The sequence below is a fragment of the Stenotrophomonas sp. 107298_Sma genome, from assembly GCF_056480345.1.
The window spans coordinates 1,794,365-1,848,858 of sequence record NZ_CM151094.1 but is presented as its reverse complement, the minus strand read 5'-3'; the positions used below and the strand labels follow the sequence as shown (position 1 = coordinate 1,848,858).

Sequence of the window (54,494 nt, the reverse complement as noted above, 5' to 3'; positions counted from 1 at the left end):
GCCAACCGATGAAGCCTTGATGCTGGCCTGGGCCGGTGGCGACCTGCGCGCGTTCGAAAGCCTGTATGCGCGCCACCGCAAGCGCCTGTTCGGCTTCCTGCTGCGGCAACTGCGGGACAACGCGCTGGCCGAGGAGATCTTCCAGGATGTGTGGCAGCGGGTGATCAGCGCCCGCGCCGGCTGGCAGCCCGAAGCGGCGTTCAGCACCTGGCTGTTCCGCATCGCCCACAACCGCTTGAACGACCACTGGCGCGCTGCCCGCCACCGCCCCGCCGCGCCGGCCGATGCCGACCTGCGCCTGGCGGCGATCGAGGACGGGCAGACCCCGGAAGCCGAGCTTTCCGAATTCGAACAGCGTCGCCGCATCCAGCTGGCGATGGAGCAACTGCCGCCCGAGCAGCGCGAAGTGCTGCAGTTGCGGCTGGATCAGGAACTGAGCCTGGAGGAGATTGGCCAGATCACCGGCGTGGGCCGGGAAACCGTGAAATCGCGGCTGCGCTATGCGATGGACAAGCTGCGTGCGGGATTGAACGCATGAACCGAAACGACCCCCTGACGCCGGAAGAACGCGAGCTGGCCCAGCTGCTCGGCCGTCGCGCCGAGCAGGCACCGCCGGCCGCGCTGGACGCCGCCATCCTGGCCGCGGCACGTGCCGCCGTGGATGCGCCGTCCGCCGATGCCACCACCTCACCGGACGCGCCCCGCGTGCGGCGCACCCGCCCGCGCTGGCCGGCTGTGTTCGGCATCGCGGCCTCGATGGTGTTCGCGATCGGTATCGCCTGGCAGCTGCGCCCGGAACCGCCGCCGGTTCCCGCCGGCGAAGCCCAGATGGCGGCAGCGCCTGCAGCTGCCGATGTCGCCGCCACTGAGCAGACGATTGAAAGCAGCGCCGCAGACAGCACGGCTGCCGCTGCAGAACCGGCTGTTGCCCCGGCAACACCGGAAGCTGTTGCCGCCCCGGCAGAAGCCATTGCACGCGAGCGCAAGCCAGCACCAGTAGAAGCCACCGATGCACCGGCACCGGCCGCGCGATCGATGGCGGCAGAACCCGCTGCCGACAGCGCCTTCGCTGCACTGCCGCCGCCCCCGGCTGCGGCGCCACCGGCGCCCCCTGCCCCCACTGCCTACTCGGCACCCGCGCCGCTGATGGCGCCGGCTGTCGCCAGTGGTTCGCTGAAGGCACGCTCGGCAGGCACGCCAGAGCCCAACAGCGTCCAGGCCGAACAGGCCCCGGCATTGGACCGGGTAGAGATCACCTCGATGAAGCGCGAAGCCCCCAGCCGTTCCGCACCGGGGGTCATGCGCCGCGGCAGCGATGCTGGCCTGAGTGCGGACACGGTGCAGGCCGAAGTGGCCGCTGACGCCCGGCTGCCACGGCGGCAGTGGCTGCAGAAAATTCGAGAACGTCGCGACGATGGCCAGCGCGACCTCGCCCGCGCCAGCCTGGAGCGCTACATCCAGCAGTATCCGGAATCGCGCCTGCCGCGCGACCTGCGTCCGCTGCTGGACGACTGAGCCGGACCGGGTACTGCAGCAACCCCGTAGAATGGTGGGGATGCCCGATACCCTCGCCCAGCCGGTCAACCACACGCTGGAAGTCAAGCACAGCCGTTTCATCGCCCACGCCGCGCCAATCGACGGTGCGGTGGCGGCGATGGCCTTCCTGCAGCAGGTTGCGGTGACTGACGCCACGCACAACTGCTGGGCCTACCGGCACGGCCAGGACTATCGATCCAGCGATGATGGCGAGCCGGCCGGCACCGCCGGCCGGCCGATCCTGGCCGCCATTGATGGCCAGGGCTTCGACCGGGTGATGGTGGTGGTGACGCGCTGGTTCGGCGGCATCAAGCTGGGCGCCGGCGGTCTGGTGCGTGCCTATGGCGGGGCCGCGGCCGAATGCCTGCGTACCGCGCCGAGGCTGCCGCTGGTGGCCATGTTCCGGCTGCGGCTGCTGGCCGGGTTCGAGGATCTGGGCACCCTGCACGCCACCCTGCCCGTCTTCGCCGCAGAGAAGCGCGATGAACAGTTCGATGCCGACGGCGTGTGCCTGCGGGTCGAATTGCCTGCCGATCAGGTCGACGCATTGAAAATCCGCCTGCGCGACGCCACCCGTGACCGTATCCGCATACAAGACGACGACCAGGATGACTGACAAGGACGACGCCCCCGCTTCGACCCCGCCGCTGCGCCGCCTCGGCAGCCTGCGCACGCTGTGGCCGTTCGTGCGCCGCCACAGTGGCCTGTTCACGGCCTGGCTGCTGGCCTTGGCGGTGTCATCGGCGGCAACGCTGAGCCTGCCACCGGCAGTGAAGCAGATGATTGACCATGGCTTCACCAGTGGCGGCCAGATCAACCGCGCGTTCGCCCTGCTGATGCTGGTGGCGGTAGTCATGGCACTGGGCACGGCGGCGCGCTTCTACTTCGTATCGCTGCTTGGCGAAAAGGTGGTAGCCGACCTGCGCAGCCAGCTGTACGCCCACCTGATCCACCTGGGCGCGGGCTTCCACGACCGCAGCCGCAGCGGTGAACTGGTATCGCGCCTGACGGCAGACACCGAACTGCTGCGCAGCGTGGTCGGCTCGACCATGTCGGTGGCCCTGCGCAGCACGGTCACCGTGATCGGCAGCCTGGCGATGCTGTTCGTCACCAGCCCGCGGCTGGCCGCGTGGTCGCTGCTGGGTATCCCGTTGGCGGTGCTGCCGATCATCATCGGCGCGCGCAAGCTGCGCACGGTCGCACGCAACAGCCAGGACCGCATCGCCGATGCCAACAGCCTGGCCAGCGAAACTCTGGGAGCGGTGCGCACGGTGCAGGCACATGCACGCGAACCGTACGAACGCGGACGCTTCGACAAGGCACTCGTTGATGCCATCGGTGCCGCGCGCCGCCGCATCGGCGCACAGTCGCTGGTCACCGCCAGCGCCATCCTGCTGGTGTTCGGCGCCATCGTCGGCGTGTTGTGGCTGGGCGCGCACGACGTCATCGACGGCCGCCTCAGCGCCGGTACGCTGGGCCAGTTCGTGCTGTATGCACTGATCGGTGGTGGCTCGGTGGGCGCGCTGGCCGAAGTATGGAACGAGCTGCAGCGCGCGGCCGGCGGCATGGGCCGCATCGGCGAACTGCTGCAGGAAGACATCGAGATCCGCGCACCGGCACAGCCGCACGCATTGCCACAGCCATTGCGCGGCGAGATCCAGTTCAACGACGTGGTGTTCCACTACCCTCAGCGCCCTGACCAGGCTGCGCTGGATCATTTCAACCTGCATGTGCGCCCGGGCGAGACCGTGGCGCTGGTGGGGCCATCCGGCGCCGGCAAGAGTACGGTGCTGTCGATGCTGCTGCGCTTCCACGATCCGGCTGCTGGCCACATCTGCGTGGACGGCATCGATGTACGCGAGGTCGATCCGGCCGAACTGCGCGACCAGCTTGCGCTGGTGCCGCAGCAGCCCACCCTGTTCGCGGCCAGCGCACGCGACAACATCCGCTACGGCCGGCTGCAGGCCAGCGACGCCGAGGTCGAAGATGCTGCGCGCGCAGCCGAGGCCGACGGCTTCCTGCGTGCGTTGCCGCAGGGCTACGACAGCGAACTGGGTGAGCGTGGCGCGCGCCTGTCCGGCGGCCAGCAGCAGCGTGTGGCGATCGCCCGTGCGCTGCTGAAGGATGCACCGATCCTGCTGCTGGATGAAGCGACCAGCGCGCTGGATGCGCAGAGCGAGCATGGCGTGCAGCAGGCGCTGGAGCGATTGATGGCCGGCCGTACCACGCTGGTCATCGCCCACCGCCTGGCCACCGTGCTCAAGGCAGACCGCATCGTGGTGATGGACCAGGGCCGCATCGTGGCCGAGGGTACGCACGCGCAGTTGCTGGCCGAAGGCGGTCTGTACGCTGAACTGGCAAGGCTGCAGTTCATCGATTGATGACAGCCGGCTAACACCCGGCGCGCCAAGCTGGCCACGCGTCAGCAACACCTGCTGAAGGAGGTGCACGATGTCGTTCCGACAGTTCCCCGCCGTCGACAGCAATGGCGACAGCCACATCATCATCGAGTTCAAGCCCGAGGCCAATGGCAGCGGGCACAACTCCGAGTCCACGCCGCGCTACGAGCTGGATGATGGACGCCAGCTGGTCCGCAATGGCCGTGAGTTCACCACCAGTGGCGGTGAAGTGCGGCTGACGATCTGAGGTTCGCCGGGCATGGCCCGGCGCTAGCGGATCTCGTATCGCCCCGCCCTGGTACGTGTCGACCTTGCTCGTATCGCCCCGCCCTGGTACGTGTCGACCTTGCTCGTATCGCCACGCCCTAGTAGGTGTCGACCTTGGTCGTATCGCCACGCCCTGGTAGGTGTCGACCTTGGTCGACACGCTTCTTGCCAAGGGTAGTTGAGCATGGCCCGACGCCATAGAAAGCGTGGTGAATTTTTGACCAACCATCTTGACAGCCTTTCCTGGCAAGGGCTGCAGGCGGTTATCCACACCTTTGCTCAGAAACCATCCACACCGCCTGTGGATGAATATGCTCAGCCCAGCACCCGTCCGATGCCGCTGGCGTCCACCTCGGCCGCCGCCAGTGCGATGGCGGCCGGATCACTTCCCGCCACGAAACCGATACGGAAGTGCACTTCGCCGCTTGGAGTGCGCGAGGAATGGATCGAGGCCAGGCTGATGCGATGCTGCTCGAACACGTTCAGCAGCTCACGCAACGAACCTGGACGATCTTCCGGCAGGTGTACCGACAACGCGTTGCGCTCGGTCAGGTCGGCCAGCAGGTACCCCACCCGTTCAAAGGTGTAGTTGCCAGCGGCCAGCGCCTGCTCACCGAAGGCATTGTGGTTGGCCGACAGCGACTGCTCGCGGAACGCAGCACGCGCAGTGTCGTCGCCCTGCCCGACCTGTACCTGCAGGGCCTGCAACTGGCCCACCAGGCGCTCCAGCATCGGCGCCACGTAGGGATTGCCGAACTGGATGTCCTCGTAGATCGCCGGGTTCAGCGAGAGGATGCGCGAGATGATCGCCGTATCCAGCTCGAACGACGCGGAGCGGTACGGCATCATCGCCGCAAGATCTCCCAACTGCGGCTGGTACTGGCGCAGCACGCCGGCCTGGGCCAGATGGGTGGCATGCACCATCGCCTGCACCAGCGCCATCATCTGGTCGTGATGCTGCGGCGTAGCGCGCACGCACTCGGCCTGCAGCGCCGCGCACAACGCGTCGACCCACGGCTGCCAGTGCTGCAGCCGTGCTTCGCAGACCACCATCACCCGGCCCTTCAGGGTCGGCGCCTTGGGCGGAGCGGTCATCGGGTGCAGCCCGACCACTTCGGCCTGCGAGGCCAGCATCGCCTGTACCGGCGCCTCCTTTACCGAAGTCACATCCAGCCACAGGCGGTCCCGCTCGCGACCGGCCGATTGCCGCACGTATTCGGCGATCAGCGCCGGCGTGTGCCGGATCGGTGCCGAGAACACCAGCACATCGGCCTGCGCCAACAGCTGCTCCGGCGTATGCGAGGTTGCATCGGCCGGGTCGTGGCCGATCACCTGCAGCTGCATGTGCTGCTGGAAGAAGCGGGTCAACCAGCGCCCATAGGCGCCGGCGCTACCGATGATGCCGACCGTGCGCGGCGTGCGTTCCTGCAGGCCGCTCATGCCACGCGTTCGGCGCGGAAGCGCATGCCTTCGGCCAGCGCGGCAGGCGCCGCGGCGATCACGTCGAATTCCTCGAAGCCGTTGTCCAGGGTCGCTTCCAATGCCGCATGAGTACCGGCGATGGCGCGCGAGATCGCCTGCTGCATTGACTCACCGCGCAGCAGGAACGACACCACCAGCGACATCAGCACGTCGCCGGTACCGGCCACGTCCACCGGCAGCAGCGGCGAGGTCCAGCGCCAGGTTTCCTCGCGGCCGACCGCCAAAGTCACCAACTCACCCGGGTTGCCACCCACGCTGTGCGCGATCACCCAGTGCGGACCGCGGTCCAGCAACGTGCGCGCGGCAGCGATGGCGTCAACCTCGGCCAGCGCAGGCATGCCGGTCAGGCGATTCAGTTCGAAGGCATTGGGCGTCACCAGCCAGGCATGCGGCAGCAAGCGTTCGGCGAAGATCGCCTCCAGGCCCGGTTCCACGTAGGGCCCGGTATGGGTATCGCCGATCACCGGGTCCAGGCAGTAGCGCAGTTGCGGGCAGGCCGGCAGGATTTCATCCAGCCAATCGGCGAACGCGGCGCCATTGGCCGTGCTGCCGAAGTAGCCGGATACCAGCATCTTCGCCCGCTGCGGCAGGCCGCGTTCGCGGGTGCCGAGCAGCAGATCGGCGAACCAGTCGGCGGGTAGCACGCGGCCGCGGGTGGTGTCGTAGAACGGCGCATTGCTGAGCAGCACGGTCGGGATCTCCGCCACGCGCACGCCCAGTGCACGCATCGGCGGCAGCGCGGCGCTGTTGCCGGCGTGGCCGTAGACAAGTTGCGACTGGACCGAGATGACATCGATCGGCGAGGGCCCGTCCGGCCGCTGGCGGCGGCCGTGGACCAGGTGGTTATCAAGGGATTCGCTCATGCCCGCATTCTACGCCCAAGGGGGTTTTCGGCAGGGCTTGCAGCCCTGCACCTGCTTACAGGCCAGATCAACGTCAAAGGCAACAACCGGCTCTGGTCTGTCTGCGTATTTGGCGGGGCGGTGTGGGATGGCAGGACACGCCGTAAACCCATCCATGGGGGCTCGATGGCGCCATCCATGGCGCCAACGGTCCTGCCATCCCACACCGCCCCACCCCGACAGATTCCCGCGGCGGCCGGCAACTAAGACGGTTGGTACGCTCGGCTGTTGGTAGGTGTCGACCTTGGTCGACACATCTGTCAGATATCGAACGAATTCATCTGTGTCGACCAAGGTCGACACCTACCGGCGCCGGACGAAGTTCCGACAGATCGCGGAAAACTGTCGAAGGCGGGGTGGGTCCGGTTGAGGGGGCGTGAGCCGCATGGATGCGGCGACCGAGCTTACATGGACGTACTTGCAGCGTCCCCCTCAACCGGACCCACCACGCCAACCCACGGATAGCCCGCTTCTGCTGTTGACGTTGCCCTGCGGGTGCAGGGCTGCAAGCCCTGCAAACTCAAACCCCTCAGTGAACAACAGGCCGCGAAGGTGGCAGCCACGCCGCCACGATGCCGAGCAGCGGCAGGAACGCGGTCAACTGGTAGACATACTCAATGCTGGTCTTGTCCGCCAGCAGGCCCAGCACGGCCGCCCCCAGCCCGCCCATGCCGAACGCGAAGCCGAAGAACAGCCCCGACACCATGCCGATACGGTGCGGCATCATCTCCTGCGCATACACCACGATGGCCGAGAACGCCGAGGACAGCACAAAGCCGATCAGCACCGCCAGCACCGTGGTCCACAGCAGGTCGGCATGCGGCAGCATCAACGCGAACGGCGCCACGCCGAGGATCGAGGTCCAGATGATCGGCTTGCGGCCGATGCGGTCACCCAGCGGGCCACCGAGGAATCCGCCGGCGGCGGAGGCCACCAGGAAGGCGAACAGGTGCAGCTGCGCCTGCGCCACCGGAATGCCGAAGTGGTGGATCAGGTAGAAGGTGAAGTAACTGCCGATGCTGGCCATGTAGAAGTACTTGCTGAAGATCAGCACGAGCAGGATCACCAGCACCCTGGCCACAGTGCGTGGCGGATGGCGCGGGGCCATCGACGCGGTGCTGGCCGGACGCGGTGTACCCAGGTGCAGCGCGTACCAGCGACCGACATAGGTCAGCAATGCAATGCCGATCAGGGCGGCGCCGGCAAACCACGATGCGGCATGCTGGCCATGCGGCACGATTACCGCGGCGGCAATCAACGGGCCCAGCGCGGTACCGAAGTTGCCGCCGACCTGGAACACCGACTGCGCGAAACCATGGCGACCGCCCGAGGCCAGCCGCGCGATGCGCGAGGCTTCCGGGTGGAAGATGGCCGAACCAATGCCGACCATCGCCGCCGCCAGCAGCACCATCGTGTAGTTCGGCGCGAAGCCGAGCAGCAGCATGCCGCACAGGGTCGAGGCCATGCCGATCGGCAGCGAATACGGCGCCGGACGGCGATCGGTGGCGATGCCGATCAGCGGCTGGAAGATCGAGGCGGTGAGCTGGTAGGTCAGCGTGATCAGGCCGATCTGGGTGAAGCTGAGATTGAAGCCGCCCTTGATCACCGGATAGATGGCCAGGATCAGCGACTGCATCATGTCGTTGACGACATGCGAGGTAGAAATGGCGGCCAACACGCCGGGAGCCACCGGGCGTGAGGTCGTTTTGGGGGAAGCCAGGGTCGACATGGACACAGTCAGGTTGGGGGCGAGCCACGCATGCTACGGTTGCACCTTCCTCCCTTCTGCCGCGTTCTGGTCATGGCCTATCGCAAAAAGGACATCACCTGCCCGGTCCGCGAAACCGCTCCCTGGCGGGAGGTGCCGATACAACGACCGGTGACCTGCCGTGCCCGCCATTACCAGGCCGGCACGCATATCTCGCCGCACAAGCACCGCCGCCACCAGTTGGTCTATGCGCAGTCCGGGTTGATGGTGGTGCGCTCGGAAGTCGGCCGCTGGGTAGTGCCTTCCACCCGTGCGATCTGGGTGCCTGCCGGCATTGCCCATGCGGTGGACTGCATTGCCGAGGTACACATGCGCAGCCTGTATGTGGAGCCGGAGTTCGCGCCACACCTGCCTGCCGAAGCTTTCGCGATACAGGTGGCCCCCCTGCTGCGTGAACTGCTGCTGGCTGCCAGCCTGATCGAGGGCGCGCACGAGGACGACAGCCGCGATGGCCGTGTGGTGCGCCTGCTGCTGGACGAACTGCGGCGGATGGATGCGCTGCCGCTGCACCTGCCGGAACCGTCCGATCCCCGCCTGCTGAAGATCTGCCTGCACATCCAGAAGCATCCTGCGGATGACGCAACGTTGCAGGACTGGGCGCAGGCACTGGCGGTGGACGTGAAAACCATCCAGCGTCATTTCGCCAGCGAACTGGGCATGACCTTTGGCCAGTGGCGGCAGCAGGCGCGGCTGCTGGCAGCAATGGAACGGCTGGCGCTCGGCGAAAAGGTCATCGATGTCGCACTGGCGATGGGCTATGACAGCCCGAGTGCATTCACCAGCATGTTCAAGCGCCAGCTCGGGCAGACGCCGGCGGCGTTTTTCCGTTGACCCGGCGAACGGCATCCATGCCTGGCGTGGATCTACCGCACCACAAACGAAAACGCCGGGCACGGCCCGGCGCTACCGTTCAACGTTTCCGTTGAAGACTCAGGACGTCATCCGGTCCCAGAAGCCCTTCACGCCATCGATGAAGGTCGCCGACTTCGGCGAGTGCTTGCGCGCATCCTCACCGTTGAAGGTCGCCTCAAACTGCTCCAGCAGCTTGCGCTGATCGTTGGTGAGGTTGACCGGGGTCTCCACCACCACACGGCAGTACAGGTCGCCTTCGCTGCGGCTGCGCACCGAACGCACGCCCTTGCCGCGCAGGCGGAACAGCTTGCCGGTCTGGGTCTCGGCCGGGATGCGGATTTCCGCTTCACCGCCGAGGGTGGCCACGCGCACGGTGTCGCCCAGCGCGGCCTGCGAGATGCGGATCGGCACTTCGCAATGCAGGTCGTCGCCATCGCGCTGGAAGATCGCGTGCTCGCGTACCCGCACTTCCACGTACAGATCGCCTGGCGGCGTACCGGCCGGACCGGCCTCGCCTTCGCCCGACAGGCGGATGCGGTCGCCGGTATCCACGCCCGCCGGCACCTTCACCGACAGCACCTTGTCTTCCTCGACACGGCCGTTGCCGTGGCAGGTCTTGCAGGGCTTGGCGATGATCTGGCCGCGGCCGCCGCAGTTGTGGCAGGCCTGCTGCATGGCGAAGATGCCGCGCTGGATGCGCACCTGGCCGCGACCATGGCAGACGTTGCAGGTCTCGACCTTGCCGTCTTCGGAGCCGCTGCCATCGCAGTCGCCACATTCGGCCAGGGTTGGAATTTCGATGCGGCGCTCGACGCCACGCACCGCTTCTTCCAGGTCCAGCTCCATCACGTAACCGATATCGGCACCACGGCGGGCCTGGCGCGGGCCACCGCCGCCTGCACCACCAAAGATGTTGCCGAAGATGTCGCCGAAAATATCGTTCATGTCCGGGCCGCCCGGACCGCCGCCACCGCCCATGCCGTGCTCAAACGCGGCGTGGCCGTGGCTGTCGTACATGCGGCGCTTGTTGCCGTCGGACAGCACTTCGTAGGCTTCCTTGCACTCCTTGAAGGAGGCTTCGGCCGCCGCATCACCCGGGTTGCGGTCCGGGTGGAACTTCATCGCACAACGGCGGTAGGCCTTCTTCAGCTCTTCGTCGTTGGCAGTGCGGGCAACGCCCAGCACTTCGTAGTAATCGCGCTTGCTCATATCGTGGATCGCATTCCGGAAAGTCGGGATTCGTCAAAGCGGAAGAGCGGAACCAGGTCCGCTCTTGCGTCGGGCGCCCCGACACGCCAGAGGGCGGTCAGGACCCTGGTACGACAACGGGACGCTGGCAGGCAGCGTCCCGCGTCGGTCCGGATCAGGACTTCTTGTCGTCCTTGACTTCGGTGAACTCGGCATCCACCACGTCATCCTGCGCCTTGCCCGCATTGCCGGCGTCGGCGCCCGGGGCGGCACCGCCCTGCTCGGCCGAAGCAGCGGCGAACAGCGACTGGCCAGCTTCCTCCAGCACCTTCGACTTGGCTTCGATCTGCGCCTTGTCGTCACCCTTCATCGCGGTTTCCAGGTCGGCCAGGGCCGCTTCCACCTTGCCGATGACATCGCCGCCAACCTTGCTGCCGTGCTCGGTGATGGCGCTGCGGGTGCCGTGGATCAGGGCATCGGCCTGGTTGCGGGCCTGCACCAGCTCCTGGAACTTCTTGTCTTCTTCGCGGTTGGCTTCCGCGTCGGCGACCATGCGTGCGATCTCTTCCTCGGACAGACCCGAACCGGCCTTGATCTCGACCTTCTGTTCCTTGTTGGTCTTCTTGTCCTTGGCCGACACGTGCAGGATGCCGTTGGCGTCGATGTCGAAGGACACTTCCACCTGCGGCAGGCCGCGCGGGGCCGGCTCGATGCCGGACAGGTCGAACTTGGCCAGCGACTTGTTGAAGCGGGCCTGCTCGCGCTCACCCTGCAGCACGTGCACGGTCACGGCCGACTGGTTGTCCTCGGCGGTGGAGAACACCTGCGAGGCCTTGGTCGGGATGGTGGTGTTCTTTTCGATGATCTTGGTGAACACACCGCCCATGGTTTCGATGCCCAGCGACAGCGGGGTCACGTCCAGCAGCAGCACGTCCTTGACGTCGCCGCCCAGCACGCCGCCCTGGATCGCAGCACCCAGTGCCACGGCTTCGTCCGGGTTGACGTCCTTGCGCGGTTCCTTGCCGAAGAACTCGGTCACCGCCTGCTGCACCTTCGGCATGCGGGTCTGGCCGCCGACCAGGATCACCTCGCTGATGTCGCTCGAACGCAGGCCGGCATCGTTCAGGGCGACGCGGCACGGCTCGATCGACTTCCTGATCAGCTCTTCCACCAGCGACTCCAGCTTGGCGCGGGTCAGCTTGATGTTCAGATGCTTCGGGCCCGACGCGTCAGCGGTGACGTACGGCAGGTTCACTTCGGTCTGCTGGGCGCTGGACAGCTCGATCTTGGCGCGCTCGGCAGCATCCTTCAGGCGCTGCAGGGCCAGCGGATCCTTGCGCAGGTCGATGCCCTGGTCCTTGTTGAACTCTTCAACCAGGTACTCGATGACGCGGTTGTCGAAATCTTCGCCACCCAGGAAGGTGTCGCCGTTGGTGGCCAGCACTTCGAACTGCTTCTCGCCGTCGACATTGGCGATCTCGATCACCGAAACGTCGAAGGTGCCGCCGCCCAGGTCGTACACAACGATCTTGCGATCCTTGTTGTCGCCCTTGTCCAGGCCATAGGCCAGCGCGGCCGCAGTCGGCTCGTTGATGATGCGCTTGACGTCCAGGCCGGCGATGCGGCCAGCGTCCTTGGTTGCCTGGCGCTGGCTGTCGTTGAAGTAGGCCGGCACGGTGATGACCGCTTCGGTGACCTTCTCACCGAGGAAGTCCTCGGCGGTCTTCTTCATCTTCTCCAGCACCTTGGCCGAGATTTCCTGCGGTGCCATCTTCTTGGCATCGCTGGTGGCCACCCAGGCATCGCCATTGTCATGGGCCAGGATGCTGTACGGGACGTGCGCGATGTCCTTCTGCACTTCGGCGTCGGTGAACTTGCGGCCGATCAGGCGCTTCACCGCGTAGAAGGTGTTCTTGGGGTTGGTGACGGCCTGGCGCTTGGCCGAGGCACCCACCAGGACTTCGCCGTCCTTGGTGTAGGCGACGATCGACGGAGTGGTGCGATCGCCTTCCGAATTCTCGATGACGCGGGCCTTGCCGCCGTCCATGATCGCCACGCACGAGTTGGTGGTGCCGAGGTCGATACCAATGATCTTGCCCATGGGGGAGACTCCTGAAGAATGCTGTTTAGGTCAGTCCGGCCGTTCGGCCGGTGGATGAATACGAAGTGGGGGAGGCCCGTGGAACATTCAAGCCATCCTCCGAACGCTGTGTTTCCGGTTGTCCGGCGCGTTCAGCGTCGGGTCGGGCGCGGGTCGTGCCCGCCTCCCGGCCCCGCGGGGGTCAGTCGGCCGCCACCACCACCAGCGCCGGCCGCAGCAGGCGCTCGTTGAGCAGGTAGCCCTTCTGGAACACGGTCACCACGCTGCCCGGGGCGGCACCCGGAGTCGGCACCTGGCTGATGGCCTGGTGATGCTCCGGATTGAACGGCTGGCCGGTCGGGTCCAGCAGGACCAGGCCGTTGTCGCCGGCGACCTTCAGCAGCTGCCGGTAGGTCAGCTCCAGGCCTTCACGCAGCGGATGGGCATCATCGCCGGCGGCCTTCAGGCCGGCATCCAGGCTGTCGAACACCGGCAGCAGCTCGCCCAGCAGCTTCTCGTTGGCGAACTTGCGGGCCTGCTCGATGTCGCGGGCAACGCGCTTGCGCTGGTTCTCGAGGTCGGCGCGTTCGCGCAGTACATCGGCCTTGACCTGCTCAAGCTCGGCGCGCAGGCGCTCCACTTCGTCGTTCACGCCGGCGGCGGCGGCCGCATCGGCGGCACTCTGCTGGGATTCGATATCTGGATGTTCGTGGTTCATGTCTGGGTCCCTGGCGGTCAATCTCCGCCTCCACCCACCCTAGTGTGGGCGGGATGCTGCGTTTCAAGCGTCGGATGTTCCGGGAGTACGCCCGGCCGGTGAAAAGGCCGCGCCGAGCACATCGGCGGTGGCCTGGACCAGCGGGATCATGCGGTCGTAGGCCATCCGCTTGGGCCCGATCACGCCCAGCACGCCCAGCACCTGGCCATTGGCGGTGTACGGGGCGGTGACCAGCGAGACGCCCTGCAGCGGCATCATCCCTGTCTCCTCACCGATGAAGATGCGCACGCCCGGGGCCTGGATGGTGCGCTCCAGCAGCTGCAGGATCTCGCGTTTGCTGGAAAACAGCTCGAACAGCTCACGCAGTCGCTCCAGGTCGGACAGGTCCTGTACTCCCATCAGCCGGGTCTGGCCGGCCACCAGCATGTCGTCGGCCGGCGGCTGCAGCGCCTGCTCGGCCAGCTCGATGCTGCGCGCCAGCAGCTGCTCCAGCTCCGAGCGGGCGTCGCGCAGCTCCAGCAGCAGGCGGGTACGGATCTCGGCCATCGGCAGGCCGGCGAAATGGGCATTGAGGTAGTTGGCGACCTGCTCCAGCTGGCCTGGCGCGAAGTCCTGACGGGTCTCGATGACGCGGTTCTGCACCTCGTTGTCGGCGAACACCAGGATCGCCAGCACCCGGCGTCCATCCAGCGCCACGAAATCGATCTGGCGGAAGGCGAACTGCTCGCGTCGTGGCGCGCTGACCACGCCGACGAAGTGGCTCATCGCCGACAGCAGTTCCGAGGCGCTGCCGAGCAGGGCCTGGGTGCTGCCGCCGCCCGCCAGTTCCTGACGCAGGCGGGCCAGCTCGCCCTCGCCCGGCGGCTGCATCTGCAGCAGGCTGTCGACGAACACCCGGTAGCCATGCGCGGTCGGGACGCGCCCGGCCGAGGTATGCGGCGACGCCAGCAGCCCCAGGTCTTCGAGGTCGCCAAGGATGTTGCGGATGGTGGCCGGGCTGACCTCCAGGCCGGCCACGCGCGCCAGCGTCTGCGAGCCGACCGGCTCGCCGTCCTGGATGTAACGCGCGATCAGCGTGCGCAGCAGATGGCGCGCACGCGGGGCAAGCTGGTCGGGAGAACCGTGCATGGAATCAACCTGTGAGACACGGACACTAGATAATGGCGGCGCATCACCTTGGCAAGTCATTGGACCTCCCTCGCCCACGTGCTAGCGTTGCGCGGCTGCTGATACCCCTTACCCATGCTCAGACATCTTTCGATCAAGGATTTTGCCGTTGTCCGCGCCACCGAACTGGAGTTCGGGCCCGGCATGACGGTCGTTTCAGGCGAGACCGGCGCCGGCAAGTCGCTGATGGTCGACGCCCTGGGCTTCCTGTCCGGCCTCCGCGCCGACAGTGGCGTGGTCCGCCACGGTGCCGCGCGCGCCGAGCTTTCCGCCGAATTCGCGCTGGACCAGCTGCAGGCCGCACGCCAGTGGCTGGCCGACAACGAGCTGGACGATGAGGAACAGTGCCAGCTGCGGCGGGTGATCCGCGCCGATGGCGGTTCACGTTCGTGGATCAACGGCCGCCCGGTGACGCTGGCACAGCTGGCGGACCTAGCCGGATTGCTGGTCGAAATCCATGGCCAGCATGAGCAGCAGGCCCTGCTGACGCGTCCGTCGCAGCTGGCCCTGCTCGACGCCTATGCCCGCAACGAGGACGAGCGCCGCCAGGTGCGCCGTGCCGCCGCCGCCTGGCAGACGCTGGTCGACGAATCGCTTGCCCTGTCGCAACAGGGCGACGTCAGTGACCGGATCGGCTTCCTCGAACACCAGCTGCGCGAGCTCGACCGCGAGGACCTGGAGCCGGAGTCGATCGCCGCACTCGGCGCCAGCCACCGCCGCCAGGCCCATGCCAGCGCCCTGTTGAGCGCCTGCCAGGCGGCCAGCAACCAGCTCAACGGCGACGACGGCAGTTCCGCACTGGACCTGCTGCAACAGGTCCGCCATGAGCTGTCGAGGCTGATCGAGCACGACCCGCGCCTGGGCGAGGTGGACGGCCTGATCGAGAACGCCTCGATCCAGCTGCACGAAGCCCTGTCGCTGCTGGACCGGGTACACGATGACCTCGACGCCGACCCCGAGCAGTTCGAGGAGAACGAGCGTCGCCTCGGCCGCCTGCACGACCTGGCCCGAAAGCACCGCGTGCCGATGGACGAGCTCGGCGCGCAGCGCGAGCGCATGCATGCCGAAGTGGAACAGCTGCGTGGCGCCGACGAGCGCCTGCAGCGCCTGGCCGGCGAGATCGACAAGGCCGCCGCCGCCTGGCGCGTACAGGCCGACGTGCTGTCCGCCAGCCGCCGCAGCGCTGCTGCCGAACTGTCGGCCACCACCACCGGCATCATTGCCGAGCTGGGCATGGGCGGCGGCCAGTTCCTGATCGAGCTGGAGCCACAGGAAGCCGGCAAGCCCGATCCGCAGGGTGCCGAACGCGTGGAATTCCTGGTCGCAGCCAACGCCGGCCAACCGCCGCGCGCGCTGCGCAAGGTGGCCTCCGGCGGTGAACTGTCGCGCATCTCGCTGGCCATCGAAGTGGCCGCGCTGGACCTGGATGCGGTGCCGACCATGGTGTTCGACGAGGTCGACTCCGGCATCGGTGGCGCGGTGGCTGACATCGTCGGGCAGAAGCTGCGTGCGCTTGGCGAGAAGCGCCAGGTTCTGTGCGTGACCCACCTGCCGCAGGTCGCCTCGAAGGGCCATGCGCACTACCGGGTCAGCAAGGCGCCGGTGGAAGGCATGACCCAGAGCGCAGTGGAGAAGCTGGACAGCAAGGCACGCGAAGAAGAACTGGCACGCATGCTGGGCGGCGTGGAAGTGAGCAAGGAAGCGCGCGCCGCCGCGCGCAAGCTGCTGCAGGTCTGAGGCCCGCTTTTGTAGCGTCGGGCCATGCTCGACTTCCGCACGGTAGTGCCGGCCGCTGGCCGGCAACCCAATACAGGTGAACGAAGATCATGAGGTTGCCGGCCAGCGGCCGGCACTACCAGGCTCACCCCAGCGGCCGCGCCAGATCCACCGTTTCCACCAGGAAATCGAGGAACGCGCGTACGCGTAGCGGCAGGTAACCGCCCTGCCCCAGGAACACTGCGTGCACCTCTTCGAGGTCACCGGGATTGGCCGCTTCCAGCACTGGCAACAGGCGTCCGGCAGCGATGTCGTCCTGCACCTGATAGGTCGCCAGTCGCGCCATGCCCAAGCCCCCCAGCACCAGCTGACGCAGTGCATTGCCGTTGCTGGCGCGGGCGTTGCCGCTGGGCAACAGCATCCGCTCGCGCCCTTCCTGCAGCAATGGCCAGCCCTGCATCGCACGCGCATGGCCGATGTCCAGACGGTTGTGCGACAGCAGCTCTTCAGCGTTGCGCGGCAGGCCGTGCCGCTGCGCATAGGCCGGTGCGGCCACGATCATCATCCGCGTCGCGCCCAGCCGTCGCGCGACCAGGCTGGAGCTCTTCAGTGGGCCGGCGCGCACCGCCACGTCGGTGCGCTGCTCGAGCAGGTCGATCACCTCGTCATTCAAGGTCAGGTCCACCCCGACCTGCGGGTTGCGCTCGAGGAACGCCGGCAGCAGCGGCAACAGGAAATGCTGGCCGAACGGCACGTTGGAATTGACCCGCAGCCGTCCGCGCGGCTCGGCATGCGCGCTGGCGCAACGCTCGGCCTCCTCCAGGTCGGCGAGCACGCGCAGGCCACGCTCATAGAACGCGCAGCCCTCCGGGGTCAGCTGCAGCTGGCGGGTGGAACGCTGCAGCAGGCGCGTGCCCAGCCGCTGCTCCAGGCGTGCCACCAGCTTGCTGACTGCCGACGGCGTCATGTCCAGCGTACGGGCGGCGGCGGAAAAGCCACCGGTCTCGATCACCCGCACGAACACTTCCAGTTCGCCGGATCGGTTGATGTCGGGTCGTGCCATGGCTATGAATACAGTTCACAGATGATTATCCATGCGCAGTCTAGTTCACAGATCACTGCGGAATCACCATGGCGCTCCCTCCTCCCGGGATTGCCCGATGAACCGCTTCAGCCAGCTCACCGCCGCCGCGTTGATCACCCTGTCCGGCGCTGCCAGCGCCGCCCCTGCCCCGCAGTGGGTCGCCAGCTGGCAGGCCAGCCCGCAGCGGGTGTGGGGCGCGGATTTCCTGTTTCCCACCCTTATTCCGGCCGAGCTGCATGACCAGACCTTCCGCCAGACCGCGCGTATCAGCCTGGGCGGCCCTCGGCTGCGGGTGCGGCTGAGCAATGCCTACGGCACCCAGCCGCTGCGGATCGGAGCGGCGAGTGTGGCGGCACAGGCAGGCGCAACGCCGCAGCCACTCCGTTTCGACGGCCAGCCCGGCGTGCTGATCGCCCCCGGCCAGGAACGGCTGAGCGATCCTCTGCCACTGGCCACCAAACACCGCCAGGCCCTGCAGGTCAGCGTCTACGTGCCCGGACCAATCCCGTTGCAGACCTTCCATTGGGACGGCCGCCAGACCAGCTGGATCGCCGAAGGCGACCAGAGCCGAACCCTCGACCTGCAGCGGGCCAGCCCCAGCACTGCCCGGTTGTTCCTGACCGGCATCGAGGTCGAGGCGGCGGCCAGCGCGCGCAGCGTGGTGGTGATCGGCGATTCAATCACCGACGGCGCTACCGCCAGCCTCGACCAGGACCAGCGCTGGACCGACCATCTGGCGGCGCGCCTGGCACCGCAAGGCGTGGCCGTGGTCAATGCCGGCATCTCCGGTGGCCGGTTGCTGCGCGACGGGATGGGGGACGCCGCCCTCAGTCGCTTCCAGCGTGACGCGCTGGACCAAGCGGGCGTGGCCAGCGTGATCGTGCTGATCGGCATCAACGACATCAGCTGGCCCGGTACCGCCTTCGCCCGGAACCAGGTGCGGCCAACGCTGGCCGAACTGCAGGCTGGCTATCGCGCCTTGGCCGACCAGGCCCGTGGCCGGGGCCTGCGCATTCTGGTTGCCACCCTGACGCCGTTCGCCGGCGCCCTGCCCGGCACGCCGCTGGACGACTACTACCAGCCGGAAAAAGAAGCGCTGCGCCAGCAGCTCAATGCCTGGCTGCGTACCGGGAGCCCGTTCGATGCGGTGATCGATCTGGATGCCGCCCTGCGCGACCCGGCGGATCCGTCACGGATGGCTGCCGCCTATGACTCCGGCGACCACCTGCACCCGGGCGATGCGGGCAACCAGGCGATGGCCGAGGCGGTGGATCTGGACGCCGTGCTGGGCAGGCCGGGGTCGGATCCCCTTCCCGCAGGGAAAGGGCACTGACCCCATCAACGAAAAACCCCGGGCAGGCCCGGGGTCTTGTCGCATCCAGCTGGCCGGAACGGCTTACTTGCGCTTCTTGCGCACGTACAGCACCAGCGAGTGCTCTTCCAGCTCGTAGCCGTGGTCGGCTGCGATCTTGCGCTGCAGCTCCTCGATCTCGTGGCTTTCGAACTCGATGATCTTGCCGCTGTCCACGTCGACCATATGGTCATGGTGGCCACCACGGTCCAGCTCGTAGACGGCCTGGCCGCCTTCGAAATTGTGCTTGAGCACGAGGCCGGCGGCCTCGAACTGGGTCAGCACCCGGTACACCGTGGCAAGGCCGATCTCGTCGCCGTGCTCGAGGAGCTGGCGGTAGATATCTTCGGCGGTCATGTGGTGCTGGGCGTTGCGCTGCTCGAGCAGCGCCAGGATCCGCATCCGCGGATGGGTCACCTTCAGGCCGACTTTACGCAGGTCGTGGGTTTCCATAGGTCTCCGTTCATTGGCGATTTAGCGCCAGCTGCCTCGGATTGGGTCGCGGTGGCACGCCGGGAGTGTATCATCGGTTTGATTTCCCCAACCGCCAGTCCCGATGCGCAATCTCCTGTTGGTCGCCGCCGTCGCCCTGTCCACCACCGGGTGCGGCATCATCTACAAGCAACCCATCTATCAGGGCAACCTGATCCGGGAAGATGCCGTGGCCAAGCTGCAGGTCGGGCAAAGCAAGCAGCAGGTCACCGCGCTGCTGGGCACCCCGTCCATTCCCGACCCGTTCCATGCGCAGCGCTGGGACTACACCGCCAGCCAGCGCGTGAACCGCCTCGGCCGTACCGAGGTGAAGAACTTCACCGTGTTCTTCGAGAACGACAACGTGACCCGTTGGGAAGGCGAGTATTTCCCGGGCAACGACAAGGCCCTGGCCCAGCAGACCGTCCGCCAGTTCGGCCGCAACCTGCCGAAGGACAAGAAGAAGAAGGGCCGCTGAGGCCCCCTGCCCGTCCACGCGGACGGGTTGCGGGAATCAACCGCCGAGCGCGCGACGCCGGCGGTTGTCCTTGGGGTCGGCCAGCAGCGGGCGTAGCAGCTCGATGCGGTCGCCATCCAGCAGTACCTGCTGCGGGCGCGCCAGTACGCCGTGCACGGCCACGGCCGGGCATCCAGCACTGCCTTCCAACGCGGCAGCGACAATGGCTTCAGCCACGGTCGCGCCCTCTTCCAGCTGCAGCCGGCGCGAGAGCACCTGTCGCGGCCAGGCCAGCACCACCTCGACCTCGATCATCGTTCAGGCCTCGTCGGCGACGCGGACGAAGTCGTTGACCATGCGGTCGGCCAGCCCCTGGAAGCCGATCGCCAATGCCGGGCCAAGCAGTCGCGAGCTGGGCTCGAACTCCAGGGTCAGGGTCACCTTGCAGGCATCCTCGGCCAGCACATGGAATTCCCAGCGGCCGTGCAGTTGCTTGAACGGACCGTCGCGCAGCTGCATGTCGATGCTGTGCGGTCGCTGCAGGGTGTTTTCGGTCTGGAACCAGGTACTGAACGAGCCCAGGCCCAGGTCCAGGCGCGCGACAAGGCGGTCCTCGCCCTGCTCCAGGATCTGGGCAGCCGAGCACCAGCGGAAGCGGCGCGGATAAGCCTGGACATCGTTGACCAGGTCGAACATGCGTGCGGCCGAATGTTCGACCAGGGCGCTGCGGCGGATAGTTGGCATGAATACAGGACGTTTCGGCAATCGACCGGGCGGGCCCGAATCGGAGACAATACGGAAATGAGCAAGAACAGCGGCAAGGATAAAGCAAAGAGCGCGACGGCCAACAAAACCATCGCGTTGAACAAGCGTGCCCGTCACGAGTACCACATCGAAGATCGCTTCGAGGCCGGCCTGGCCCTGCAGGGCTGGGAAGTGAAGTCGATCCGTGCTGGCCGCGGCAACATCGTCGACGCCTACGCCTACGTCAAGGATGGTGAGATCTTCCTGATCGGCGCGCAGATCACCCCGTTGATCCAGGCCTCGACCCATGTGGTGGCCAATGACCGGCGCGAGCGCAAGCTGCTGCTGCACCGGAGCGAGATCGACAAGCTGGTGGGCAAGGTCGAGCGTGATGGCTACACGATCGTGCCAACGGCGATGTACTGGAGCAAGAACAAGATCAAGCTGGAAGTGGCGCTGGCCAAGGGCAAGCAGACCCACGACAAGCGCGATGCCGCCAAGGATCGTGACTGGGCGATCGAGAAGCAGCGCGTGATGCGTCGCGGTAACCGCGACGCATGATCACTCCCATCGGCGCCATGGTGACTGCCAGCGCCGATGAAATGCGCACGTTGTGCGCGCGCCTGCTGGCCTTCAACCAGGCCCACGGCGGCGATTCATTCGATGAGACTCCAGTCCGCTTGGCCTGGCATGACGAGCACGGCGCGCTGCGCGGTGGTGTGCTGGCCGACGTCTGTGCCGGCTGGCTGCAGGTACATGTGCTGTGGGTAGACCCGGAACTGCGCGGGCAAGGCATCGGCCAGCGGCTGCTGGCGGAAGCAGAAGCCGTTGCGCACCGCCATGGCGCCCGCAGCGTGATGCTGGATACCTTCGACTGGCAGGCCGAAGCCTTCTACCTGCGGCAGGGCTACACCGTGTATGGGCGACTGCCCGACTGTCCACCCGGTCATGAGCGGATCTACCTGCGCAAACCATTGTCTGGTTCCTGGCCGCAGCGGCTGTAGAAGCCGCCGGTCGGTCAACCCGCCAGCATGCCCTGCCTGCGCATCCGCGGCGCCAGCGCTGCGTGCATCACCGCCAGGTGCATCACAACGGCCAGTTCCGGCGCGTAGCGGTCATCGCCCGCCCGCCACTTCCGGGCCAATTCAGCCGCATCAGCCGGCAACAGCGCCAGTAGTTGGGCGTCATCCAGCGAATCAGCCGCGCCCTGCAGCTGCCGGGCCATCTGGCGCGACTGCCAGACATGCACACCGATGCTGAGGCTGGCCAGCGACATCAGGACTACGGCCAGCCCGTGCTCAAACCACTGCGACAGCACCTCCGGCCCCCACAGCAGGGCAGCCAGCACCGCCAGCGCCGGGAGGCGCCAGCCCAGCCAATGGAACCGGCCCCGCTGCGACCAATGCACCACCACCGCGCTGGCCACCAACGCGGCAGCGGCCGTAGCCGGCAACTCAGTCAGCCAGGTGGCCGCCAGCAGCACCGCCAGCACCGCCCACACCCAGCCCGGCGGCAACGCGCGCCGCTGGTAGTCGGCACCGACCGGCCCGACCAGCTGTCGCAGGCTGCGTTGTTGGCTTGCATCGGTCACCCACCGTCTCCGTGTCTGTCCTGGCTTGGATGGTCGTTGCCAGTGTGTCGCAAATTCGTGCCCACGAAGTTAGCAATCCGCTATGACATGCGCTCTACAACAAGTTGCGGATTGGCAAGACGCGTGGGCGGCGGCCGCGCTCACCCCGCTGACAGATCCTTGCTGAGGAACACCCTGCACGTACCGGGCGGATCGCACGGCACTTCACCGAATACGGTCCAGCCATGCTTCACATAGAAGTCCGGCGCCTGGAAGCTGATGGTGTACAGCACACCGGAGCGGCAACCCCGCCGCCGCGCCTCGTCTTCCGCAGCCTTCAACACACGCGAGCCCAGCCCGCTGCCTCGGTATTCCGGTGGTAGATGGAACAGATCGACAAACCACAGGCCCAGCGACGTTCGCCCTGTAAGGCCCCCTACCACCTTGCCGCTGGCCGGATCGGTAACCAGTACCGCCAGCGCGCGTCGATCGGCATACCCCGCGGCCTCCAGATTGAACTGGTCCAGGCCACTGCCAATCAGGTCCAGCGCCTCGTCGCTGGGTTCATCCGTTACAGCGATTTCAAGCGACATCGGCTCCGTCCATAGGCTGCATATCCAGGATCCTGATCCTATCAACCCTGCGCGGGCCTGGCGCAGCGCCCAACGTTACTTCACCTTGGCGTCAGCACAGACAGAAGCGGCTGCATCCAAGAGCTGGCCGGCCTCCAGGTGTGGCGCAGGACCTGTTGCCGGGAACGCTGCCGCGAGCGCCTTCGCTGCACGGTCTGCATTGGGCTGGATGTACCAGGACGACTCCGGCGACAGCGTGCCACCCCGTACCTCCTGCTCGAACCGGTACTGGCCCCAGTAGATCGCCAGCGGTTCCTCCAGCGCATTCAATGGGTTGCGCAGCGTCAGCGCGGCCGGGCACAACGTCACGAAGGCTTCGGCCAACGCCCTTCGTTGTGCTGGCGGCTGCCCAGCGGAAAGAAAGTGGCTGTACTCGTGCATCACGATCGGTGCCCAGTCTTCCTCGGCATCGAACGTCGAGAACAGAAAGATGTAACCGCCCCGCAGCTTGGCCTGGGTCTGCGTCGCATCCGGCCACCAGAGGAAACGCACCTGGAAGGTGGCTGGAGCATCCACTCTGAAGAACGCCTGCATCTGCGCCGCAAGCCCACCGACCGGGCGGGATGCCAGCTGCCGTGCGAGTTCGCGCTTCTGCGCGTTGAATGGCGCCTGCCCTGCCAGCAGCTGGCGGGCACGCGGGGCGAAGCGCGCGTAATACCGTCGCAGCAGCCTCTGGTCACGGCGGTCCTGGCCGACAAGCGCGGCCCTGACGGCTGCATCGAACGATTCTGCCGCCAGGAAATGGCTGGCGAACGGATCGCCGTCGCGGGTGTCTGCACCTGCGAACACCCGCTCGGCCGCCGCGGCCATTACCTCGTGATCACGCGCCAGGGGTGACGTGCGCTGGCGGAATGCGGCATAGGCAGCCAACAACGCGCGGTCCCGCTCGTCCAGGCCGAAGCGCCGCTGCCATTCATCCCGGTAGACCGAAGCGGTGTATCCCGGCAGCCAATCGGGCAGGTTGTCGAGCAGGTTGAACAGGTCCAGCGATGGGCTGTAAGCCACCTCCACCGTCGCCTGCGGGGATTCGGCCGCTACGACGGGCCATGCCTGCATTGCAAGAACGGCCGCGGCAAGCGCACCCGCCCATCCCAGTCGCATCTTGCCGGAGCTGACGGATACGACCATGGGAGGCCCGTGGAATGACGTCGGGAAATTCGAGCACGCCTCCCCGGGGATGGCAACGTGCCAAGCGGCAGGGGCACGAGGCAATCCCCACGCGTGACTGTTCAGGAAGATTGCCGTACCATCTGTCCTGTTAGGCAGGTTCTTGGGCGACATCTGGTCAACTTGGAACCTGAAAGCCTTGCAAGACTTGAAGAAACCGGGGGTGCATTGGTTTCGACGGGGGTTGTGAAGTCGCCTGGCGCATGCCGAGGGGGTAGCTTTCCTCGTAAATCCAGCTGCAAAACTCTAGTTGCCAACGACGACAACTACGCTCCGGTCGCTCTCGCAGCCTAAAAACTGCGGTGCGTGACCTTCTGCCGACTTAGGCGGAGCCTCGAAACTGCTTGTGTCCATGCTCGCAGCGTAGAGTCATTATCATGGAATCGCGCTGGGCGGCTGCCTGTCAGTCCGGCACTAGAACACAACAGGCTGGTTCCCGGGTGCGCTTTGCACACCGTGCTGCTCGGGGATGAGATCCAACGGTGAGCTAAGCATGTAGTGCTGGGGATGGAGTGCCTTCGGACGGCGGTTCAATTCCGCCCACCTCCACCAACGAACGGTTCGTCACGAACCGAAGAAGCCCGGAAATTCCACCAGCGTGGGTTTCCGGGCTTTTTTATTGCCCGCCTCGCCTCGCTGCGAAATTCACCACCCAGGCGCAGTCGCGACCCGATGCCGTCAAGCAATGTCGGCATTGCACATCTTCTCTCGCTTTCGACATCACTAAACCACTTCAGAAATTTCCCACCCTCTCCTTGGGGGGATGTGCCCGCGAAGCCGTTCGTCCTTGGTCGCCATCAAGAGGAGACCACGGGTCACCTGCACCCTGCACACCGAAGCCGAGCCCGAGGGGCACGGCCTGTTCGACACATCTTCCACAAAGGAACTGTATCCATGCGTACGTCGCTTCGGGTTTCCCTTGCCAGTGCCATCACCCTGGTCCTGGCCAGCGCCCCCGCCTTCGCCCAACCCACCGAACGGGTATGGACACGAGGCATGGCCAGCAACGAGCAGTACAGCAGTTTCATCGTCAAGTACCGGGACGGCAGCAGCAAGCGCGTCTCCGCCGACACCGCCCAGGACGCGCTGAAGAAGCGCCTCGGCGTCCAGCAGCGCAGCAAGCGTTCGATCGGCAGCGCACCGACTTCGGCTGCGTCCGTAACCCATCAACGCCGCATGGGCGGCGGCGCCGACGTGGTCACCACGGACAAGCCACTGGACCGTCCGGAGGCCGAGATCCTGATGCAGCGCATCGCCGACGATCCGGACGTCGAGTATGTGCAGCCGAACTACATGATGAGTGCATTCGCCACGCCGAACGACCCGCGCTATGGGGAGCAATGGCACTACAGCAACCCGACCAGTGGCGCTCGCCTGCCCGGCGCGTGGGATCGCTCCACCGGCCAGGGTGTGGTGGTTGCGGTGGTTGATTCGGGCTACCTCAACAACAACGACCTGCAGGCAAACCTGCTGCCGGGTTACGACATGATCTCGTCAACCCGTCCGTTCAGTGATTGGCAGTGCATCATCGGGGGAATGAATCCCGGCTGTGGTGGCTCCGACGATGGTGACGGACGCGACGCCGATGCATTCGATGCCTCAGGCATTGCACACGGCACCCACGTCGCCGGAACGGTCGCTGCGGTGACCAACAACCAGATCGGCGTGGCCGGCGTGGCCTACAACGCGAAAGTCGTACCGGTGCGCGTACTGGGAAACCAGGGCAATGGTGGTTCCGCTGACATCATCGACGGCATGCTCTGGAGTGCCGGTATCAACGTGCCCAATGTCCCTGCCAATGCCAACCCGGCCGAAGTCATCAATCTCAGCCTGGGCGGCCGCCGCGCCTGCTCGCCGGCCGAGCAGGATGCAATCGACGACATCACGGCCCAGGGTACGATCGTGGTGGTCGCCGCCGGCAACAGCAATCTTGATGTGTCCGAGTTCGCCCCGGCGAACTGCAAGGGTGTGATCGCGGTTGCTGCCAACGATCAGGGCGGTCGTCGTGCGTTCTACTCCAACTATGGCGCAGGCATCCACATCACCGCACCGGGTGGTGAGACCTGGTCGTGCCGTGCGTCGGTGGGCGAATTCCTGCCACTGGCCACGCCGCCGAGCCAGGCCAACTGCGCACCCACCCGCCAGCATCCGGCGCAGGGCATCCTGTCCACCGTGGGTAACAACGCCTTTGACTTCATGTCCGGCACCTCGATGGCGGCGCCCCACGTCGCTGGCATCGTCGCGCTGATGCAGGCGGTGGCGCCGGTGCCCAAGACCACCGACCAGGTCAAGGACATCCTGCGTCGAACCGCGCACCCGATCGCGGCGGCGAACTGCCCCGGCGGTTGCGGACCGGGCATTGTCGACGCCGCAGAAGCGGTGAAGGCCGCCAGCAACTGATGGCATGGCGCAGCGGCCTTCCGAGACCGCTGCGCTGCTTGCCGGTGATCCGATCCGGTACGTTCGTCACGCCGGAATGGCGGCGCATGATCGAGACTCTGTGACCCTATCGGAACGTACCCTGCTCCGAGACGAACAGAAGGATCTGCAATGAAAACCGCACCCACCGTATTCGCCCTTGCCCTGGCTGCCCTTGTCGCAGGTCCGGCCGCCCATGCGGCCATCGCGCCACCCGGTACCGCCACGCTGGAAGCCCTGCTCGCCTGCAAGGCCGGTTCGAACTTCAGCGCGGCCGAGGCGATCGACGCGCTGCAGGCAGCCGGCCTGGCAAAGAAGCCGGGCGGTACGTTCGAGCCTGAGAGCTCGCCGGTTGCCCTGTTCGGCGGCACCATCAGCAGTGCCGATGTGAACGTGGCCGCGGGTGAGAAAAGCATCTTCGTGTACTTGAACGGTGTCGATTCGCAGCGCCTGGCCAAGTCCTGGTCGGTAACCACGGTCAACGAGCACGCCAACACCGAAGCCCCCTCCTACGTGAAAGCCATCGACAAACGCCACACCCTGCACGTGATCGCCGGCGACGACTACGAAGGTTATTCGGCGGCGGTGAAGTGCCAGATCACTCCGTAACGGCACAGGTCTACAGCCAGCGCCGCACGCGTTGGCGGAAGCCTGCATAGGCCTCGGGAAAGCGGGCCGACAGTGCCCGCTCTTCCGGCACGATCTGCAAGCGGGTGATGTACAGCACGAACAGCGGCACGGCCAGCAGCGCGGTAAGGTTCTGCAGGTACAGCATCGCACCGGCCAGGACGGTCGCCTGGCCCAGATACATCGGATTGCGCGTGTAGCGATACACCCCGTGCGTGACCAGCGCGCTCGACGCCGAGGGACGCAGCGGGTTCACCGTGGTACGCGCACGCTGGAAAGCCAGCTTCGGCAGCAGGTTCAGCACCAGGCCGATGGCCATCACCCCGCCCGCCAGCAGTGCCGGCATCGGCAATGACAACACTGTGCCCGGCCACAGGCGGCTGGCCAGGTAACCGGCAGCGACACACAGCAGCATCACCAGCGGTGGTGGAACACGGGTTTCAAGCCACCGCATCGCAGTCCCTGCATCACCCCATTCACCCCAGTGTCACACGGAAATGCCTGAATCGCCCGGGTGGCGGTGCTTTGGCTTGGCAAACCGACTGCCCGGTATCTTCCGCTTTGACAGGCCTGTCGTTAGAGTGTCGCCACCGCGCAGGAGGATCGTATGGCAACCACGGGCTTGGGCTTCATCGGCCGCACGACCCTCATCATCACCGTGCTGCTCACCCTTGGTGGCTGCGCGACGCTGCGCCAGTTCGGGCCGTCGGTGCAGGTGGCCTCGGTCACGCCCGGCCAGTACATCGCGCTCAAGCGCGGCGACATCCTCACCACCGGCAAGCTCAGCTCGGCAACGACGGAAACCCTGCGCGTGGCCGGCCTGGACGAAGGCGTCTGCGCCAAACCTGGCTTGCCCTGCATCGAAGCGATGGAAGCCACCATCGTGGTGCGCGAGGAGGACAAGCGCTCGAGCCTTGCCGAGTTGTGGCTGCAGTACGCCTTGACCCTGCCCGCACCGAAACGCGAGTACTCCGCCTCGGGCCGGGCCAAGACCACCATCACCGAACTGGACGCCGACTTCCAGCCGCGCCTGGATGCCTGGATGCAGGTCGCGCGGCAGGCTTACGGGTATCTGTTCTTCACCGAGCGCACCGCCAACCAGCGTGGCTTCGAAGATCGCCAGACCCAGGTGCGTGACTATTACAACCTGGCCGTGCAGGAAGCTTCGGTGCAGCTGTACAACGCCTATGCCACCGGCCGCGTGCACAGCGAAGCCAGCCATTTCCAGCTCGGCCGCTGGACTTTCGTACTCGCCCCATCGGGCGAAGCTTCACCACTGGACACGCGTACCCCCACCGAGCTGGTGCCCGCTGCCTCGCTCTCGTTCACCGGCACGCTGCGCAGCGTGCACCGCCGCGATGGCTTCGGCGCGGAGCTGGTGGCTGTGATGAATGATCCAGCCAATGCCAGCGCCACGCCAACTACGGCCTCTACGGCGTCTACGACCGCGACGGCAGCGACGGCAGCGACGCAGCGCAGTTGGAGCGAGATGCCCTCGCCATCGATGACAGTGTTGCTGCGCTTCTCCGGAAAGAACCTGTGGGAAGTGCTGCACGACGACGAGCCGGAACTGGAGATTCACGATCCCTACCAGGTCACGGAAGTCACCCTGCACGGACAGGAAGTGCCGCTGGCCGCGAACTTCACCGCTGGCTACGCACTGTGGCTGGCGCGCTCGAACTTCAGCCACCAGTCGCTGCGCTCGCTGTTCGGTGGCAAGGGCGGCATCGATACGCCGCACCTGTACATGATGCAGCCGTACGATCCGAACCGTCGCGTGCTGCTGATGATCCACGGCCTGGCCAGCAGCCCGGAAGCCTGGGTCAACGTCGCCAACGAGCTGATGCGCGACGAGGAGATCCGCCAGGATTTCCAGATCTGGCAGTTCTACTACCCGACCAACATGCCGATCGCGATGAGCCACGATGCGATGCGTCATACGCTGGCCGAGGTCTTCCAGCACTTCGACCCCAGCGGCAAGGCGCAGGCCTCGCATGACATGGTGCTGGTCGGCCACAGCATGGGCGGCGTGATTGCTCGGCTGATGATCTCCTCTTCAGGCGACCACCTGGTCGATACCCTGCTGGCCACCGCACAGATGACGCCGGCGCAGCAGGAACTGCTGCGCACCAAGGGCGCGCCGGTGCTGACCTTCCTGCCGGAACCGGAAGTATCGCGCGTGGTGTTCATCGCCACGCCGCACCGCGGCACCGATGTGGCGAGCACCCGCCTGGGCCGCTGGATCGGCCGCCTGGTGCGCTTGCCGCTGACCGTACTGGAAGACGTGGCCACCATCGCCAACGACGGCAAGATCGATCGCAACGACGGCAAGCACGGCTACCAGATGAACAGCATCCAGAACCTGGACAAGGACGATCCCTTTGTGCGCGCCGTGGCCGACCTGCCAATGGCGCCGAAGGTGCACTACCACTCGATCATCGCCCGCGCCAAGGCCGACGGCCCGCTGGAGAAGACTGACGATGGGCTGGTGCCGTACTGGAGCTCGCACCTGCCACATGCGGTTTCGGAAAGGGTGATCGTGTCCGGGCACAGCGTGCAGGAGGCAACCCCGGCAATCGTCGAACTGCGGCGGATCCTGCACGAGGACATTCAGGAGCATGACCGCCCGGGCAACTGATCCGCCCGTCCCTCTCCTCAGGAAGCCGAGGCGCGGCGCGAGAACGTACCCTGCAGCGCTGCTGGGATCGCGAAGCCCTCCATGCGCACCTCCGGGCGGTAATCCGCGCCGGGGGTGAATCGATATTCGCGTGCGAGCAGCGCGCACAGGAGTACCAGCTGCGCATTTCCCACCGCCGATCCCACGCAGGAACGCGATGGGAAGCCATAAGGCACATAGATGCCGGCCGTCCGCTTGCGACGCTCGGGCAACCAGCGGTCTGGATCGAACAACAGCGGATCGTCCCAGTACTTCGACGACCGGTGCTGGATGAACGAGCTCAGCTCGAACACCGTGCCTTCCTTGATGGCCTGCCCATCCACCTGCAGATCGCAGGCCGCCACGCGTCGATTGTTGAAGGGAGTGGAGTACAGACGCATCACTTCCTTCAGGAACCGCATCGTGCAGGGAATGCGGGCGATGGGCAATGCATGGATCTCCGCGTCCGACAGCGGCGCGAACTCCTCTTCAATGCGTTGCCGCCAATGCGGATGCATCTGCATGGCCAGCAGCAGGCAGGCAGCCATCATGCCCGGCACCCCGGAGATGGCAATCAACTGCACCGTAACCAGATAGGTCACCTTGTCCAGCCCGATGCGCTCACGCAGCGTCAGCAGTGACTGCGCGTAGTCCAGCGAAGAGCGCCCGCTACGGACGCGGCGCTTCAACTCTGCATGGATCGTCCGCGACTCGCCACGGCCGATGAGGAAATTGCGCAGCAGGTGGCGCCGGTGGATGACCTGCTCGACCTGGGTGGTGTAGCGCAGATGCAGGGCACGTTCGATGGCAGCGGTACCGCGTGCATCAAGCCCGTCGATCACCAGAGGAACGAGCGGATGCGCCATCACTTTCCACACCGCCGGCGTCGCATCCAATTCATGCCCGCACAGCGCATCCAGTGCCTGCCGCATGCGCGACTGCAGCGTCTTGAGGGTATCCACGCCAGTGAGCTCGGCACTGCAGGCGGCGATCAGGCTGCGTACTTCGGTCCAGCGCACGCGCTCGTGCCGGCGGAACAGATCGGCCAGCGATTCAACCACGAACAGGTGCTCGGAATTCTCCTTGTCAACCTTCCCGGCCAGCTCCGGGCAGAACACCCCGATGCCGCCGGTTTCCAGATGCAGTACCGGTCCTTCGCGCTCCACGCGCGCGGCCAACCGCTCGGCAGCAACGGTGCTGCCTTCATTCGACATCCCTTGCATGCAGTGCGCCTCCGGCAGAAAGGGACTCGAAAGACGAGTCCCTTCGTCTTGCTACCGCTCAAACGCGGGGTTGCCCCGCAGGATCAGAACTCGACCCAGAGCGGCCAGGTATTCCACACACTGCTCTTCTCGTTCGGATGGATATTCAGAGTGACGCGCAATGCTCGGGCGAATCTTTTCATTTTCATTCCTTTGCTTGCTGTGTGGTTATGCCGGGATTATCCCGGCACCGGCTAGATAGCACGACATAATGCTGCTGTCCAACCAGACCAAGTGCCGCGGTGCAACATCAGGGCCGTGGCAGATTGGGGGAATTCCCTCATCGCACGTGCGCAGCGGCCCTTCTATGCTGGCCCCACTTTCCCCGCAGGAGGTCCGCATGAACACGCAAGAGCCCAGCCGCCAGCCCAGTCCCGATCCGGCCGAGCGTGACGCCTTCTTCCCTTCCCCGTACTCGCTGTCGCAGTTCACTTCGGCGAAGAGTGACCTGTCCGGCGCCGACTACCCGGATGCGCGCCGCGATGGCCGCTGGAAGGTGCTGATGATCGCCGCCGACGAGCGCTATCTGCCGACCGCCAACGGCCATCTTTTTTCCACCGGCAACCACCCGGTGGAAACCCTGCTGCCGATGTACCACCTGGACAAGGCCGGCTTCGAGATCGACGTGGCGACGCTGTCCGGCAATGCCACCAAGTTCGAATGGTGGGCATTCCCGCGCGAGGACAAGGAGATCGGCGGACTGTATGAGCGCTATGAAGAGCACTTCCGCCAGCCGCTGCAGCTGCACGACGTGGTGGCCGGCCTCGATGCCGATTCGGACTACGCAGCAGTGTTCATCCCCGGTGGCCATGGCGCGTTGATCGGCCTGCCGGAAAGCCGCGCGGTGAAGGCCACCCTGCAGTGGGCAATGGCCCAGCAACGCCACATCATCACCCTCTGCCACGGCCCTGCTGCATTGCTGGCTGCCGGCGTCGACGAAGCCGATGGCGGCTCACTGTTCCGTGGCTATCGCATCTGCGCGTTCCCCGATGCAATGGACCGGCAGACACCCGACATCGGCTACATGCCGGGGCAGCTGCAGTGGTTCTTCGGTGAACGGCTTGCGCAACAGGGCGTGCAGATCGTCAACGAAGGCATCGACGGCAGCGTGCTGCAGGACCGCCTGCTGCTGACCGGCGACAGCCCACTTGCCGGCAACGCGCTGGGCAAGCTGGCCGCACGCACCCTGCTCGACACACTGGCCGGGCGCTGACCCCGATGGCCGAGCTGGTGCAGGCACTGCTTGGCCTTGAAAACGCCCACTCGCTGGCTGCGGTGGGCGCGTTACTGCGCGGCGTCGCCGCGCCACTTGGCTACGATCGTGTGCTGGTATTCGCCACCGGCACCGGGCTGGAGCGCGACGCGCAGCGCGTGTACTGGATAGAGGGCGACTGGCTCGGCGATGGCAACGATACCGACCTTGCCCGCTACCTGCACACCTGTCCGGTCAATCGCCACGTACTGGACAGCGATGCACCGTTCTTCTGGAGCAAGCGCCAGGGCGTGCGCGGCGAACGCTACCAGGTGGTAAAGCAGCCACGTGGTGAAGGCCTGCACGGTCTGCAGGTGCCGGTGTTCGGCACCACCGGCCTGGAGGGCGCGATCAGCTTTGCCGGTACGTCAATCGACGCGTCGGCCAGCGCGCGCCTGCAGCTGGAGGCTGCTGCAACTGCAGCATTCCGAGCCGCGCGCCAACTGGCCGAATCGCCTGCCGAGCTTTCGGGAAGCGCGCTGAGCAACCGCGAGCGCGAAGTGCTGCGCTGGGTTGCCGCCGGCCGCCGGCAGGCTGAGATCGCGGCTACGCTTGGGCTTTCCACGCGCACGGTGGAGAATCACCTGCGCCACGCGCGCCTACGCCTGGGTGTGGCGACCACCGCGCAGGCAGTGCGTGCCGCCAGCCGTCGCGGCGAGATCGAGGACTGATCCCGGCAAGGCACTTCCGGCAGTCGGATTCACGTGATACACACGCCATGCGCATGTGCGCGATTGCAGAAAGCAAGGATGATGCTTATGAAACTGCAACTGGCCGCGATGGCCGCGTTGTTGGTGGCAACTGCAACCCTGGCTCCGGTGGCGGACGCCAACACAGGGGTCCCGAGAGAGAATGTTTCCTGTGTGCCAGTGAATGTGGACCGCAACCGCGTTCACCACCACTGCACGGAAACCTACACCGATGAATTCGGCAATGTCTACACAGCCGAGTACTGGATCGACGAGTACGGCAACCCCTACCTGCGCGACTGATCCGCGCGGGGACTCCGCCGGGCCGCGAGCCGGGCCGGCGCGTACGCAGCAGCCCTCGCGTAACAGAACTGCGGGCGCGGCGGCTGCACGACACAGCGCGAACGCGCGATTTCAGACACAAGGATGATGCCCATGAAACTGGACTTGGCCGCAATGGCCGCATTGGTTGTGGCAGTCGCTGGAATGATGTCTGCAGGTACCGCACGCGCGGGGGTTACCTCCCCGCCCGGCAGCGTGACCCGCTGCGAACCGTTTGAAGTGGAGCGTTACCGCATCCACCAGCACTGCATCGTGACCATGCCCGATGCCGGCGGCGATATCTTCCTCACTGAGTACTGGATCGACGAATACGGCAATCCGTACCTGATGTAAGCCCCCACCAACAAGGAGCGTGAGGATGAGACTGCAGAAAGGTTTGTTGGCATGTTCGTTTGCCGCCGTGCTTGCCGTGTCGATGCTGGCCCCGGTCGCCACCACGACGGCCGCCGAAGTCGTCGAGGTCCAGGAAGAATGCGTGCCCTTCCGCGTCGCTGGAAACGTGTTCCACCAACGCTGCACGACGTACGTGGTCTACGACGATGGCTCCCGCGAAGTGGCCGGGCATTACAACCGTGACGAAAACGGGATGATGTACGACCCCTGATCGCGCTCACGCGATCCGCCGGGCGGCGCTTTCATCGCCCGCCCGGCACCGGCCAGCCGCCCATCCCGGCATACCGCTGCCCCCGCGTTCCATGGCATGCTCCGTGAAACCGTTTTCATGGAATGGAGGGATTCCACGATGTTGTCGCGCTTCCATCGCCCTGCGCTGTGCGCACTGTTGGCGCTTGCTCTGCCTGCCGTTGCCTGGGCCGCTGCGCCGGCGCCACTGAAGGTGATGTCGTTCAATGTCCGCACCCCGGCTGATACCGAACCGGGCAAGCGCTGGCCGGACCGTCGCGATGCCATGGTCAAGGTCATCCTCGATGCACACCCGGCCGTGATCGGCACTCAGGAACTGGTGAAGGAGCAGGCCGACTACCTGTCCGAGCACCTGCCCGGTTACCGCTGGTTCGGCGAAGGCCGCCGCGGTGGAAGCGGTGACGAACACATGGGCGTGTTCTACGACAGCACGGTGCTGGCCATCGAGGAGTCCGGCAACTTCTGGCTGTCCGATACGCCCGACGTGCCCGGCAGCATCAGCTGGGGCAACCTGTATCCGCGCATGGTCACCTGGGCCCTGTTCCGGCGTCTGGATGATGGCCGTCGTTTCTACTTCATGGATACCCACCTGCCCTACCGCGACGAGGACGAGCCGCGCCGGGTGAAGGGTGCCGAACTGATCGGCAAGCGCCTGGCGTTGCTGCCGGCCGACCTGCCGGTGGTGCTGACCGGAGACTTCAACAGCGAACCGGGCGGCGACACCTACAAGGCGTTTACCCGCGTGCTGCAGGACACCCGTCCCCAGGTGAAGGCGCCGCAGGGCCCGCGCCTGACCTTCCACGACTTCACCGGCAAGGCCACCTCCCAGCTGGATTGGGTGCTGGTGCGTGGTTTCCATGCGCGCAGCTTCCTCACCGATGACCGGCGCGTCGATGGCGTGCTGCCGTCCGATCATTTCCCGCTGGTGGTCGAGCTGGACTGGCCGGCACACTGAAACCCATGCGGCAGCCGCGACTACGGTGGCGGCTGCCGTGACAACAGGCGATACAACGCCTGATGCTGGTTGCGCGCCTGGCAGATGCGCGCGCCGATCGCCAGGAACACGGAGATGCCGATCAGGCCCAGCCCCAGCATCTGATCCGGCAGGCGCACGAAGCCGATCGCAGCCGCCATCGTAGCCAACACCATCAGCACTACGACCGCTACCGACAGCCCTGCGCCAGGCGGTCCCGGATCACCAAACAGCATGCGCTGGGTATCGCGTTTGTCATCGCTCATCGCCTTCCCTCCTTGAATCTGCCCCACTAGTTACACCGCGGGCCCCGGTTCTGGCAGAGTCAGAAACGTCATGACTGTGACAACGTCCACAGCACGCGACGCGCTACCCTTCCTCCATTCCCGAACTGTGGAGAAGGGCATGGCACACCAGAGCCGCCTGGCCGGATTCATCATCGACTGCGAGGGCATTCCCCCCGACGAAGGCGCACGCTTCTGGGCCGCCGCGCTTGGCCTGAAGGCGCAACCCGCCTATGCCGAAGGCGGCGCCGAGTACGCCGACCTGCAGGGCGCACCCGCGGGCCTGAACGTGGAAGTGCAACGTGTCGATCACCCTTCACGGGTGCACCTGGACATCGAGAGCGACGACATCGACGCCGAGGCCGACCGCCTGGAGAAGCTTGGCGCGCGCCGGATTGGCTTCGTCAAACGCTGGTGGGTCATGGAAGCGCCCACCGGGCATCGCTTCTGCATCGTGCGCATGCGCGAGCGTGAGGTATCGGCCAATCACTGGACCTGAAAGCAGAAGGGGACGGAAGCCACTGCGTCCGTCCCCTCCGGTTTACTGCACCTGCGCCACGCTGGGTTGCTGCGGCGATTGCCCCCAGCCGCCCAGCGCCTTGTACACACCCACTACGCTGACATTGACCTCGGCTTCGGCCGCGGCCAATGCATCATCAGCGGACAGCTGGGTGCGCTGTGCATCGAGCAGGGTCAGGAAGTCTTCCGAACCTTCGCGGTAGCGGATCTGCGCCAGCGACTCGGCTCGCCGTGCCGCCTGCGCCTGCTCGACCACGATGGCCAGGCGCGCCTGCTGCTTGGAATAGCGGGTCAGCGCGTTCTCGGTGTCTTCCAGTGCCAGCAGCACGGCCTGTTCGTACTGCGCGGCCACACCTTCGGCCTCGGCCTTGCTGGCACGCAGGCGTGCACGCACAGTGCCGAAGTCGAACGCCGCCCAGCTCAACGACGGGGTCAGCGACCAGGCCTTGTTGTTGCCGTTGACCAGACCGCTGGCGTCACCCCCAAGGAAACCGACGAAGCCGGACAGCGACAGCCGCGGGAACAGATCGGCAGTGGCCACGCCCACACGTGCGGTCGCCGCCGCCAGGCGACGCTCGGCCACGCGCACGTCGGCACGCTGGCGCAGCAGCTCGCGGGTATCACCCAGCGGCAACGCCTTGGCATAGGCCGGCACTTCGTGCGGTGCCAGCATCGCGGTCAGCGTCTCCGGACGCTGGCCCAGCAGCACCGCCAGTCGGTTGCGCGACTGCGTCTCGGCCACTTCCAGCAGCGGAATATCGGCCTCGATCGCCTTCAGCCGTGCACGGCTGCTCTGCACGTCCAGCTCGCTGCCGGCGCCCAGTTCCCAGCGCGCCTCGGTCAGCTTCTGCGTTTCGCGCAGATTGACGAGAGTGTGCTGGGCCACGGCGATGCGCTTCTGCGTGCCGCGCAGCTCGAAGTAGTTGCGTGCCACTTCGGCGGCGACCAGCACCTGCGCGTCGGCCAGGTTGGCCTGCTCGGCATCGAGGTCGGCACGCGCGGCTTCTGCAGCACGGCGCTTGCGGCCGAACAGATCCAGCTCCCAGCCCGCATCGAAGCCGAGCTGGTAGCTTTCACTGAACACCCGCTGCCCACCCAGCTGCGGATCGGGTTGCTTGCGGCGATCATAGCTGCCGCCTGCGGTGACATGCGGCGCCTGGTCGAAGCGACTCTCGACGAACACCGCACGGGCCTGGCTGACGCGGGCCACGGCCACACGCAGGTCCAGGTTGTCCGACAGTGCGCCATGCACCAGCTCTTCCAGCACCGGATCATCGAACTGCGCCCACCAGCTGGCGACTGGCGAGGTGGTGCTGAATACCGGCTGCTGCGCACCCTGCAGGACCACCGGTTCCTGCACCGGCGCCTTGTAGTTCGGGCCGACGCTGACACAGCCTGCCAGCACCAGGCTGGAGACGGCCATCGCCAACGTGCGGATCACCATGGCAGCACCTCACCCAGGTAAGTGAAGCTGCCGTTCGGACCTTCATGGCCGATCAGTGCCATCTGCACGCTGGAGCGCGCGCCTTCGCTGATCTCGATCTCGCCGTGGCCGCCGTTCATATCGGTTTTCACGTAACCCGGATGCACGGTGTTGACCTTGATCTGGGTGCTGCGCAGTTCATGGGCCAGCGCCAGTGTCCAGCTGTTCACCGCCGCCTTGGAGGCGTTGTACGCCGGAATCTTGAAATCGTAGATGCCCGAAGTCGGATCAGCGTGCAGGGTCTGCGAACCGAGCATGCTGGATACGTTGACGATGCGCCCGGACTTGGCCTGCCTGACCAGCGGCAGGAAGGCCTGGGTCACCGCCACCAGCGCGTACACGTTGGTGTCGAAGGTGCGCTTCCAGGTATCCAGCGACTGTTCGGACGGCGCCTGCGCCGGGTTCTCGATCATGATGCCGGCGTTGTTGACCAGGATATCCAGGCGCCCGTGGCGTTGGCGTACCTGCTCGACCGCTTCGGCGATGCTGGCCGCGTCGGTCACGTCCAGCTGGATGGCCTCCACCGGCAGGCCCTCGGCCTGCAGCTTCAGTGCCTGCTCGACGGCGGTCTCGCGCTTGCGGCCGGCCAGCAGCGTGTGCACGCCGGCCTGGGCCAGCTGGCGCACGGTCTCGGCGCCGATGCCGCGGGTAGCGCCGGTGACCAGCGCGATCTTGTTCTGATGGGAGTTCATGGATTCATGCCTTGTGAGGGGAAAGCCGCCGCCGGCCAGTGACCGGCGGCGACGGGGTTCCATGTCAGTGATGGATGGTCGGCTCGCCGTGCTGCACCAGCTTGCCACCACCATTGCGGGTGACGAACTTGCGCAGGGCTACGTAGAACACCGGCGTCAGGAACAGGCCGAACAGGGTCACGCCCAGCATGCCGGCGAACACGGTGATACCGGTCACCGAGCGCACTTCGGCACCCGCACCATGCGACAGCACCAGCGGCACCGTGCCAGCGATGAAGGCGATGGAGGTCATCACGATCGGGCGCAGACGCAGACGGCACGCTTCCAGTGCCGATTCAACGATGCCCTTGCCGCCCATCTCCAGCTCTCTGGCGAATTCGACGATCAGGATCGCGTTCTTGCACGCCAGGCCCATCAGCACCACCAGGCCGACCTGCACGAACACGTTGTTGTCACCTCCGGTCAGCCACACGCCGAACAGCGCGGACAGCAGGGTCATCGGCACGATCAGGATCACCGCCAGCGGCAGCGACCAGCTCTCGTACAGCGCGGCCAGCACCAGGAAGGCCAGCATGATCGCCACAGGGAACACGATGAAGGCAGCCTTGCCCTGGGTTGCCTGCTGGTAGCTCAGGTCGGTCCATTCGGTGGTCATGCCCACCGGCAGCACCTTGCCGGCGATCTCGGTCAGCTTGTTCATCGCCTCGGCCGAAGACAGCAGGCGCGGGTCGGCCTCACCGGCCAGGTCAGCCGCCGGGTAGCCGTTGAAGCGCAGCACCGGGTCCGGGCCGAAGGTCTGCTTGATGGTGACCATCGAACCGATCGGCACCATCTCGCCACGGTCGTTGCGGGTACGCAGCTTGCCGATGTCTTCGACGCTCTCGCGGAACGGGCCGTCGGCCTGGGCGATCACCTGCCAGGTACGACCGAACTGGTTGAAGTCATTGACGTAGGCCGAACCGAGATAGGTCTGCAGCGTGTCGAACAGCTCGGTGAGCTGCACGCCCTGCGCCTTGGCCTTGACGCGATCCACTTCAGCATCCAGCTGCGGCACATTGGCCTGGTAGCTGCTGATCGGGAAGGCCATGCCCGGGGTCTGCGCGACGGTACCCTGCATCGCCTGCACGGCGTTCTGCAGCGCACCGTAGCCCAGGTTGCCACGGTCCTCGATGAACATCTGGTAGCCGTTGCCGTTGCCCAGGCCAAGGATCGGCGGCGGCATCATCGCGAACGCGAAGCCCTCCTGCAGGCCGGCGATCTTCTGGTTGATCTCGGCGTTGATCTGCGCGGCGGTACGGCCATGACGCTCGGCGAACGGCTTGAGCGGAATGAATGCCACACCGGTGTTCGGGGTGTTGGTGAACTGCAGTGCGTTCAGGCCCGGGAACGAAATGGTGTGGGCCACGCCATCGGTTTCCTGGGCGATCTTGGCAACCTTGCGCAGCATTTCATCGGTACGCGCGATCGACGAGCCTTCCGGCAGCTTCACGCCCGCGATCAGGTACAGCTTGTCCTGGGTCGGGATGAAGCCCGGCGGCACCAGCTTGAAGATCACGCCGGTACCGACCAGCAGGATCGCGTAGACCACGAACACCGCACCGCGACGGCCGAGGATCTTCGACACGCCACGCTCGTACTTCTCCGAGCTGGACTTGAAGAAGCGGTTGAACGGACGGAACACCCAGCCGAACAGGCGGTCGATGATCCGGGTCGGAGCGTCCTTGGCCGCGTCATGCGGCTTCAACAGGCGCGCGGCCAGGGCCGGCGACAGGGTCAGCGAATTGATCGCCGAGATCACCGTGGAAATGGCGATGGTGACCGCGAACTGCTTGTAGAACTGGCCGGTGACACCGGACAGGAACGCCATCGGCACGAACACGGCACACAACACCAGCGCGATCGCCACGATCGGGCCGGACACCTCACGCATGGCCTGGTGTGCCGCCGCAGTGGGCGACAGGCCTTCCTCGATGTTGCGCTCGACGTTCTCCACCACCACGATCGCGTCGTCGACCACGATGCCGATCGCCAGCACCAGGCCGAACAGGCTCAGCGTATTGATCGAGAAGCCCAGCAGGTACAGCGCTGCGAAGGTACCCACCACCGACACCGGCACCGCGATCAACGGGATGATCGAGGCACGCCAGGTCTGCAGGAACAGGATCACCACCAGCACCACCAGGGCGATGGCTTCCAGCAGCGTGGAGACCACGGCCTTGATCGAGTCGCGCACGAAGATGGTGGTGTCATACACCGCTTCGTACTTCACGTCGGCCGGCATGGTCTTCTGCATCTCGTCCATCGTCGAGATGACCTGGTCACGGATCTCCAGTGCATTGGCACCCGGCGACTGGAAGATACCGATACCCACCGCGTTCTTGCCGTCCAGCTGCGAGCGCAGGGTGTAGTCACCGGCGCCCAGTTCCAGGCGGGCCACGTCGGCCAGGCGAACGATCTCGCCATCCACACCGCTCTTGAGCACGATGTCGCCGAATTCCTTCTCGGACTTGAGGCGGCCCTGGGCATTGATCAGGGTCAGGAACTGGCTGTTCGGCAGCGGTTCGGCGCCCAGCTGGCCGGCCGAGACCTGCACGTTCTGCTCGCGCATGGCGCGCACCACGTCACTGGCGGTCAGGCCGCGCGAGGCGACTTTGTCCGGGTCCAGCCAGGCACGCATGGCGTAGTCGCCACCACCGAAGATCTGCGCGTCACCCACGCCCGGAATACGCGCCAGCGCATCCTTGACGTGCAGGCGGGCGTAGTTGCGCAGGTACAGGGTGTCGTACTTGCCTTGCGGCGAGGTCAGGTGCACCACCATCAGGAAGGTCGGCGACTGCTTCTGCGTGGTCACGCCCTGCCGGCGCACGTCCTCGGGCAGGCGCGCCTGCGCCTGCGCCACGCGGTTCTGCACCTTCACCGCGGCCGCGTCCGGGTCGGTGCCCGGGCGGAAGGTGACGGTCATCTGCAGCACGCCGTCGGAACCGGCAACCGACTTCAGGTACATCATGCCTTCGACGCCGTTGATTGCTTCTTCAAGCGGCGTGGCGACGGTCTCGGCAATGACCTTGGGGTTGGCGCCCGGATACACCGTGCGCACCACCACCGACGGCGGGACCACTTCCGGGTACTCGCTGATCGGCAGGATGGGAATTGTGATCAGGCCTGCGGCGAAGATCACGATCGACAGCACCGCCGCGAAGATCGGCCTGTCGATGAAGAAACGGGAAAAGTCCATGGAGGAATTCCTGGAAAAGGCGTTCGGCGGGCAACAGCCACCCTGCCCCTCGCCGATATGACGAAGGCAGGGAAGGCTGCCGCTGGCGCCGGCAGCTAAGCGGGGACGCGGTTCAGTGGTTCAGTGCAGCGGTGGCATCGCGACCCGGTGCCGGCGGCGCAGCCTGCGGCTGCATCGCCACGGCCTTGGCCTGCACCGGCATGCCCGGCATGAAGACCTTCTGCACGCCGTCGATGATCACCTTGTCGCCGGCGGCCAGGCCGTGTTCGACAATGCGCAGGCCGTCGGCGGTGCGGCCGAGCTGGATGTCACGGCGCTGGGCCTTGCCATCCTTGTCGACCACGTAGACGTACTTGCGATCCTGGTCGGTCAGTACCGCCTTGTCGTCGATCAGCAGGGCCTGGAACTGGCCGCTGCCGAGCAGCTGCACACGGGCGAACAGGCCCGGGGTGAACTGGCGGTCGGCATTGTCCAGCAGTGCACGGACACGGATGGTGCCGGTGCTGCGGGCCACCTGGTTGTCGAGGAAGTCGACCTTGCCCGAATGCGGGTAGCCCTCTTCGCCGGACAGGCCGACCTTCACCGGCAGATCGCTGTCACGCTCGCTCGGGCGTTCGCCCTTGCGTGCCATCTGTGCGTAGCGCAGGAAGGTGCTTTCGTCGGCATCGAAGTAGACGAACACGGTATCCAGCGACACCAGGGTGGTCAGCACGCTGGCGCTGTCGCCCGCAGTGACCAGGTTGCCAGCGGTGACCATCGCGCGGCCGGCACGGCCGTCGATCGGGGCCCGCACCTTGGTGAACTCCAGGTTGAGGCGGGCGGCATCCACCGCCGCCTGCGCCGCCTGCACGGCCGCACCGGACTGGTCGGCCGCAGCACGACGCTGCTCGGCCGTCTCGGTGGAAATGGCCTGCTGCTCGGACAGCCGCTTGGCACGCTCCGATTCGCTGCGGGCCAACGTCGCCTGGGTGCGGGCGCGGGCCAGTTCGGCAGCAGCGCGATCGTACTCGGCCTGGTAGCTGCGCGCGTCGATGGTGAAGAGCACTTCGCCCTTCTTCACTTCCTGGCCTTCGACGTAGTTGACCTTGTCGATGTAGCCGGACACGCGCGGGCGAAGTTCAACGCTCTGCACCGCCTCGACGCGGCCGCTGAACTCGTCCCACTGGCTGACCTGCTTGACCAGGACCGGCGCGGCACTGACCTGCGGCGGCGGCGGTGCGCCCGCTTCTTCGGCGTGGCCGCCGCTGCAGGCCGCAAGCACGGCTGCGGCGAGGATCGACACGCCGACCATCGCGATGCGATGGCCGAAACGATGTGGGGTGGTATTGGGGGAAGTCATGGCATGCATCCGTACGGAGGGGTGGTACAGCTAGATGAGAACGTGTTGCAAAAACGGGCGGCGTATCCTGCGACCTCAACCAAGGTCGAGGTCAAGCAACGCCGGCGGTATCGCGCCACAAAGGTGGAATTTCCAGGTGCAGCAGGCCACGCGGCAGCTCGGCATCACTGCTGTCACAACGGACGACGGCGCGGTTGTCGCGGCATCCATCCAGCAGCGAGACCACGCGACGGCCGACCAGCAGCGAGCTCGGCCACTCGATGCAGGCATTGGCCGCGTTGGCCGGGGTACACACCGGGCTGCAGACTTCCAGCATCTGCGCGCGCACGCCGATCGCCTGCGCTTCCTGGTGCACCACCTGCGCGTACATGCGCATCGCGGCAGCCGTGATCGAGCTTTCGCCGTAACCGGCCCACGGCTTGACGGCGGCCGGGCTGCCGATCATCACGTAGCGACGTGCGTGCACGTTGTCCTGCAGCAACGGCAGCAGGTGGCGCACCGCGTGCACGTGCGGCATCAGGTCAGCCTGCAGCGCGCCGAGCAGTTCATTGCCATTGCGATCGACCACGCGACCGCGGCGGTAGGGACCGCCCATGGCCGCGATCACAGCGGCCAGCGGCCGTGGGCGCTGCGCGACCCGCTCGGCCAACGCACGCGCCGAACCATCGTCGCTGAGCGAGCCGAGCAGCGTTTCCAGGCCTGGCTCATCGGCGAACTGCTCATGCAGCGCTGCCAGCCGGCCCGGATCGCGACCGACCACCAGCACCGGGCTGCCGGCTTCCAGCAATGCGCCAACCACGCCCTGCCCCACGGCACCGGTGCCGCCGAGAACCAGAACTTCGGGCGTCAACATCCCATTCACGGGACATTTCCTCCCAAATCCGGGATAGTCCCAATTCGGCGCAGTCGGTCGCCCTTGTGGGGAACCAGGCGGATGGCACCGCCACGCTGCTGACGCATGGGCGCGGTAAACTCACGGAAGTCCTTGTGCACCAAGGAACTCGGGCGGACTTCAACGGTCATTGCCAGGTCCAGGGTGCTCTGGCCGGCGTTCCGGAGACGGGCAAGAATGTTGCGCAGGCTCATGGCGGACGGGCTCCAAATAACGAATGGCGCCACGATAGACCTCAAACCTTTACTTGATTAGTCCTGATTAAGGGGAATAATCATCCCGCTCCCGGTCCAATCGTTCTGTCACGATTGTCCCATCCCCGACGTCCAGGATCCCAGACCATGTCCCACGATCTCAACGAGACGCTGATCTTCGTCAAAGTGGTCGAGCAAGGCAGTTTCATTGCCGCTGCCAAATCGCTCGGCCTGCCCAAGACCACGGTCAGCCGCAAGGTGCAGGAACTGGAGACGCGCCTGGGTGCGCGCCTGCTGCACCGGACCACGCGCCGCCTTGGCCTTACCGAAGCCGGCTCGATCTACCACGAGCACTGCCAGCGCATCGCGCGCGAACTGGAAGAAGCCGAAAGCGCGGTCAGCCAGCTGCAGTCCGGCCCACGCGGTTGGCTGCGCTTCACCGTGCCCTATTCGATCGGCATCACCTGGATTGCGCCGCTGCTGGGCCAGTTCCATGCGCAGTATCCAGAGATCCGCCTCGACATGCATATGGGCAATGAGAAGCTGGACCTGATTGCCGGCGAAGCCGATCTGGCTCTGCGCGTGGGTGCCCTGCCCGATTCCAACCTGGTGGCACGCAAGCTCGGCAGCCTGCGCACGCAGGTGTTCGCCAGCCCGGCCTACATCGAACGCTATGGTGAGCCGCTGCATCCGGAAGAGCTGCAGTTCCATCGTATCCTGGCGATGCGCAAGCCGTACCACACCGGCAACTCGCCGCGCTTCACTTGGCAGCTGGGCGAGAATGGCGGCGAGTTGCGTGACTTCCCGGTCACCCCATTGATGACCGCCAACGACATGTCCGCGCTCAATGGTGCGCTGGTGTGTGGCGAAGGCCTGCTGTTGACCGGCGATGTGATGGCCAAGCCGTTCGTCGAATCAGGCATGGTGCGCCGCGTTCTGGCTGGCTGGACCGGACCGGAGGTGGACTTCAATGCCGTGTTCGCCGGCGGCCGCCTGGTCTCGCCGAAGGTACGTGCATTCGTCGACTTCCTGGTCGAGAAGCTCAACTTCGACGCCAATTACATGCTGGCGCAGTGCCCGGGCGCGAAGCTGGCGCAGCAGCAGAAGGAAAAGGAAGACGCTGCGTTGGAAATCAGCGGCAAGCGGATCCTGGAAAAGGTCGCGGCTTCGGCGGCGTAGTCCACAACGATGCCGCGCGCCAATTTCCTGGTAGATGCCGACCTTGGTCGGCGCCATTGGAACAGCCGCGACCGGGAACGCTATCGGCTTGCCGAGCAAGCTCGGCACCCACAAAAATGCCGCCTGCAAGGGCGGCATTTTCGTTCCGGCCGATGGCCGGACCGGCTCAAGCAATAACGCGTAGCGTTACTGCTTGAGCGGAATCACGCGGATTTCGACGCGGCGGTTCTTGGCGCGGCCGGCATCGGTGCTGTTGTCGGCAATCGGGTACGACTTGCCAGCGCCCAGGGTTTCGATGCGCACGCTCTGCACACCTTGGCCAACCAGATACTGCGCGACCGAGTCGGCACGTTCCTTGGACAGACGGTTGTTCACTGCGTCGCTGCCGATGCTGTCGGTGTGGCCAACCACTTCGATCATGGTCTGGTTGTAGTCACGCAGAGTACCTGCAACACCGTTGAGCGAGCCGTAGAACTGCGGCTTCAGGGTCGCCTTGCCGAAGTCGAAGGTGATGCCGTCCGGCAGGTTCAGCATGATGTTGTCGCCCTGGCGCTGCACATCGATGCCGGTGTTGGCGGTGCGCTCGCGCAGTGCGCGTTCCTGGCGGTCCTGGTACTGGCCGACGGCCGCGCCGCTGAGCGCGCCGATGCCGGCGCCGATCAGCGCGTGCTGACGACGCTCCGTGGCGCTGTCACCGGTCAGCAGGCCGGCGGCCACGCCGATGGCGGTACCGATCAGCGCGTTGCGGCCGGTGCGATTCTGCTGCTCGGTCGGGTTGCCGTACTGGTCACTCTGCACATAGGAGCCGCCAGTGGCGCAGGCCGACAGGACGGCCGCACTCATCAGGGCCAGTGCGACGTTGCGGGTGGTGTTGCGGATCATGGGGTTCTCCTTGGTTTCCGGTCGGGCCGGCGGCTTGCGGGCGCAAAGAGAATAAACAGCCCAATGCGATGCCGGAATGATGATCCCGCACGCCGACAGGGCCGCGTTCAGCTAACTGACTGGATCGACCAAGGAGCGCTTTACCCTGCCCCCGACTGACGGTAGGCGGCCAACGCTGCATCCCGGCCCGCGGCCAGATCCACCAGCGGCGTGCGCGGATAGTCCGGGGCATGTGCGGCCAGCAGCAACGGATGCTGCCAGGGCGCGAAGCGCGCTTTCACCGGCAATGCTGCCAGCTCGGGCACCCAGCGGCTGATGTAGCGGGCCTGCGGATCGAACTTCTCGGCCTGGGTGACTGGATTGAATACCCGGAAGTACGGCGCTGCGTCGGCACCGGTGCCGGCCACCCATTGCCAGCCCATCGTGTTGTTGGCCAGGTCCGCGTCGACCAGGGTGTCCCAGAACCAGCGCGCACCGTGCAGCCAGTGCGCACGCAGATGCTTGCACAGGTAACTGGCAACGATCATGCGCACCCGGTTGTGCATGTAGCCGGTATGCCACAGCTCGCGCAGGCCCGCATCGACGATCGGCACGCCAGTGTTGCCGCGCTGCCAGTCGTGCAGCTGCGCGGCACTGGGCGTGGACCACGGGAAACGGTCAAAGCGCGGGTTGAGGTTGTCTGTGGGCGTCTTCGGGAAGTGGTGCAGCAGGTGATAGGCAAAATCACGCCAGCCCAGCTGGCGCAGGTAACCATCGATATCGGCGTCGGTGCCCGCACTGCGCAGCCCTTCCAGCGCGTGGGCGATGCGCCACGGTGCGATCTCGCCGAAATGCAGGTGCGGCGACATTCGCGAGGTGCCCACGCGATCCGGCAGGTCACGCTGCTCGCGGTAACCGCGCAACGCGCCGTCCTCGAACACGGACAACGCCTCCAGCGCACCGGCTTCGCCCGGCTGCCAGTGCTCCCAGAAGCCGGTGTCCCAGTCCAGCGTGGGCGCGAGCCGCAACTCCTCCAGCCCGAGGCTGTCGACCGAATGTGCCGTCAGCGCCTTCGGTGCGGCCTGCAGCGCGGGCAGGCACCAGTGGCTGAGCACGTTGCGCCAGTACGGCGTGAATACTTTGTACGGCTGGCCCTGCTGGGTGGCGATATCCCACGGCTCGAACAGCAGGCTGCCATTGCAGCTCTGTGCGTCGATGCCCTGCTCGCGCAGCGTGCGCTTGATGGTGGCGTCGCGTGGCTGGGTGGCGGGTTCATACTTGCGGTTCCAGTACACCGCTTCGGCGCCAGTCTGCTGGATCAACGCCTGCAAGGTCGGCAGGCTGTCACCGGCGCACAGCACCAGTGAGGAACCGCGCGCGCGCAGGTCGGCGTCCAATGCGCCCAGTGAACGGTGGCGCCACGCATCCGAGGCCGCACCGGGTACCCACTCGCCTTCCTCGTGCGGCGCGTGGATGTAGACCGGTACCACCTCGTGACCGGCGTCCAGCGCGGCCTGCAGGGCAGGATTGTCCTGCAGCCGCAGATCACGGCGGAACCATAGCAACGCTACCGACACATGCACCGCCTTCGTTATGGAAGGCGGTCATGATAGCCAGCCGCGGTGAAGGCATTGCAGGCGAAGCGCGTCTGCTAGGCTGCCGGGCCGCTGCCCGCTGGACCCTGCCATGAATGATCTGCACACCTCATTTGCCCGCTTCGGGCTGCTGCATGCCCAGCGCGAAGGTGACTGGCAGGGCCCATTCCCGTTACCCCCAGTGCTGGCGCGCTTCTACGCGCAGGTCGGACCGCTGGGCGATGAGATCAGTGCCAAGGTGGGTGCAGCCGGTATCACCATCCCTGGCCTTGATGTCTGGATACCGCCGCTGCAGCGCCTGTGGAGCCACCAGGCCGGCTATCGCTGGCACGGCATCAGTGGCGAGCCCATCGACGATTGGCCATCGAACTGGCTGGTGATTGCCGACCGCGGCGCCGATCCCTTCATCCTCGACCTGGACGACGGCCGCGTGCTGTTCAGTCATCACGGTGCTGGCCTGCTGGATGCCGGCGAGATTGTTGCCGACGTCCCCACTCTGATGGCGGCTCTGGCGGCGGCCGGCACCGTGTATCTGGAGGCCGGCGACGACCTCTACGACGATGATGACGATGGGGGCATCCGTGCCGTGCACGAGGAAGCCGCGGTGCAGGCGGTTGCGCAGGTGCTTGGCAACCGCCTGGATGCCGAGTGCCTGCTGGAAACACTGCGAGGCTGAATCCACGCATGGCGTGGATCTACCTCTCGAAACGCTGCATCGCCTCGCTGATCAGCACACGCGCTTCGGCGGCATCGCCCCAGCCGTTGAGCTGCACCGGATTGCGGCCTGTCGGCAGGTCCTTGTAGACCCGGAAGAACGCCTCGATGCGCTGCCGCTCAACTTCCGGCAGATCCTTCAGGTCGCGGATGTTGGCGTAGGTCGGGTCGACCTTGTCGGTGGGCACGCCGATGATCTTCTCGTCATGCTCGCCGCCGTCGATCATCTTCAGGTAGCCGATCGGCCGGAAGCGCACGATTACGCCCGGATGCAGTGGTTCACGGGTCAACACCAGCGCATCCAGGGGATCGTTGTCACCGGCCAGCGTGCGCGGCATCGAGCCGTAGTTGGCCGGATAGGCCACCGGCATCGACTGGAAGCGGTCCACATGCACCAGACCGTCTTCCTTGATCTCGTACTTGGTGAAGCTGCCAGCGGGGATCTCCACCGCCAGGTTCACCTCCAGCGGGGCCTGCTTCGGCTGCGCGACCAGGAACGGATGCAGCACCGCGTCGGCAGCAGCAACCGCACCGGCCAGAATCAGCAGTGCACCGCCGATGGCGGCCATCGGGACGATACGACGTGTCGTCATGGCGTTTCCTCTCACTCCCAACAACGGTCTGCGCGACCTTTGGCAGTCTGCGCACGGGGGCATTCACGCGAAGTGATGCGGCCCTCGCGCTGCTCCAGCCGCTGCTTGCCGCCCTTGGCATCACGACGCAGTTCAAACGCGTCGTACAGGCGACCGGTCACCGTGCGCGCCTCGTAACGCAGTTGCTGCGGATCGATGCGCAGCACCTGGAACAGCTGGGTGTCTTCGGCCACCGGATCCATCGTTCTGCGTGCTTCGCCGGAAAGGCGGTACTGCTTGGGCCCGGCCACGGTCACCACGTACTGAGGCGTGGCGCCCTGCCCTTCACCGCGACGGCCGTAGGTGTGATCGTGGCCCTGCAGCACCAGGTCCACGTTGTGGCGGCGCACCACCGGCAACAGCACATCACGCAGCGCGGCGTTCTCGCGGCCTTCGCGCGGCGAATAGAACGGCTGGTGCAGCAGCACGATGGTCCATGGCTGCGGATTGCCGGTCAGCACCTTGTCCAGCCACTGCGCCTGCGCCTTGGCCGTGCCAAGGTCGAGTGCCGAAGTACCATCAACCACGGCCACGCGCACGCCCTGTGCATCGAACCAGTAGCTGGTCTGCTGCGCGGCGGTGGCGCCATTGCCCGGCAGCGCGAACGTCACCGGCCGATGCTTGCCCAGCACGCGGCGTTCCTGCGGGGTGTCCTCGAATTCCTCGAAGTACTCGTGGTTGCCTATCGCCGGCGCCACCAGTGTTTCCTGCGCCAGCCAGCCGACGGCAGCGAACCACTCGCCCCACTCGCTGTCATCCATGTTGTCGCCGCCGCTGACCAGGTCACCGGCGAACAGGCTCATGCGTGCCTCCGGTGCGGCCTTCTGCGCGGCACGGATCACGCGGCTGACATGGCTGACGTTCTTGTTCTGGGTATCGCCGAAGTACAGCAGCGTCAACGGCTGGTCGGCGGCGGCCAGCGTACGCAGCTGGTTCCAGGCGCTCCAGCTGCCATTGCCCTGCACGCGGTAGACGTACTGGGTATCCGGCTGCAGGCCGCTGATGTCCGCGCGATGATGATGCGACAGCCCGTTCTCGGTCTGCAGTGCGCGGGTCGTCGCACGCACCTGGCGGATCCCCTCGATGGCCGGTGAGTCACCGGCCACGGCAATCTCCAGCAGCGGCGCCTGCACGCTGCCATCAGTACGCCAGGCCACGGCAAAGCCATGGCCGGGATCGGCCGCGGGCGATGCCACGATGCGATCCGGCACCGTGGATGCTGCGTAGTAGCGGCTGCCTGCCGGCAGCTGGGTGTTCGGCTCGGCCGCCGCAGACGCCAGCGACGGCAATACCAGCAGCAGGCCAAGCACCAGCGAACGCATCACGCACTGGCCGCTCATGCGCCACACTCCAGCGGCAGCGCGAGCTGCTTGGCGATGCTCTCCCAGTCGAAGGCCACCACGCCCTGGTCGTCATGCACCGCATACAGCGCACCGTGCGGGAAGCGTGGGCTGGCCCGCTGCATCAACCAGATGCCATCGGTGTTGGCCACCGTATTGCCCTGGAACGCACCCACCGGCTTCAGCGTATGCCGGTCGAACAGATGGAACACGCTGCGCTGTTTGCCCTGTTCGGTGGTGATCCACCAGCCGTCCTTGCCACAGGTGCGCAGGGTCACGCCTTCAGCCTGCGCCTTGAACACATCGCGGCCGAAGGTGGTGCCGGTGAAACGCCCGGCCAGGGTGTAGACCTTGAACTCGCTGGCGTAGCTTTCATCCTCTTCAGCGATCAACAGGCGATCGTTCTCCGGATCGCCCCAGATCGATTCCACCACACGCAGTGCGCCAGCCTCGCTGGTATCCCCGATGTCCGCCACGCGCTTCGCTTCGACCCTGGCACCGTCGCGGGTCACGTGGTACTGGCGCACGCGTTTGTCCAGCTCGGCCAGCGGCGGCAGGATGTCACGGCCCTGCGCATCCTCGCCGTTGTCCCAGGAGTCGGTGACGTAGACGCTGTAGCCATCGGCACGGCGGTCGACCCACAACCCGTACGGCTTGCGCAGATCCTCGGCAGCGAATGTTGCCAGCGGGGTGAAGTCCGGCAGGCTCAGCACCTGCACGCGATGATTGTCGCGCTCCACGATCCACAGCAGGTCGTCGGTCACTGCAATGCCGTTTGGGCGATCGAACTGCCCTGGCCCGGTGCCGCTGCTGCCAACGTCACGCAGGTGCTGGCCGGTGCTGCCATCGTAGACCACCAGCTTGTCGGTGGCCTTGGCGGTGGCAATCAGCCACAGCTTGCCATCCGGCGCACGCCACGCCGCCGGCGAATCGATGTTGTCGGCCGGGGTCAGTGGAGTGACAAATGCCTCGGCGATGGTCGCCACCGCCCGCTGTGCCGCGGGCTTCGCTGCTGGGGCGGCCACGGCCGGATCATTGCCGGTGGCAGGCGTGCAGCCTGCCAGCAGAGTAGCCGCCAATGCTGCGGCAAGGACCGGGATGCGGCGCCCCATCACAGCGCCACCTTCAGGCCCAGCGCATAGGTACGGCCGTACTCTTCCATCTGCAGGGTGCGCGAGCGCGTCCCCTGGTACAGCTCCAGCGGCTTGTCCAGCAGGTTCTGCGCCTCGAAGTACATGCTCACACGCGGGGTGAACTTGTAGTCCAGCGAGAAATCGAGCTGGGTGTTGGGTGCAACGTAGATGTCGAATGCGCGGCCCTTGCCGATGCTGTCCAGGTACTCGCTGCGGTACACCGCCGCCAGCCGCGTACTGACACCATACTTTTCATAGCCGATGTGGGCGCTGTAGACATGCTTGGAGGCGCGCGGCAGGGTGAAATCCTCCCCGGCGCGGTCCTTGATGCCGGCATCGAACCTGGTATCCAGCCAGGTACCGCTGGCGCCGACCAGCAGGCCGTCCAGGCCGGCTGGCAGGAAAGCCAGCTGCTGCTGCCAGTTGAATTCCGCACCGCGCACGGTGGCCTTGCGGCCATTGATCGGCTGGGTCACGTCGAAGCCGCCATAAGCGGGATCATTCGTCCGCACCGTTTGCACGATGTAGCCATCGATCGACTTGTGGAACAGGCCAAGTGAAACGATACCGGTGCTGCCGATGTACTTCTCCACCGACAGGTCGATGTTCTTCGACTCGTACGGATCCAGTTCCGGATTACCCAGGCGCACTTCCTCGTCGCCGCGGCTGTAGCCCACGCGTGGCGAGACATCGCCGAAGGAAGGACGCGATACGGTCTTGTTGGCCGAGGCGCGCAGTACCCAGTCATCGGCCGCGTCGTAGCGCAGGTGCAGGCCCGGCAGCACGTTGGTGTAGCTGCTGTTGGCCACGCGCGGGGTAACCGTGAAGCTGCGCCCGTTGGCGGCCACCTCCACCTGGTTGCCGGTTGCCTTGAACTGGGTGTTCTCCGCGCGCACACCGCCGATGATGCGCAGTGCACCCACGTCCCAGGTGCCCATGGCATAGCTGGCGAAGATGTCTTCGCTGGCCACGTAGTCCTCTTCCAGCGATGTCATCGCGTTGCCACCGACATCCTGCGGGCGAGCGCTGTACTGGCCACCATTGGCCGCCCAGAAGGCACGCATCGCGGCCGAATCCATGCCGTCACCCAGGTTGCCGTGGCGGTGTTCCGGCGAGGAGGTTGTCCAGCTCGACAGCGCCACCTTCGGGCCGACGCGCAGCTCGCGCTCGTCCACATTCACGTCGCGGTCGCGCCAGCGGCCCAGCAGGCCGAACTTGATGCTGCTGCTGTCGCCGTCGAAGCGCACGTTGACCTGCGCGCTGTGTTCCTTGTCGTTGACCTGCTTGGGCGAGAGCACGAAGCGGTCGAACGCGTAGTTGCCATTGTCCAGCCACTGCGGGTTGTCGAAGCTGTAGCTGGGCAGGCGGCTACGCTGGTCCAGGGTGCCATTGAAGGCCTTGCCATCAAGCTTGAAACGGGCCTCCATCTCGTCGTTCACCCGCTCTTCGGTGCGGGTGTAGCCGATCCGGTAATCGACCACGGCGTTGGTCAGCTTGTTCTCGCCACCGAGACTTGCCGCGAAGGTGTTCTCCTTCTTGGTGCGGTAGCGCATGCGCTTGTCGATGGAATCCTTCGGCATGCCATCCAGCCGATACTGGTCGGTGCCGGTCTTGACCATCTTCGCGTCGTCGAAGTTGAAGATCACGCGCTGGCGGGTCTCCGCATCGTCGAACTGGCTGTACAGCGTGCGCAGGTAGTATTTGCTGTCTTCATTCGGGCGCCAGTCGAGGTTGAGGTTGGCACCGATGCGCTTGCGCTCGATCTCGTACTTGCGATGCTGCAGGTTGATCGCGGTGACATCGCCGGGGACGGCGTTGTCCTCGCCGTCATACTCCACTTCGGTGTTGTCCGACTCGAACTTGCGCTTCTGGTAGTTCACGCCCAGCGCCACACCGAAGGTGTCGTTGAACACTTCGCTGTAATTGAAGGCGGCCTTGGGACTGGTCTCGCCGGACAGCTGCTGGTGGCTGCCTTCGATCTTGCCACGCAGGCTGCGACCGTCGCGGTCGAATGCCGAGGCCGACTCCACAAGCACGGCGCCACCGATGGCATCACCCGGCATGTCCGGGGTCGGCGACTTCACTACGCGCAGGCGCTCGGTGGAATCGGATGGAATCACATCCAGCGGTGCGGCACGACTGGAATCTTCCGGCGTACCGACGGCAATGCCGTCCACGCTGACGCTGTTGAGGTTGGCGTCCAGGCCGCGGATGACCACGAAGCGCCCTTCGCCCTGGTCGCGGGTCACGCTGATGCCCGGCAGGCGCTGCAGCGATTCGGCGACATTCTTGTCCGGGTACTGGCCCAGTGCATCGGAGGACACGGCATCTTCGATCGCATCACTGCTGCGCTTCAGGTCAACGGCGCGGATCTGTGATTCGAGCTGGGCGCGCACTTCGATGCGGTCCAGATCGACCGCCTCAGCGGCCACGGCGCCGGTGGCGGCAACCGCCTGCTGCCCGGCCGCCTGCAGCGGAGCTGCGGCCCCCATCGCCAGGGTCAGGGTGATGGCAACGGCCAACGGAGTCTTGATATGCACTGGGAATCCCCATTCCTGTTAAGAATGGGTCTGCACGGTATGTCCGCAAGGTTGCATGGCCGTGACATGCGCCTGCACATTTCATGTAAGGCTGCTCCGGGCCAGGTTTGGGTTCGGCCCGCCGATCCGGCAAAATGGCGTCCTCTCTCCTTTTCCCCCTTCCCGACCATGAAGATCGTCGAAGTGCGCCACCCGCTGGTGCAGCACAAGATCGGCCTGATGCGCAACGCCGCGCTCAGCACCAAGGATTTCCGCGAACTGGCCAACGAGCTGGGCACGCTGCTGGCCTACGAGGCCACCGCCGACCTCGAGACCGAGCCGCACACCCTCCCCGGCTGGGCCGGCCCGGTCACCGTACAGCGCATTGCCGGGGCCAAGATCACCGTGGTGCCGATCCTGCGCGCCGGCCTGGGCATGCTCAGCGGCGTGCTGTCGCTGATCCCGGCCGCCCGCGTCAGCGTGGTCGGACTGCAGCGCGATGAGGAAACCCTGCAGCCGGTGCCCTACTTCGAGCGCCTGACCGGTCGCCTGGAAGAACGCGATGCGCTGATCCTGGATCCGATGCTGGCTACCGGCGGCACCCTGATCGCCACCATCGACATGCTCAAGCGTGCCGGTGCCCGCCGCATCAAGGGCATCTTCCTGGTCGCGGCGCCGGAAGGCATCGAGGCGGTCAAGGCCGTGCACCCGGACGTGGAGATCTACACTGCGGCCATCGATGCCCAGCTCAACGACAAGGGCTACATCCTGCCCGGCCTGGGCGATGCCGGTGATCGCATCTTCGGTACCCGCGTCGGCTGAATGCCAGCGGGGTCAGAGCCCTTTCGTGCCGAAAGGTTTCTGACCTCAACAGCGCGGCGCGTCGCGGCCGCGTTGCGATTCTTCACGTGCTCTTGGCGCCGGGAAGCGAATGCTCCGCGCACCCGCCACCCTTGGAGCTCTCGATGAAAGCCTCTTTCCTGCTGGCCGCCGTCCTGCTGGTCGGCCTCCCCTTGGCTGCCAATGCCACCACTCCGCAGCAGCAACGCATGGCCGACTGCTCGGCCAAGAACAAGGGGCTCAAGGGCGACGCCTACAAGACCGCGCAGAGCTCCTGCCTCAGCGGCCACGCTACCGACAGCAAGGCCGCGACCACACCGCAGGAACGCATGCGCAAGTGCAACGCCGATGCGGGCACGAAGAAGCTGGCCGGTGATGCACGCAAGACCTTCATGAGCAGCTGCCTGAAGGCGTCGTAGCGGCTGACTCCTGCTGTAGAGCCGAAGGCAGCGGCAGGAGCCGCTGCCAACGTCGCTCGCGACGACCCGCAGGGTGTCGGTCAGGACGACCGGCATAGCTCATGCTCGGCTCTACATTTACCCCAGGGCGCGCGCCTTCAGCTCGCCCTGCTCGTGCAGGGTCACGAAACGACCCTTGTCATCGCGGCCCAGCTGCGCCAGCGCCACCTGCG

55 protein-coding genes and 1 other RNA gene (1 of these 56 cut by a window edge) are annotated in these 54,494 nt (G+C 66.0%); 26 read left to right on the top strand and 30 right to left on the bottom strand.

What is annotated here, in order from left to right; translation table 11 throughout:
- Positions 1-19: 19 nt before the first annotated feature.
- The 5 genes from ACZK2G_RS08745 (at position 20) to ACZK2G_RS08725 (ending at position 4,182) form a co-directional block, all read left to right on the top strand.
- The gene (locus ACZK2G_RS08745) at positions 20-538 is read left to right on the top strand and encodes an RNA polymerase sigma factor (protein WP_229298213.1); all 519 of its coding nucleotides are present in this window, start codon (positions 20-22) and stop codon (positions 536-538) included.
- Positions 535-1,515: a hypothetical protein gene (locus ACZK2G_RS08740; protein ID WP_046983653.1), complete on the top strand. Its 981-nt coding sequence runs from the start codon at positions 535-537 to the stop codon at positions 1,513-1,515. Before ACZK2G_RS08745 ends, ACZK2G_RS08740 begins: the two co-directional genes overlap by 4 nt.
- A 40-nt stretch (positions 1,516-1,555) precedes the next feature.
- Positions 1,556-2,152: an IMPACT family protein gene (locus ACZK2G_RS08735; protein WP_478475239.1), complete on the top strand. Its 597-nt coding sequence runs from the start codon at positions 1,556-1,558 to the stop codon at positions 2,150-2,152.
- Positions 2,145-3,917, top strand: a complete 1,773-nt coding sequence (locus ACZK2G_RS08730; RefSeq protein WP_046983652.1) for an ABC transporter transmembrane domain-containing protein — start codon at positions 2,145-2,147, stop codon at positions 3,915-3,917. Before ACZK2G_RS08735 ends, ACZK2G_RS08730 begins: the two co-directional genes overlap by 8 nt.
- Positions 3,918-3,987: 70 nt before the next feature.
- On the top strand, positions 3,988-4,182 hold the full coding sequence (locus tag ACZK2G_RS08725) for a hypothetical protein (protein ID WP_046983651.1): 195 nt from the start codon (positions 3,988-3,990) through the stop codon (positions 4,180-4,182).
- A gap of 335 nt (positions 4,183-4,517) precedes the next feature.
- On the opposite strand, the gene ACZK2G_RS08720 is transcribed toward ACZK2G_RS08725, so the two are convergent.
- From ACZK2G_RS08720 to ACZK2G_RS08710, 3 genes are all read right to left on the bottom strand, one after another.
- Positions 4,518-5,642: a prephenate dehydrogenase gene (locus tag ACZK2G_RS08720; protein ID WP_337301939.1), complete on the bottom strand. Its 1,125-nt coding sequence runs from the start codon at positions 5,640-5,642 to the stop codon at positions 4,518-4,520.
- Entirely contained in the window at positions 5,639-6,547 is a 909-nt protein-coding gene (pdxY, locus tag ACZK2G_RS08715) for a pyridoxal kinase (protein WP_337301938.1), read from the bottom strand. The genes ACZK2G_RS08720 and pdxY overlap by 4 nt, the downstream gene beginning before the upstream one ends.
- Before the next feature lie 568 nt (positions 6,548-7,115).
- Complete coding sequence (locus tag ACZK2G_RS08710) at positions 7,116-8,315, bottom strand: MFS transporter (RefSeq protein ID WP_136640021.1); 1,200 nt, start codon at positions 8,313-8,315, stop codon at positions 7,116-7,118.
- Positions 8,316-8,387: 72 nt separating this feature from the next.
- Between ACZK2G_RS08710 and ACZK2G_RS08705 the strand changes: the two genes are divergently transcribed.
- Positions 8,388-9,185 carry an AraC family transcriptional regulator gene (locus tag ACZK2G_RS08705; protein ID WP_046983363.1) on the top strand — a complete coding sequence of 266 codons (798 nt, stop codon included), beginning with the start codon at positions 8,388-8,390 and terminating at the stop codon, positions 9,183-9,185.
- A 99-nt stretch (positions 9,186-9,284) separates the two neighbouring features.
- Here the strand turns inward: ACZK2G_RS08705 and dnaJ are convergent, their stop codons facing one another.
- The 4 genes from dnaJ to hrcA form a co-directional block, all read right to left on the bottom strand.
- Positions 9,285-10,415, bottom strand: coding sequence for a molecular chaperone DnaJ (gene dnaJ, locus ACZK2G_RS08700; protein WP_004153270.1), 1,131 nt, complete (start codon positions 10,413-10,415; stop codon positions 9,285-9,287).
- 154 nt (positions 10,416-10,569) lie between these two features.
- Positions 10,570-12,495, bottom strand: coding sequence for a molecular chaperone DnaK (dnaK, locus tag ACZK2G_RS08695; protein WP_012510757.1), 1,926 nt, complete (start codon positions 12,493-12,495; stop codon positions 10,570-10,572).
- 181 nt (positions 12,496-12,676) lie between these two features.
- Positions 12,677-13,192 (bottom strand): nucleotide exchange factor GrpE, encoded by a 516-nt coding sequence (grpE, locus tag ACZK2G_RS08690; RefSeq protein WP_046983364.1) that lies wholly within the window; start codon positions 13,190-13,192, stop codon positions 12,677-12,679.
- Positions 13,193-13,255: 63 nt separating this feature from the next.
- Complete coding sequence (hrcA, locus tag ACZK2G_RS08685) at positions 13,256-14,320, bottom strand: heat-inducible transcriptional repressor HrcA (RefSeq protein WP_478475234.1); 1,065 nt, start codon at positions 14,318-14,320, stop codon at positions 13,256-13,258.
- Between the two features lie 114 nt (positions 14,321-14,434).
- Between hrcA and recN the strand changes: the two genes are divergently transcribed.
- Positions 14,435-16,096, top strand: a complete 1,662-nt coding sequence (gene recN, locus ACZK2G_RS08680; protein ID WP_478475232.1) for a DNA repair protein RecN — start codon at positions 14,435-14,437, stop codon at positions 16,094-16,096.
- A gap of 124 nt (positions 16,097-16,220) precedes the next feature.
- Here the strand turns inward: recN and ACZK2G_RS08675 are convergent, their stop codons facing one another.
- Positions 16,221-17,138, bottom strand: coding sequence for a LysR family transcriptional regulator (locus tag ACZK2G_RS08675; protein ID WP_478475230.1), 918 nt, complete (start codon positions 17,136-17,138; stop codon positions 16,221-16,223).
- A 97-nt stretch (positions 17,139-17,235) separates the two neighbouring features.
- Between ACZK2G_RS08675 and ACZK2G_RS08670 the strand changes: the two genes are divergently transcribed.
- Positions 17,236-18,492 (top strand): SGNH/GDSL hydrolase family protein, encoded by a 1,257-nt coding sequence (locus tag ACZK2G_RS08670; protein ID WP_478475228.1) that lies wholly within the window; start codon positions 17,236-17,238, stop codon positions 18,490-18,492.
- A gap of 63 nt (positions 18,493-18,555) precedes the next feature.
- Here ACZK2G_RS08670 and fur read toward each other — a convergent pair whose 3' ends face one another.
- Positions 18,556-18,963 carry a ferric iron uptake transcriptional regulator gene (fur, locus tag ACZK2G_RS08665; protein WP_005409235.1) on the bottom strand — a complete coding sequence of 136 codons (408 nt, stop codon included), beginning with the start codon at positions 18,961-18,963 and terminating at the stop codon, positions 18,556-18,558.
- Positions 18,964-19,066: 103 nt separating this feature from the next.
- Here fur and ACZK2G_RS08660 point away from each other — a divergent pair, with 103 nt between their 5' ends.
- A complete protein-coding gene (locus ACZK2G_RS08660) occupies positions 19,067-19,459 on the top strand; it encodes an outer membrane protein assembly factor BamE (RefSeq protein ID WP_012510752.1) in 393 nt (130 codons plus the stop codon).
- 36 nt (positions 19,460-19,495) lie between these two features.
- Here the strand turns inward: ACZK2G_RS08660 and ACZK2G_RS08655 are convergent, their stop codons facing one another.
- Together ACZK2G_RS08655 and ACZK2G_RS08650 are read right to left on the bottom strand one after the other, a co-directional pair.
- Positions 19,496-19,753: an RnfH family protein gene (locus ACZK2G_RS08655; protein WP_100468243.1), complete on the bottom strand. Its 258-nt coding sequence runs from the start codon at positions 19,751-19,753 to the stop codon at positions 19,496-19,498.
- A gap of 3 nt (positions 19,754-19,756) precedes the next feature.
- Positions 19,757-20,182, bottom strand: a complete 426-nt coding sequence (locus ACZK2G_RS08650; RefSeq protein ID WP_012510750.1) for a type II toxin-antitoxin system RatA family toxin — start codon at positions 20,180-20,182, stop codon at positions 19,757-19,759.
- 57 nt (positions 20,183-20,239) lie between these two features.
- Between ACZK2G_RS08650 and smpB the strand changes: the two genes are divergently transcribed.
- On the top strand, positions 20,240-20,743 hold the full coding sequence (gene smpB, locus ACZK2G_RS08645; protein ID WP_040007975.1) for an SsrA-binding protein SmpB: 504 nt from the start codon (positions 20,240-20,242) through the stop codon (positions 20,741-20,743).
- The gene (locus ACZK2G_RS08640; RefSeq protein ID WP_430766784.1) at positions 20,740-21,186 is read left to right on the top strand and encodes a GNAT family N-acetyltransferase; all 447 of its coding nucleotides are present in this window, start codon (positions 20,740-20,742) and stop codon (positions 21,184-21,186) included. The genes smpB and ACZK2G_RS08640 overlap by 4 nt, the downstream gene beginning before the upstream one ends.
- A gap of 14 nt (positions 21,187-21,200) precedes the next feature.
- Here the strand turns inward: ACZK2G_RS08640 and ACZK2G_RS08635 are convergent, their stop codons facing one another.
- From ACZK2G_RS08635 to ACZK2G_RS08625, 3 genes are all read right to left on the bottom strand, one after another.
- Positions 21,201-21,773 carry a hypothetical protein gene (locus ACZK2G_RS08635; RefSeq protein WP_430766783.1) on the bottom strand — a complete coding sequence of 191 codons (573 nt, stop codon included), beginning with the start codon at positions 21,771-21,773 and terminating at the stop codon, positions 21,201-21,203.
- Positions 21,774-21,913: 140 nt separating this feature from the next.
- Positions 21,914-22,345, bottom strand: a complete 432-nt coding sequence (locus tag ACZK2G_RS08630) for a GNAT family N-acetyltransferase (RefSeq protein ID WP_478475225.1) — start codon at positions 22,343-22,345, stop codon at positions 21,914-21,916.
- Positions 22,346-22,420: 75 nt separating this feature from the next.
- Positions 22,421-23,665 (bottom strand): hypothetical protein, encoded by a 1,245-nt coding sequence (locus ACZK2G_RS08625; RefSeq protein ID WP_478475223.1) that lies wholly within the window; start codon positions 23,663-23,665, stop codon positions 22,421-22,423.
- A gap of 45 nt (positions 23,666-23,710) precedes the next feature.
- Between ACZK2G_RS08625 and ssrA the strand changes: the two genes are divergently transcribed.
- From ssrA to ACZK2G_RS08610, 3 genes are all read left to right on the top strand, one after another.
- Positions 23,711-24,103: a transfer-messenger RNA gene (ssrA, locus tag ACZK2G_RS08620) on the top strand.
- 342 nt (positions 24,104-24,445) lie between these two features.
- Positions 24,446-25,951: a S8 family serine peptidase gene (locus tag ACZK2G_RS08615; RefSeq protein ID WP_248298466.1), complete on the top strand. Its 1,506-nt coding sequence runs from the start codon at positions 24,446-24,448 to the stop codon at positions 25,949-25,951.
- 150 nt (positions 25,952-26,101) lie between these two features.
- The gene (locus ACZK2G_RS08610) at positions 26,102-26,578 is read left to right on the top strand and encodes a hypothetical protein (RefSeq protein WP_046983373.1); all 477 of its coding nucleotides are present in this window, start codon (positions 26,102-26,104) and stop codon (positions 26,576-26,578) included.
- A 10-nt stretch (positions 26,579-26,588) separates the two neighbouring features.
- Here the strand turns inward: ACZK2G_RS08610 and ACZK2G_RS08605 are convergent, their stop codons facing one another.
- On the bottom strand, positions 26,589-27,050 hold the full coding sequence (locus ACZK2G_RS08605; RefSeq protein WP_295377912.1) for a methyltransferase family protein: 462 nt from the start codon (positions 27,048-27,050) through the stop codon (positions 26,589-26,591).
- A 153-nt stretch (positions 27,051-27,203) separates the two neighbouring features.
- Between ACZK2G_RS08605 and ACZK2G_RS08600 the strand changes: the two genes are divergently transcribed.
- Positions 27,204-29,234, top strand: a complete 2,031-nt coding sequence (locus ACZK2G_RS08600; RefSeq protein ID WP_478475220.1) for an esterase/lipase family protein — start codon at positions 27,204-27,206, stop codon at positions 29,232-29,234.
- Positions 29,235-29,251: 17 nt separating this feature from the next.
- On the opposite strand, the gene ACZK2G_RS08595 is transcribed toward ACZK2G_RS08600, so the two are convergent.
- Positions 29,252-30,475, bottom strand: a complete 1,224-nt coding sequence (locus tag ACZK2G_RS08595) for a cytochrome P450 (RefSeq protein WP_046983376.1) — start codon at positions 30,473-30,475, stop codon at positions 29,252-29,254.
- A 379-nt stretch (positions 30,476-30,854) separates the two neighbouring features.
- On the opposite strand from ACZK2G_RS08595, the gene hchA reads away from it, so the two are divergent.
- From hchA to ACZK2G_RS08565, 6 genes are all read left to right on the top strand, one after another.
- Positions 30,855-31,727 carry a glyoxalase III HchA gene (gene hchA, locus ACZK2G_RS08590; RefSeq protein ID WP_136638804.1) on the top strand — a complete coding sequence of 291 codons (873 nt, stop codon included), beginning with the start codon at positions 30,855-30,857 and terminating at the stop codon, positions 31,725-31,727.
- Between the two features lie 5 nt (positions 31,728-31,732).
- On the top strand, positions 31,733-32,437 hold the full coding sequence (locus ACZK2G_RS08585) for a PA1136 family autoinducer-binding transcriptional regulator (RefSeq protein ID WP_478475217.1): 705 nt from the start codon (positions 31,733-31,735) through the stop codon (positions 32,435-32,437).
- A gap of 87 nt (positions 32,438-32,524) precedes the next feature.
- On the top strand, positions 32,525-32,758 hold the full coding sequence (locus tag ACZK2G_RS08580) for a hypothetical protein (RefSeq protein ID WP_046983394.1): 234 nt from the start codon (positions 32,525-32,527) through the stop codon (positions 32,756-32,758).
- 132 nt (positions 32,759-32,890) lie between these two features.
- Positions 32,891-33,130 (top strand): hypothetical protein, encoded by a 240-nt coding sequence (locus ACZK2G_RS08575; protein WP_248298468.1) that lies wholly within the window; start codon positions 32,891-32,893, stop codon positions 33,128-33,130.
- A gap of 25 nt (positions 33,131-33,155) precedes the next feature.
- Positions 33,156-33,401: a hypothetical protein gene (locus ACZK2G_RS08570; RefSeq protein WP_478475214.1), complete on the top strand. Its 246-nt coding sequence runs from the start codon at positions 33,156-33,158 to the stop codon at positions 33,399-33,401.
- Positions 33,402-33,539: 138 nt separating this feature from the next.
- Positions 33,540-34,394 carry an endonuclease/exonuclease/phosphatase family protein gene (locus tag ACZK2G_RS08565; protein ID WP_046983381.1) on the top strand — a complete coding sequence of 285 codons (855 nt, stop codon included), beginning with the start codon at positions 33,540-33,542 and terminating at the stop codon, positions 34,392-34,394.
- A 20-nt stretch (positions 34,395-34,414) separates the two neighbouring features.
- On the opposite strand, the gene ACZK2G_RS08560 is transcribed toward ACZK2G_RS08565, so the two are convergent.
- Positions 34,415-34,678 (bottom strand): hypothetical protein, encoded by a 264-nt coding sequence (locus tag ACZK2G_RS08560; RefSeq protein WP_046983382.1) that lies wholly within the window; start codon positions 34,676-34,678, stop codon positions 34,415-34,417.
- Positions 34,679-34,817: 139 nt separating this feature from the next.
- Here ACZK2G_RS08560 and ACZK2G_RS08555 point away from each other — a divergent pair, with 139 nt between their 5' ends.
- Positions 34,818-35,195: a VOC family protein gene (locus ACZK2G_RS08555; protein WP_478475211.1), complete on the top strand. Its 378-nt coding sequence runs from the start codon at positions 34,818-34,820 to the stop codon at positions 35,193-35,195.
- Positions 35,196-35,237: 42 nt separating this feature from the next.
- Here ACZK2G_RS08555 and ACZK2G_RS08550 read toward each other — a convergent pair whose 3' ends face one another.
- The 6 genes from ACZK2G_RS08550 to ACZK2G_RS08525 all read right to left on the bottom strand — a co-directional run bounded on the left by ACZK2G_RS08550 (position 35,238) and on the right by ACZK2G_RS08525 (position 43,050).
- Positions 35,238-36,659, bottom strand: coding sequence for an efflux transporter outer membrane subunit (locus ACZK2G_RS08550; protein ID WP_004153207.1), 1,422 nt, complete (start codon positions 36,657-36,659; stop codon positions 35,238-35,240).
- Entirely contained in the window at positions 36,653-37,390 is a 738-nt protein-coding gene (locus tag ACZK2G_RS08545; protein ID WP_012510730.1) for an SDR family oxidoreductase, read from the bottom strand. The genes ACZK2G_RS08550 and ACZK2G_RS08545 overlap by 7 nt, the downstream gene beginning before the upstream one ends.
- A gap of 64 nt (positions 37,391-37,454) precedes the next feature.
- Entirely contained in the window at positions 37,455-40,625 is a 3,171-nt protein-coding gene (locus tag ACZK2G_RS08540; RefSeq protein WP_012510729.1) for an efflux RND transporter permease subunit, read from the bottom strand.
- Positions 40,626-40,737: 112 nt separating this feature from the next.
- The gene (locus tag ACZK2G_RS08535) at positions 40,738-41,964 is read right to left on the bottom strand and encodes an efflux RND transporter periplasmic adaptor subunit (protein ID WP_046983395.1); all 1,227 of its coding nucleotides are present in this window, start codon (positions 41,962-41,964) and stop codon (positions 40,738-40,740) included.
- A 91-nt stretch (positions 41,965-42,055) separates the two neighbouring features.
- Complete coding sequence (locus ACZK2G_RS08530; protein WP_032969666.1) at positions 42,056-42,826, bottom strand: SDR family NAD(P)-dependent oxidoreductase; 771 nt, start codon at positions 42,824-42,826, stop codon at positions 42,056-42,058.
- A complete protein-coding gene (locus tag ACZK2G_RS08525; RefSeq protein WP_012510726.1) occupies positions 42,823-43,050 on the bottom strand; it encodes a hypothetical protein in 228 nt (75 codons plus the stop codon). The genes ACZK2G_RS08530 and ACZK2G_RS08525 overlap by 4 nt, the downstream gene beginning before the upstream one ends.
- Positions 43,051-43,197: 147 nt before the next feature.
- Here ACZK2G_RS08525 and ACZK2G_RS08520 point away from each other — a divergent pair, with 147 nt between their 5' ends.
- Positions 43,198-44,229 carry a LysR family transcriptional regulator gene (locus ACZK2G_RS08520; RefSeq protein ID WP_046983384.1) on the top strand — a complete coding sequence of 344 codons (1,032 nt, stop codon included), beginning with the start codon at positions 43,198-43,200 and terminating at the stop codon, positions 44,227-44,229.
- A gap of 186 nt (positions 44,230-44,415) precedes the next feature.
- Here ACZK2G_RS08520 and ACZK2G_RS08515 read toward each other — a convergent pair whose 3' ends face one another.
- Positions 44,416-45,111, bottom strand: a complete 696-nt coding sequence (locus ACZK2G_RS08515) for a YiaD family glycine zipper/OmpA-like lipoprotein (RefSeq protein WP_012510724.1) — start codon at positions 45,109-45,111, stop codon at positions 44,416-44,418.
- Between the two features lie 140 nt (positions 45,112-45,251).
- Entirely contained in the window at positions 45,252-46,667 is a 1,416-nt protein-coding gene (locus ACZK2G_RS08510) for a cryptochrome/photolyase family protein (RefSeq protein ID WP_046983385.1), read from the bottom strand.
- Between the two features lie 109 nt (positions 46,668-46,776).
- Between ACZK2G_RS08510 and ACZK2G_RS08505 the strand changes: the two genes are divergently transcribed.
- Entirely contained in the window at positions 46,777-47,361 is a 585-nt protein-coding gene (locus tag ACZK2G_RS08505) for an SMI1/KNR4 family protein (RefSeq protein WP_136638810.1), read from the top strand.
- 19 nt (positions 47,362-47,380) lie between these two features.
- Here the strand turns inward: ACZK2G_RS08505 and ACZK2G_RS08500 are convergent, their stop codons facing one another.
- From ACZK2G_RS08500 to ACZK2G_RS08485, 4 genes are read right to left on the bottom strand one after another with little or no spacing between them, the layout of a single operon-like run.
- Positions 47,381-47,992 (bottom strand): inorganic diphosphatase, encoded by a 612-nt coding sequence (locus tag ACZK2G_RS08500; RefSeq protein ID WP_046983387.1) that lies wholly within the window; start codon positions 47,990-47,992, stop codon positions 47,381-47,383.
- An 11-nt stretch (positions 47,993-48,003) separates the two neighbouring features.
- A complete protein-coding gene (locus ACZK2G_RS08495) occupies positions 48,004-49,353 on the bottom strand; it encodes a purple acid phosphatase family protein (RefSeq protein WP_478475571.1) in 1,350 nt (449 codons plus the stop codon).
- 14 nt (positions 49,354-49,367) lie between these two features.
- Complete coding sequence (locus ACZK2G_RS08490) at positions 49,368-50,483, bottom strand: phytase (RefSeq protein ID WP_478475206.1); 1,116 nt, start codon at positions 50,481-50,483, stop codon at positions 49,368-49,370.
- Positions 50,483-52,996, bottom strand: coding sequence for a TonB-dependent receptor (locus ACZK2G_RS08485; protein ID WP_478475570.1), 2,514 nt, complete (start codon positions 52,994-52,996; stop codon positions 50,483-50,485). Before ACZK2G_RS08485 ends, ACZK2G_RS08490 begins: the two co-directional genes overlap by 1 nt.
- A 216-nt stretch (positions 52,997-53,212) precedes the next feature.
- Between ACZK2G_RS08485 and upp the strand changes: the two genes are divergently transcribed.
- Together upp and ACZK2G_RS08475 are read left to right on the top strand one after the other, a co-directional pair.
- Positions 53,213-53,845 carry a uracil phosphoribosyltransferase gene (gene upp / locus ACZK2G_RS08480; RefSeq protein WP_004153184.1) on the top strand — a complete coding sequence of 211 codons (633 nt, stop codon included), beginning with the start codon at positions 53,213-53,215 and terminating at the stop codon, positions 53,843-53,845.
- Between the two features lie 143 nt (positions 53,846-53,988).
- Positions 53,989-54,282 carry a PsiF family protein gene (locus ACZK2G_RS08475; protein WP_004153183.1) on the top strand — a complete coding sequence of 98 codons (294 nt, stop codon included), beginning with the start codon at positions 53,989-53,991 and terminating at the stop codon, positions 54,280-54,282.
- 117 nt (positions 54,283-54,399) lie between these two features.
- Here the strand turns inward: ACZK2G_RS08475 and ACZK2G_RS08470 are convergent, their stop codons facing one another.
- On the bottom strand, positions 54,400-54,494 hold the 3' end of the coding sequence (locus ACZK2G_RS08470) for an MBL fold metallo-hydrolase (protein ID WP_004153182.1). It continues 793 nt past the right edge of the window; 95 of the gene's 888 nt are visible here — the last part of the coding sequence; its start codon lies beyond the right edge, outside the window — the gene reads right to left on this strand; the stop codon is at positions 54,400-54,402.

Excerpts from the sequence above, each read along its gene's own strand:
- ACZK2G_RS08745 (WP_229298213.1), top strand. The coding sequence starts at position 20 with ATGCTGGCCTGGGCCGGTGGCGACCTGCGCGCGTTCGAAAGCCTGTAT.
- ACZK2G_RS08740 (WP_046983653.1), top strand. The coding sequence starts at position 535 with ATGAACCGAAACGACCCCCTGACGCCGGAAGAACGCGAGCTGGCCCAG.
- ACZK2G_RS08735 (WP_478475239.1), top strand. The coding sequence starts at position 1,556 with ATGCCCGATACCCTCGCCCAGCCGGTCAACCACACGCTGGAAGTCAAG.
- ACZK2G_RS08730 (WP_046983652.1), top strand. The coding sequence starts at position 2,145 with ATGACTGACAAGGACGACGCCCCCGCTTCGACCCCGCCGCTGCGCCGC.
- ACZK2G_RS08725 (WP_046983651.1), top strand. The coding sequence starts at position 3,988 with ATGTCGTTCCGACAGTTCCCCGCCGTCGACAGCAATGGCGACAGCCAC.
- ACZK2G_RS08720 (WP_337301939.1), bottom strand. The coding sequence starts at position 5,642 with ATGAGCGGCCTGCAGGAACGCACGCCGCGCACGGTCGGCATCATCGGT.
- pdxY (WP_337301938.1), bottom strand. The coding sequence starts at position 6,547 with ATGAGCGAATCCCTTGATAACCACCTGGTCCACGGCCGCCGCCAGCGG.
- ACZK2G_RS08710 (WP_136640021.1), bottom strand. The coding sequence starts at position 8,315 with ATGTCGACCCTGGCTTCCCCCAAAACGACCTCACGCCCGGTGGCTCCC.
- ACZK2G_RS08705 (WP_046983363.1), top strand. The coding sequence starts at position 8,388 with ATGGCCTATCGCAAAAAGGACATCACCTGCCCGGTCCGCGAAACCGCT.
- dnaJ (WP_004153270.1), bottom strand. The coding sequence starts at position 10,415 with ATGAGCAAGCGCGATTACTACGAAGTGCTGGGCGTTGCCCGCACTGCC.
- dnaK (WP_012510757.1), bottom strand. The coding sequence starts at position 12,495 with ATGGGCAAGATCATTGGTATCGACCTCGGCACCACCAACTCGTGCGTG.
- grpE (WP_046983364.1), bottom strand. The coding sequence starts at position 13,192 with ATGAACCACGAACATCCAGATATCGAATCCCAGCAGAGTGCCGCCGAT.
- hrcA (WP_478475234.1), bottom strand. The coding sequence starts at position 14,320 with ATGCACGGTTCTCCCGACCAGCTTGCCCCGCGTGCGCGCCATCTGCTG.
- recN (WP_478475232.1), top strand. The coding sequence starts at position 14,435 with ATGCTCAGACATCTTTCGATCAAGGATTTTGCCGTTGTCCGCGCCACC.
- ACZK2G_RS08675 (WP_478475230.1), bottom strand. The coding sequence starts at position 17,138 with ATGGCACGACCCGACATCAACCGATCCGGCGAACTGGAAGTGTTCGTG.
- ACZK2G_RS08670 (WP_478475228.1), top strand. The coding sequence starts at position 17,236 with ATGAACCGCTTCAGCCAGCTCACCGCCGCCGCGTTGATCACCCTGTCC.
- fur (WP_005409235.1), bottom strand. The coding sequence starts at position 18,963 with ATGGAAACCCACGACCTGCGTAAAGTCGGCCTGAAGGTGACCCATCCG.
- ACZK2G_RS08660 (WP_012510752.1), top strand. The coding sequence starts at position 19,067 with ATGCGCAATCTCCTGTTGGTCGCCGCCGTCGCCCTGTCCACCACCGGG.
- ACZK2G_RS08655 (WP_100468243.1), bottom strand. The coding sequence starts at position 19,753 with ATGATCGAGGTCGAGGTGGTGCTGGCCTGGCCGCGACAGGTGCTCTCG.
- ACZK2G_RS08650 (WP_012510750.1), bottom strand. The coding sequence starts at position 20,182 with ATGCCAACTATCCGCCGCAGCGCCCTGGTCGAACATTCGGCCGCACGC.
- smpB (WP_040007975.1), top strand. The coding sequence starts at position 20,240 with ATGAGCAAGAACAGCGGCAAGGATAAAGCAAAGAGCGCGACGGCCAAC.
- ACZK2G_RS08640 (WP_430766784.1), top strand. The coding sequence starts at position 20,740 with ATGATCACTCCCATCGGCGCCATGGTGACTGCCAGCGCCGATGAAATG.
- ACZK2G_RS08630 (WP_478475225.1), bottom strand. The coding sequence starts at position 22,345 with ATGTCGCTTGAAATCGCTGTAACGGATGAACCCAGCGACGAGGCGCTG.
- ACZK2G_RS08625 (WP_478475223.1), bottom strand. The coding sequence starts at position 23,665 with ATGTCGCCCAAGAACCTGCCTAACAGGACAGATGGTACGGCAATCTTC.
- ACZK2G_RS08615 (WP_248298466.1), top strand. The coding sequence starts at position 24,446 with ATGCGTACGTCGCTTCGGGTTTCCCTTGCCAGTGCCATCACCCTGGTC.
- ACZK2G_RS08610 (WP_046983373.1), top strand. The coding sequence starts at position 26,102 with ATGAAAACCGCACCCACCGTATTCGCCCTTGCCCTGGCTGCCCTTGTC.
- ACZK2G_RS08605 (WP_295377912.1), bottom strand. The coding sequence starts at position 27,050 with ATGCGGTGGCTTGAAACCCGTGTTCCACCACCGCTGGTGATGCTGCTG.
- ACZK2G_RS08600 (WP_478475220.1), top strand. The coding sequence starts at position 27,204 with ATGGCAACCACGGGCTTGGGCTTCATCGGCCGCACGACCCTCATCATC.
- ACZK2G_RS08595 (WP_046983376.1), bottom strand. The coding sequence starts at position 30,475 with ATGCAAGGGATGTCGAATGAAGGCAGCACCGTTGCTGCCGAGCGGTTG.
- hchA (WP_136638804.1), top strand. The coding sequence starts at position 30,855 with ATGAACACGCAAGAGCCCAGCCGCCAGCCCAGTCCCGATCCGGCCGAG.
- ACZK2G_RS08585 (WP_478475217.1), top strand. The coding sequence starts at position 31,733 with ATGGCCGAGCTGGTGCAGGCACTGCTTGGCCTTGAAAACGCCCACTCG.
- ACZK2G_RS08580 (WP_046983394.1), top strand. The coding sequence starts at position 32,525 with ATGAAACTGCAACTGGCCGCGATGGCCGCGTTGTTGGTGGCAACTGCA.
- ACZK2G_RS08575 (WP_248298468.1), top strand. The coding sequence starts at position 32,891 with ATGAAACTGGACTTGGCCGCAATGGCCGCATTGGTTGTGGCAGTCGCT.
- ACZK2G_RS08570 (WP_478475214.1), top strand. The coding sequence starts at position 33,156 with ATGAGACTGCAGAAAGGTTTGTTGGCATGTTCGTTTGCCGCCGTGCTT.
- ACZK2G_RS08565 (WP_046983381.1), top strand. The coding sequence starts at position 33,540 with ATGTTGTCGCGCTTCCATCGCCCTGCGCTGTGCGCACTGTTGGCGCTT.
- ACZK2G_RS08560 (WP_046983382.1), bottom strand. The coding sequence starts at position 34,678 with ATGAGCGATGACAAACGCGATACCCAGCGCATGCTGTTTGGTGATCCG.
- ACZK2G_RS08555 (WP_478475211.1), top strand. The coding sequence starts at position 34,818 with ATGGCACACCAGAGCCGCCTGGCCGGATTCATCATCGACTGCGAGGGC.
- ACZK2G_RS08550 (WP_004153207.1), bottom strand. The coding sequence starts at position 36,659 with ATGGTGATCCGCACGTTGGCGATGGCCGTCTCCAGCCTGGTGCTGGCA.
- ACZK2G_RS08545 (WP_012510730.1), bottom strand. The coding sequence starts at position 37,390 with ATGAACTCCCATCAGAACAAGATCGCGCTGGTCACCGGCGCTACCCGC.
- ACZK2G_RS08540 (WP_012510729.1), bottom strand. The coding sequence starts at position 40,625 with ATGGACTTTTCCCGTTTCTTCATCGACAGGCCGATCTTCGCGGCGGTG.
- ACZK2G_RS08535 (WP_046983395.1), bottom strand. The coding sequence starts at position 41,964 with ATGACTTCCCCCAATACCACCCCACATCGTTTCGGCCATCGCATCGCG.
- ACZK2G_RS08525 (WP_012510726.1), bottom strand. The coding sequence starts at position 43,050 with ATGAGCCTGCGCAACATTCTTGCCCGTCTCCGGAACGCCGGCCAGAGC.
- ACZK2G_RS08520 (WP_046983384.1), top strand. The coding sequence starts at position 43,198 with ATGTCCCACGATCTCAACGAGACGCTGATCTTCGTCAAAGTGGTCGAG.
- ACZK2G_RS08515 (WP_012510724.1), bottom strand. The coding sequence starts at position 45,111 with ATGATCCGCAACACCACCCGCAACGTCGCACTGGCCCTGATGAGTGCG.
- ACZK2G_RS08505 (WP_136638810.1), top strand. The coding sequence starts at position 46,777 with ATGAATGATCTGCACACCTCATTTGCCCGCTTCGGGCTGCTGCATGCC.
- ACZK2G_RS08500 (WP_046983387.1), bottom strand. The coding sequence starts at position 47,992 with ATGACGACACGTCGTATCGTCCCGATGGCCGCCATCGGCGGTGCACTG.
- ACZK2G_RS08495 (WP_478475571.1), bottom strand. The coding sequence starts at position 49,353 with ATGCGTTCGCTGGTGCTTGGCCTGCTGCTGGTATTGCCGTCGCTGGCG.
- ACZK2G_RS08490 (WP_478475206.1), bottom strand. The coding sequence starts at position 50,483 with ATGGGGCGCCGCATCCCGGTCCTTGCCGCAGCATTGGCGGCTACTCTG.
- ACZK2G_RS08485 (WP_478475570.1), bottom strand. The coding sequence starts at position 52,996 with ATGGGGGCCGCAGCTCCGCTGCAGGCGGCCGGGCAGCAGGCGGTTGCC.
- upp (WP_004153184.1), top strand. The coding sequence starts at position 53,213 with ATGAAGATCGTCGAAGTGCGCCACCCGCTGGTGCAGCACAAGATCGGC.
- ACZK2G_RS08475 (WP_004153183.1), top strand. The coding sequence starts at position 53,989 with ATGAAAGCCTCTTTCCTGCTGGCCGCCGTCCTGCTGGTCGGCCTCCCC.